Here is a 55,191-nt window from a genome sequence, read left to right as displayed (position 1 = left end):
GTGACGGCCTTGTTGGCGGCAGCGTTGGTGTTGGCCGCGGTCACGGCGGCCTTCTGGGCGCCCACCCCGGACTCGTTGGTGGAGTTGTTCGCGGGCGCAAACTGCGGCAACCGGGTCGCGGCCGCCGAGGACACGGAGTAGCCGGACATGGCGGCGGCGTCCTGGGCCCAATAGTCGGCGTACTGCGCCTCGGTGTCCGCGATGGCCGCGGTGTTCTGGCCGACGATGTTCGTCGCCACCAGCGACGCCAGCAGCGCGCGGTTGGCGGTGACCACCGGTGGGGGCACCGTCATCGCGTAGGCCTGCTCATAGGCGGCCGCGGCCGTCCGCGCCTGCATGGCCGTCTGCCGGGTCTGCTCGGCGGTCGCTTGTAGCCATTCCGCGTAGCGGGCGGCCGCGAACGCCATCGCCTGCGCTGCGGGACCGCGCCATTGCAGGTCCAGGCCCGAGAGTGCCGATTCGTAGCCTTCGGCGGCCGAACTCAGCTCGGCCGACAGCGCGTCCCAGCTTCCCGCCGCGGCCAACAGCGAGCCCATTCCGGGCCCCGTATACATCCGGGCGGAGTTGATTTCTGGTGGAAGAAAAGCCCAATCCATGGTGGAGACATCCCCTCAAAGTGCGGTTTGCGGACAAACGCCGCTGGCGCCGGCGTCGCCGCACCGGCGTTGATCAAAGTGGGTGGTGGGCCGCTGCCAAACCGGCTCTGCAAGCCGGCAAAGCTCACGCTCGCGCCGGAGGATGGGACGGCCGCACACGATCGCTCCGCGCGTGCCTAGCGGGCAGCGCGGTACTTATCGAGTGGGCGGACCGTTCGCACAGGGCATCGCGAGTGACCTTCGGGTTTTCGGGCTCTTCAAAGGTCGCAGGTGCCGCCGACGCGTGCGGGCTTTTGCTCATTTCCCGGCTCCGACCAGGCAGAATTAAGATTGCGTTTGCCTGGCGTTCACTCTCCGTTAACCAAACTCAGCGCTTGATCTACGCGTGCTGAATAGTGAAAGTAATTGACGCGCTTGATATTTGGGCTAACTCCGGCGTCGGACCGGTCGTCATCCGCGGCGGTTGAAATTGTCGACCACGCCCCGCAGCATCTCCGGATTCCGCAGGAACGGCGTGATGATGTCGACCGGCAAGGGGAAGACGACGGTCGAGTTCTGATCCGCCCCCAGCTCCAGCAGCGTCTGCAGGCACCGCAACTGCAGCGAGGCCGGGCTCTTCGAGAGGGTCTCGGCGGCCTCGCGCAGCTCCTCCGAGGCCTGCAGCTCGCCGCGCGCGTTGATGACCTTGGCGCGGCGTTCGCGTTCGGCCTCGGCCTCGCGGGCCATCGCCCGCTGCATCGACTCGGGGATCTCGACGTCCTTGATCTCCACGACACGGACCTGAACACCCCACGGTTCGGTCTGCTTCTCGATGATCGTGCGCAGATCGCTGTTGAGGTCCTCGCGATGCGCGAGCAACGTGTCCAGGTCCGCCCGGCCCAGCAGCGAACGCAGGGTGGTCTGCGCGATCTGCGAGGTGGCGACCGCGTAATTCTCCACCGCCAGAATCGCTTTCAGCGGATCGGTCACCTGGAACATCACGACGGCGTTGACACGGGCCGGCACGTTGTCGCGGGTGATCACCTCCTGCGGCGGAATGGTCAGCGTGACCAGGCGTTGGTCGACGCGAATCATCTTGTCCAGAAGCGGGATAAGGAGCCGCAGACCCGGGGCGTACAGCGGACGTACATGCCCCATCCGGAACACCACACCGCGTTCGTATTCACGTAGCACCGCCAGCGACCAGGTCGCGAGTACCACCAGCACAACGATCCCGGCGGCGATGAGGCCGATCACCAGCGTGGTCATGTCGTATTGTCCTCCTTGCTTTTCCAGCCGCCCCAGTGCGTGGAATAGCGGTCGATCGCCGCGGCCACCTGGTCCTCGATCGCGGTGCGGTGCGGAAGGTGTTCGGGGGCGTTGGAGGGAGTGCTCCACAGGTGGCGGACGAGCGGTGCTCCGAGCAGCGCGACGAGCAGCACGGTCGCCGTCAGGACCAGCGCGTCCGCGGCCGAGTGGTTGGCGATCAATGTGGCCAGCGGTAAGACGATCCCCAATGCGGCCACGCAGCAGGCGATTCCGCGGTGAAACCGGCCGGCGTCCGAATGCGGCCACGGGTCGACCTCGCGGCTTATCTCGCGACCGTGCTCGGACGTGGTGCAGCCGGATTTGACGGGGCAGCTGTTACAGACCACCGGTGATGCGCGATATCGCATGACCCGATGCTTCGGATCGAACGACGTCGGCCACAGCCAATGGTCCTGCGGGCAGATCCATGCGTCATGGTCGGGCCGGTAGGTGAACTGCCCTGTGCGCCAGCGCGCCGCGTGCGCTGATGCCCGTCGTGCCATGACGTCGAAACTCCAGCCGACGGCCAACAGGGCCAGGGAATACCCGGCGATCAGCCATACCGAGGTCGCCGGAGCAGTCATCGGTCAGTCCTTCACCGGGACTTGGGCCTCGTCGGCCGCGGCCTCGGTGTAGAGCGGGTGTTCGGGCATTTCCTCCAGCGTGGTACCCGAGCGGAAGTTGCGCAGCGCGGTCCAGGCGATCCAGACGAAGGGCAGCACACCGCCGACGATCAGGATGATGTCGCCCGGCATCCGCAGCCATTCGAGCACCGCATTGCCGGGTTTGGTGATGTAGCCCAGCGATCGCGCTTCGAAGTAACCGTCGTTGACCGAGTGGAAAAGCTGCAGCACACCCAGCGGCAGTAGGGTGGCGAACACCATCCATGCCAAGCCGATATTCAATCCCCAGAACGAAATTCGGGCCAGCTTCTCGGGCCATTTGTCGGCCGGGATCACATACCGGAACGCGAACATGGCCAGGCCGACGGCAAGCATGCCGTAAACACCCATCATCGCCGCGTGTCCGTGGTTGGCCGTCAGCGCGGTGCCGATCTGGTAGTACGACACCACCGGTAGGTTGATCAGGAATCCGAAGATGCCCGCCCCCAGGAAGTTCCAGAAGCCCACCGCGACAAGGAACATGACCGCCCAGCGATGCGGGAAGGGGTTGGCGTCGCCGGACTGCTGACGCGCCCCCAGCTGCAGGAACGCCCACGCCTCGACGGTCAGGAAGGTCAACGGAATCACCTCGGCCGCCGAGAAGAACGCGCCCAGCGCCATGTGCTCCACCGGCGTGCCCGAGAAGTACAGGTGGTGCATGGTGCCGATGACGCCGCCCGCGGAGTACAGGATGACGTCCAAGAAGATCACCCCGAGCGCGATGCGTTCGCGCACCACGCCCAGCAGCACGAACATGTAGGCCACCATCACGGTGGTGAACAGCTCGAGGAAGTCCTCGACCCACAGGTGCACCACCCAGAACCGCCAGAAGTCGGCGACGGTGTAGTGAGTGCCGCTGCCGGCCAGCAGGCCCACGGTGTAAAACACGGGGATCGCCAGCCCGGAGAAGAAGAACAGCCAGGGCATGTTCATCTTCGATTCGCCCTTGAGCCGCGCGCGCATGCCGCGCCAGATGATCGCGATCCACACGAACATCCCGATAATCAGCAGGATCTGCCACAGACGCGGCAGGTCGAGGTATTCCCACTGCTGGGAGAAGAGCCCGCCGGGGGGGATCACGCCGTAGATGGACAGCGCCTCGGTGATCAGCGAGCCGAACACCACCAGCGCCACCGCACCGAGCAACACGTAGGCCAGCAGGGCCTGTCGTTTGGGCTCCCGGCGCGCGATGAACGGCACCAGGAAGATGCCGCCGGCGAGAAACGCCGCCGCGGTCCAGAACAGCGCCAGCTGCAGATGCCAAGTGCGGGCCAGGTTGTAGGGCAATATCCGGGCCAGGTCCAAGCCGAAGAACGTGGACAAGTCGGCCCGGTAGTGCTCGGCGGCCGCGCCCAGCAGCGTTTGCGCCAGGAACAGCACTGAGACGACGGCGAAGAACCAGATGCAGGCGCGCTGCGCCGGCGTCAGGCCCACTTCGCCGGGCTGACGGAAGGACAGGGTGGACGACTCGGTGCTGTGCCAACCCACCTTCTGGCTCCACCGGCCGTACACGGCGAACATCACGCCGATGCCACCCAGCAAGGCGATCAGCGACAGCGCCGACCAGACGATCACCGAGGCGGTGGGGCCGTTGTCGACTCGTGGCTCGGCGGGCCAGTTGTTGGTGTAGGAGTACTTATGCCCCGGGCGCTCGGCCGCCGCGGCCCACGCCGTCCAGGCGAAGAACCCCGTCAGGTCACGGATTTGCGCCTTGTCGGTGATCATGTGGGGCAGCAGGCCGTATTTCGTCGAGTTCTCCCCGAAGTACGCGGCATACCGGCTCTGAATGTGGTCGAAGGCCGCGGCCTGGCGATCGGTGAACACCAACGTCTTGGTGGCCGGGTTGTAGCGGTTGGTGCGGAACTCGGTGACCACCCGATCATGCGGATCGGTGACACCCTGCGCTCGCAGTTGATCGGTGACGTCCTGCGTCGCCGCGCGCAGATATTCGGCGGTGTAGTCAGGCCCCAGGTAGGCGCCGTGGCCCAGCACCGAGCCGTATTCCATCAGCCCGCGCGCCTGGTAGAGCTCCTGGCCACGGGTGATGTCCTCGCCGGTGAACAGCAACTGACCGGATTCGCTGACGACTTTGTCCGGCATCGGCATCGACGCCGAATAGGTGCGGTAGGCCAGAATGCCCATCACCAAGAAGCCGAAGATCATGACGAGGGCGACGCCCTGGACCCAGCCTTTACCGACCAGGGGTTGAGACGATGGCTGTTGGGCGGATGTCGGTTGAGCGGTCATGCGCGAGGTTTCCCGTCTCGGTGATGGCTGTGGTGCCCGCTGTCTCCCATGTCAAACAAACCCGGTTTTCGTCCGCACCCAGTATTCGGTTGCCGGCGTCGCGATGGCAACAGTCAATTCCCGGAGTTTCGCGGCCAATAGGGTCCCATGGCGCCTATTTCTGGACCCAATTCTTCTGGGGGAGAGCGGTTTACGGGCAATAGCCTAAGGGCGAATGGTGTAGCGAATGCCCGATGGCTCAACGGAGGAAGTCGCGATGAGCAACATATATCCAGCTCCGGCAATTGTCGTAGGAGTCGACGGATCCCGGGCGGACACCTCATGCGGCGGTGTGGGCGATCGAGAGGCGGTCAGCCGCGACATCCCGCTGCGACTGGTCTGCGTCATCGATCCGCACGCCGCGTTGGCCGACGCGCATCGGGCCGTCGATGCCCGCCGGCGAACCGGTCAAGGTAGAAAACGGACATCCCTTGGGGCAAAACAGGTTTCAAGCTGATCGAGGTCGGCGGTCACGGTCTGCACAGCGCAGGTCAGCAGCGTTGTCGTCGAAGTGGACAACGGCACGGTGTTGTGGCGTGCGTTCGAGGAAGCGGGGCTGCGCGGAGCCGCACTGCGAGCGGTGTCGATCTCAGCCGACGCGGGGCACTGCGTGCTCGCGATCCGCTGCGGCAACCTATGATTCGGGCTCCGGACCGAACCGGAAATGACGGCCGGTGACTTCGGTCGGGGTGATCCGCACATAGTGCGGCTTGGGTATGGCTGTCCAGGGCAGTAACTGCGCGCGGTCGGCCTTGTGAATGTCCGCGTCGGTTTTCAGCAGCCGAGCGCGACCGCGGACGATGACACTCCAGCCCTCGACGAGGTTGTGGTCGTCCACCTCGAAAACCACCGCGTGGTTCGCCACGGCCGAGAACAACTTGGTGCCCTCGGCGGTCCGGAACAGCACGGTCCGGTCTTGCGCCACGAAGTTGACCGGAAAGATCTCGGGCTCACCGGCGAAGTTGGTGACAAGCCGGCCCAGCGTCACGCTCCCCAACAATTTCCAGTTCTCGTCTTCAGTAAGCACGCTCACCGGTTCGTCGCTACGCACGACCCCAACGCTACGGAGAATTGCCGGCGTTGAGTAGGGCCGGCGATCTAACCGTGGCTGACCCGAAGCAACTTGGCCAAACTCGGCAGCTTGATGCGGGGGCGCCCGTGCGGCTCCCCGGCCGCCCGCTCATGAGCGTCGATGAGCTCCCAGTGCGCCGAGGTGACCAGTTTGGGTTGGCGCGATGCCAGCCAGTCCGCCAGCCGGTCCGCGTGGTTGTCCGGGAAATCCGCCAGACCACTGTCGTCGCCGCGGGCCAGGTCGGCGAGCAGCGTGTCCACGGTGTCCTGGGAGTCCTTCTTGTTGGTGCCGATGACGCCGGTCGGCCCGCGCTTGATCCACCCGACCACGTATTCGTTGCGGCTCCCGTCGACCCGGCCACCACTATTGGGGATCGTCGCGGTCTTCTCGTCGAACGGCAGCCCAGGGGTGGGCACGCCGCGGTAACCGACCGAGCGCACCACCAGCTGGACCGGCAGCTCCTCGCGCTCGCCGGTGTCGCTGGCGGAAACCCGCCCGTCGGCGTCGGTGGTCAGCTCGTTGCGGCCGAGCACGATCCGTTCCACCCGGCCCTCGCCCTTGATCTCGATCGGCGAGGTCATGAAGCGCAGCACGATCCGGCGATGCCCCGGGCGCGGGGGGCGCTTCGCGTAATCACGCAGCACATTGATGTTCTGCTTGGCCGTCTTGCCGGCCGCGGCGGCATCCTCGTCGCTCACGCCTTCGAGCTGGGCCGGATCGACGATCACGTCGACGTTCTCCAGCTCGCCCAGCTCGCGAAGTTCGAGCGTGGTGAAGGCGGTCTGCAGCGGCCCACGCCGACCGATGACCACCACTTCGTCGACTCCGCACGGCCGCAACGACTCCAGCGCGTGGTCGGCGATGTCGGTCTGGCCCAGCACGTCGGGATCGGTGACCAGGATGCGCGCGACGTCGAGGGCGACGTTGCCGTTGCCGACGACCACGGCCCGCGCGCCCGACAGGTCGGGCGTGGCCTCCTCGAAGTTCGGGTGCGCGTTGTACCAGCCCACGAAATCGACGGCGGCAATACTGCCCGGCAACTCCTCGCCTGGGATGTTCAGCGCGCGGTCGGACTGCGCCCCGACGGCATAGACGACGGCGTCGTAGCGCTCGGCCAGCTCACTGGCTTGCACGTGCTCGCCGACTGCGATGTTGCCGAAGAAACGGAAGCGCGGGTCTTGGGCCGTCTTCTCGAATTGCTTACTGATCGACTTGATCTTCGGGTGGTCGGGGGCGACGCCGGAGCGCACCAGCCCCCACGGGGTGGGAAGCATCTCGAGCATGTCGACGGCGACATCGATGTCCTCGGATCCGTCGGCCGCCTTCAGCAAGGATGACGCGGCGAAAAACCCCGACGGTCCGGAGCCGACGATTGCAACGTGGTATGGGCGCATTCTCGACCTTCTATTCGGGCCCGGTTCAGCGCGCAGAGGGGCTGTCGCGCGCGAGCAGGGCACATGATCGTGACTCGACTCTAAACGCATGACCGCTGGTCGTGACCTCAGCACTCGCCGGTGGCCGAGCAGGTTGGAGGCCCCCGGTAACGTTGTCGGCTGTGGAACCCGACCGTCAAGCCGACATCGCCGCCCTCGACTCCACCCTGACCACGGTGGAGCGGGTGCTCGATGTGGACGGTCTGCGCGCCCGCATCGAGAAGCTCGAACACGAGGCGTCCGATCCTCAGTTGTGGGACGACCAAGCCCGCGCCCAGCGGGTGACCAGCGAGTTGTCTCACGCGCAGGGCGAACTACGCCGGATCGAAGAGCTGCGGGGGCGGCTGGACGATCTGCCGGTGCTCTACGAGCTGGCCGCCGAGGAGGGCGAAGGCGCCGCTGACGCGCTCGTCGAGGCCGACGCCGAGCTGAAGGCGTTGCAGGCCGAGATCGAGGCCACCGAGGTGCGCACCCTGCTCTCGGGCGAGTACGACGAGCGTGAGGCGCTGGTCACGATCCGCTCCGGGGCCGGTGGGGTGGACGCCGCCGACTGGGCCGAGATGCTGATGCGGATGTACATCCGGTGGGCTGAGCAGCACAAGTATCCCGTCGAGCTGTTCGACACCTCCTACGCCGAAGAGGCCGGCATCAAGAGCGCGACGTTCGCCGTGCATGCGCCGTTCGCCTACGGCACGCTGTCGGTGGAGCAGGGTACGCATCGGCTGGTGCGAATCAGCCCATTTGACAACCAGAGCCGGCGTCAGACCTCGTTCGCCGAAGTCGAGGTGCTGCCGGTGGTGGAGACCACCGATCACATCGACATTCCGGAAGGCGATGTGCGCGTTGACGTTTACCGCTCGAGTGGCCCCGGCGGCCAATCGGTGAACACCACCGACTCCGCGGTACGTTTAACCCACATCCCAACGGGTATCGTCGTAACTTGCCAGAACGAAAAATCGCAGTTGCAGAACAAGATCTCGGCGATGCGAGTGCTTCAGGCAAAATTGTTGGAGCGCAAGAGATCTGAAGAACGCGCCGAACTGGACGCGTTAAAAGGCGAAGGTGGCAGTTCGTGGGGCAACCAGATGCGCTCCTACGTGCTGCACCCCTATCAGATGGTCAAGGATCTGCGGACCGAATACGAGGTCGGCAACCCTGCGGCCGTCCTGGATGGAGACATCGACGGATTCCTGGAAGCGGGAATCCGTTGGCGCAACCGAAAAGATGACGAATAACACAAGTATTCTCGCGGCCTCGATGACGCACCGCTGGCACGACTTCTGGCGGGGCGAGATCGGCGAGTGGATCATCACCAGGGGTCTGCGGATCGCCATGGTGCTGATCGCCGCGGTGCTGGCGGCCCGGTTCGTCAACTGGGTGGCGCAGCAGGTGACCCGCCAGCTCAACCTCGGCTTCGCCGAAAGCGACGCGCTGGTGCGCTCGGAAGCCTCCAAGCACCGCCAAGCCGTGGCGTCGGTGATCTCCTGGGTGTCAATCGTCATCATCGGCATCTGGGTCATGATGCAGATCGCCGACGTGCTGCAGTTTTCGGTGGGGGGACTGGTCGCGCCGGCCACCGTGGTCGGCGCCGCGCTGGGTTTCGGCGCCCAGCAGTTGGTGAAAGACCTGCTGTCCGGCTTCTTCATCCTGATGGAGAGGCAGTACGGCTTCGGGGATCTCGTCACCCTCACCGTCGTTGCCGCCACGGAGGCCAGTGGCACGGTCGAGAACGTGACGTTGCGAGTGACCCGGCTGCGCTCGCCGGATGGCGAGGTGTTGACCATTCCGAATGGGCAGATCGTCAAGGTGGTCAACCTGTCCAAGGATTGGGCGCGCGCGGTGGTGGACATCCCGGTGTCGACCAGCGCCGACCTGAACAGGGTCAACGACGTCCTACACCAGGAATGCGACCGCGCGATGGACAACCCCGTGCTGGGGGAATTGCTGTTGGATGCGCCCACCGTGATGGGTGTCGAAAGCATCGCGGTCGACACCGTCACGCTGCGTCTGGTGGCCCGGACCTTGCCCGGCAAGCAGTTCGAGGTCGGCCGGCAGCTGCGCGTCCTGGTCATCAGGGCGCTGGCCCGCGTCGGAATCGTGACGGCGGCGGACGCGCGGGTGGGGCTCGTCGAGGACCCCTCCGTCCCGGCCGCCCAGGCCGCCGAACAGCAAACCGACGATGAAATCCAAGGTGCGGGGCACAAGCGTTGAAGTTCACCCTGAACATCCTCGAGAAGCGCGGCGACGACACGGATGCCGACAATCGCTGGCCGAATTACGTCTTCGGCGGGCGGATGCGCACGTCGACCCTCGTGCTGATCATCGTCTTCTTCGCGGTGTGGTGGACCTACGACACCTACCGCCCGGAACCGGCGCCCAAGCCACCGGCCCAGCAAGTGGTGCCGCCGGGGTTCGTGCCCGACCCCAACTACACGTGGGTGCCGCGCAGCCGCCTGCAGCAGCCGCCGGCCACCGTCACCTACACGCCGACCCCGACGACCACGCCGCCGCCTCCACCACCGCCGCCGCCCCCGGTGACCACGACCACCACCACGCCGCCGTTCCAGATGCCGCAGCTGCCGTGCATACTCCCGGCGCCGTTCTGCCCGCCCAGCACGACGCCCCCCACGCCGACGCCCGAGCAACCGCAGCCTGGTCCCGGTCCGACCCCCACGACGCCGCCCCCGGCCCGTTGACTTCGCCTGCCAGCGAAGATCACCGCTACACTGGCGTGCCGTGATGATCACCCTGGACCACGTCAGCAAGAAGTACAAAGCGTCGGCGCGCCCGGCGCTGGAAGACGTCAACGTCAAGATCGACAAGGGTGAATTCGTCTTCCTGATCGGCCCGTCGGGCTCGGGCAAGTCGACGTTCATGCGCCTGCTGCTGGGCGCGGAAACGCCGTCGGCCGGCGATGTCCGGGTGTCGAAGTTCCACGTCAACAAGCTGCGCGGCCGGCATATCCCGCGGCTGCGCCAGGTCATCGGCTGCGTTTTCCAGGACTTCCGCCTGCTGCAGCAAAAGACGGTCTACGAGAACGTCGCGTTCGCCCTGGAGGTGATCGGCAAACGAACCGAGGCGATCAACCGGGTGGTGCCCGACGTGCTCGAAACCGTCGGCCTGTCCGGCAAGGCCAATCGGCTGCCCCACGAGTTGTCCGGTGGTGAACAGCAGCGGGTGGCGATCGCCCGCGCGTTCGTCAACCGGCCGCTGGTACTGCTGGCGGACGAGCCGACGGGCAACCTCGACCCAGATACCAGTAAGGACATCATGGATTTGTTGGAGCGGATCAACCGCACGGGGACGACGGTGTTGATGGCGACGCACGACCATCACATCGTCGACTCGATGCGCCAGCGCGTCGTTGAGCTGTCGTTGGGCAGGCTGGTGCGCGACGAGCAGCGCGGCATCTACGGGATGGACCGCTAAGTGCGCTTTGGCTTCCTGCTCAATGAGGTTCTGACCGGGCTTCGCCGCAACGTCACGATGACGGCCGCGATGATCCTGACGACCGCCATCTCGATCGGGCTGTTCGGCGGCGGTCTGCTGGTGGTCCGGCTGGCCGACAATTCCCGGGAGATCTATCTCGACCGCGTCGAGACGCAGGTCTTCCTTACCGACGACATCTCGGCCAACGACGCGACATGCGTGTCCGCTCCGTGTAAGGCGCTGCGCGACAAGGTCGATGCGCGACAGGACGTCAAGTCGGTGCGGTTCGTCAACCGGCAGGACGCCTACAACGACGCCATCAAGAAGTTCCCGGAGTTCAAGGATGTCGCGGGGAAGGACTCGTTTCCCGCATCGTTCATCGTCAAGCTGAACAACCCCGAACAGCATGCGGAATTCGATGCCGCGATGCAGGGGCAGCCCGGCGTGCGCAGCATCCTCAACGAAAAAGATCTCATCGACCGGCTGTTCGCGGTGCTGGACGGGTTGCGAGATGCCGCGTTCGCCGTCGCGCTGGTGCAGGCCGTCGGGGCAATCCTGTTGATTGCCAACATGGTGCAGGTCGCGGCCTACACCCGCCGCACCGAGATCGGGATCATGCGATTGGTGGGCGCCAGCCGGTGGTACACCCAGTTGCCCTTCCTGGTGGAGGCGATGCTGGCCGCGTCCATCGGTGTCGCCATCGCGGTCATCGGCCTGATGCTGGTGCGGGCGTTGTTCCTGGACAACGCGCTGAGCCAGTTCTATCAAGCCCACTTGATCGCCAAGGTCGACTACGCCGACATCCTCTATATCTCGCCGTGGCTGTTTCTGCTCGGTGTGTCGATGGCGGCCCTGACGTCGTACGCGACCTTGCGCCTCTATATCCGGCGGTAGCTGTGGTCAAGGGATCCGGCCGGGCGAAGGCGGCGGGCGGCAAAGGCGGCAGCAAACAAGTTGTGGCCACCAATCGTAAAGCGCGGCACAACTATTCGATCATCGAAACGTTCGAGGCCGGGGTGGCGTTGCAAGGCACCGAGGTCAAAAGCCTGCGCGAAGGCCAGGCCTCGTTAGCTGACGCGTTCGCAACGATCGACGACGGCGAAGTTTGGTTGCGCAACTTGTACATTGCCGAGTATCAGCACGGTAGCTGGACCAATCATGATCCGCGGCGCAACCGAAAGTTGTTGTTACATCGGCAACAAATCGACAGGCTGGTCGGCAAGATTCGAGATGGTAACCTCGCCTTGATGCCGCTGTCTCTGTATTTCTCCGAGGGCAAGGTCAAGGTCGAACTGGCCCTTGCGCGCGGCAAAAGGGCTTACGACAAACGCCAGGACCTGGCCCAGCGCGATGCGCAGCGCGAAGTGGTTCGTGAACTTGGGCGCCGAGCAAAGGGCATGACCTGATCGGCGCCGCTTACGCCCAGCTGTCGGCCGTTACGTACGGTGTCAGCGATTTTGTGGGCGGTGTCGCAGCTCGGCGGGTGGCCGCGCTGCGCGTCATGCTGGTCGCCTATCCGATCGAGACCGTGTTGCTGGGCGCGATGGCCATCTTCGTCGGTGGCCCTATTCATGTCGGTGCCGTTGTGTGGGGAACGCTGTACGGAATCGGCATGGCCTTCGGCATGTGGGCGTTCTTCGCGGCGCTGGGTTCGGGACCGATCTCGGTCGTCTCACCGTTGGCCGCCGTGCTGAACGCTGCGGTACCCGTCGCGGTCGGTATGGCGTTGGGGGAGCGGCCGGGGCAGGCGGCCCTGGTGGGTGTCGTGCTGGCGCTGGGAGCGGTCATGCTCGTCAGCCGCGAGGCCCCCATCGAGGGCACCCCGTATCGGTTCACCCCGAAAGTGGCCTGGCTCACAGTCGTTGCGGGCTCGGCGATGGGACTGAACCTGGTGTTCCTGCATCAGGCGCCCCACGTCTGCAAGCTGTGGCCCCTGTTCTTCGCCCGGGTGGCGGCCAGCCTGGTGATCTTCGCGATGGCCGCAACCAGCCAGAACCTGAAGATGCCACGCGGTAAGCCGCTGCGGTTGGCGGTGGCCGTCGCCGTGCTGGACATTTTCGCCAACATCACCATGCTGGCGGCCCTGCACACCTGGCTGCTGTCGTTGGCCAGCATCCTGATCTCGCTGTATCCGGCGGCGACGGTCGTCCTGGCGATGGTCGTGCTGCGCGAGCGGGTGACCCGCTGGCAGGGGATCGGCATGGTGCTCGCCATGGGGTCCGTGGCCATGATCGCCTCGGCCTAGACGGTTGTGATGCGGCCTAATATTGGGCCGTTGGCACATATCACCGCCCGGGGAGACGACGTTGGCCGCGTTTGATACCGAGGACCCTGTCATTCGAGAGCTGTCGAACGCGGTGGACAAGAGCCCCGATGTGATCGAGCTGCGGATGCATCTGGCCGGCTTGCTCGCGGACAAAGGCCGCTATGCCGAGGCGCTGGGCCATTGCAGCACGGCATTGACGCAGGAGCCGGGCAACGCGAACGCGCTGGCCCTCCTGCAGCGGTGCAGTGCGGCGCTGGCGGCGCCACCGACCGAAGCGTCGGCACCGGTTGCGGAACAGCCTGCCGCCAGCGAGGGCTTCGACTGGTCGAGCGCCGAACAGGAAGTCGCCGACATCATCGAGCCCGCATTCGTCGAGCAACCTCCTGACGTGGTCAACGAGGACGACTTCGACGTGGTGCAGCGCGTTCGTGTCCGGCTGGACGATGTCGCGGGCATGGATGAAGTCAAACGCCAGCTGGACCTCTCGTTGCTCGGCCCGATCCGCAACCCCGAGCTGATGAAGGCGTTCAAGGTGTCCGCGCGCGGCGGGTTGTTGCTGTACGGGCCACCGGGTTGCGGTAAAACTTTCATCGCCAAAGCGGTTTCTGGTGAGCTGGGAGCGAGCTTCTATCAGGTGGGAATCGCGGACGTCCTGCACCACTGGTTTGGCGAATCCGAACGCAGCATCCGCGCCGTCTTCGACACCGCTCGTCGCAACGCACCTTGCGTCCTGTTCTTCGATGAGGTGGACGCGTTGGGGCATCGGCGCTCCGCGCTGAGTGGTAGCTCCGGGATGCGCCCCGTGGTCAACGCCCTGCTGGAGGAGATGGATTCGGCCGGCTCGGCCAACGACGGGGTGTATGTCCTGGGCGCCACCAACGCTCCCTGGGATGTCGATCCCGCTCTACGGCGGCCCGGCCGATTCGATCGGATGATCTTCGTCGGGCTACCCGACACCGGGGCGAGGGCCGGGATTGTGCGTTCACACCTGCAAGATCGGCCCATCGCGGGCATCGATCTCAAGTCGATCGCCAACCGGACTGAAAATTTCTCGGGTGCCGACCTGGCCTACGTCTGTGAGACGGCCACGCAACTGGCGATGGCCGATTCGATGCGCAGCGGGCAGGTTCGGCCGGTGGCCATGGCCGACATCGACACCGCCATCGCGCAGATCCGGCCAAGTACCGGGCCGTGGTTCGAGACCGCCCGCAATGTCGTCGAATTCGCGAACAACGACGGTACCTATGACGAGCTGGCGAAGTATCTGCGGCGCAAAAAGTTTCGGTGACCTCCGATGACTTCGGAGCCTGGACTCGGGCGGATCGACGAGGCCATCCGGGTCGCAGACGCCTACATTGACGCCAGAAAATACGAAAGCGCGCGTGAGATCCTGGGCCGGTCACTGTCACAAAACCCCAACGACCCCGCCCTGCTCGCGTCCTACTCTCGTGCCGAACTCGCTCTTGGCAATTATTGGCCCGCCGCGCGCAGCGCCTATGCCGCCTTGTCCGGCGCACCCGACAACGAGTTCGCAATGCGGTTGTATGCGCTGTCGCTCTACGGCTTGGGGCGCCGTGATGACGGCCTGTGGATGGCGTGGCGAGCGGTCACTTCTCATCCGAATGAACCTGCACCACTGCGGCTTTACGCGTTGTTGTTGCAGAGGGCGCGGCAGTTGCGCTCGGCGCTGGACGTCATCGACCGTGCGCTACGGCTGGATCCGCAAAACGTCGAAGCGCTCATTCGGCGCGGCTCGATCCTGGATGACATGGGCCTGCGGAACGAGTCCGAGGCTGCGTATCGGGCGGCGCTGCAGCTGGATCCCGCGAATGCCGAGGCGCTGAACGACCTGGCCGTTCATCGATTGGGGCACTTCAAGTTTGGACGCGCACTGCAAGGGTTCCTCGGCGCTGCGGGGAGCGATCCGGAGTACGGGGAGCTGAGCCGCAGGAATATCGGAGTCGTTCTCCGAAAAGTGCTCACCCTCGTGACTATTGGAGCCTGTGTTCTCAGTGTGCTCCTCGCCGTCACCGCAGGGGTCTACGACGAAGGGCGCTCGACTGCGGCGTTGCGAGTGCTGGTCGGACTGCTCACCGCGATCTTGGTCGCCGTGCTGCGGTGGTTGCTCCGCGCGATCCCGCGTCAAGTGTTCATTGCGGTCCTGCGCGAGCAGTACTTCTTCGCGCTTCGCCTCGCCCATGCAGGCGTAGTGGTCGTCGCGGGGGCATGGGTCACCGTTTGTCCGTGGCCCCCAGGGATGATCGCCGTGGGGGGGATGCTGGCCGTCGCAGCCCTGGTAATAATGCGGATCGGTCTCTTCATCAGGAAGTAGGCAGCTTACGATCCTGGCCATGGCCGATCGCCCCGTCACCAAGCTCGACAAGTCCGCCGTGCTCTCCGGTCTGTTCACCGTCTGGGATGACCTCGACGCGCTGTTGGCCGGGTTGTCCGAGGCGCAATGGCGGGCCGCGAGTCCGCTGCCGGGCTGGGACGTCAAAGCGTTGGTGTCCCACATGATCGGCACCGAGTCCTTCCTCGCCGGCATCGCCGCGCCCCAGCCGGATATCGACGTCTCGACCCTGGAGCACGTGCGCAACGACATCGGGGCGATGAACGAGTGCTGGGTTCGCCATCTGGGCGCGCACGCGGACGCCGATGTGCTGGAAAGCTTCAGGGCGATCACCGACGACCGGCGCGCGGCCCTGACGGCCCTGTCCGATGAGGAGTGGGACGCGGTGACGGCGACTCCCACGGGGCCGGACACCTACGGCCGATTCATGCGGATCCGGGTGTTCGACTGCTGGATGCACGAGCAAGACATCCGCGTGGCCTTGGAGCGCCCGCCCACCGACGACGAGCTCGCCGGCCCCGCTGCATCGCTGGCCGTCGACGAGATCGCCGCCACGATGGGCTACGTCGTGGGCAGGCTGGCCAAGGCTCCCGAGGGTTCGCGCGTCCAGTTCGAGCTGACCGGCCCGCTGGCCCGCACCATCCGGGTCAGCGTCGACGGCCGCGCCGCCGTCGTCGACGACTTCGCGGGACAGGAACCCACCACGACAATCCGGCTGGACGGGCTGCAGTTCACCAGGCTCGCCGGCGGGCGCCCGATGTGCCCGGCGCGCGCCCAGGACGTCGAACTCGGCGGCGACCAGGACGTCGCCACGCAGATCGTCGAGCACCTCAACTTTGTGATCTGATCGCAGCCCGGCGGGGAAGATAATCCCGTTGCCGCTGGTTGGTAGGCGGGTACCATTGATATTCCTGCCGAAAGTCGGCGGGATGCGAGGGGCTGAACGGTTTCGACTTCGCGCATCGAATCAAGGGAAGCGTGCCGGTGCAGGCAACCGACCACCGTAAGCGTCGTTGCAAACAGATAAGCGCCGATTCACATCAGCGCGACTACGCTCTCGCTGCCTAAGCGACAGCTAGTCCGTCAGACCGGGAAAGCCCTCGACCCGGAGCCTGGCGTCAGCTAGAGGGATCCACCGATGAGTCCGGTCGCGGGACTTATCGGGACACCAACAGCGACTGGGATCGTCATCTCGGCTTGTTCGCGTGACCGGGAGATCCGAGTAGAGGCATAGCGAACTGCGCACGGAGAAGTCTTGAGGGAATGCCGTAGGACCCGGGTTCGATTCCCGGCAGCTCCACAACTGAAGATCTACTAGTTAGCAGGCCAGAGCGAGTATTCTCTCGGGCCTGCTTTCTTTGTAGGCACATTTCGGCACAGGTCGTAGCGCTTAAGCCGTTCGCGGTTTACAAGGTTCGGCTAGTCGTCTGCAGGCTGATTCCTGCGAGCATCCCAAATCCTTTGTGTCTGCTCATCGATCGATCGGTGGTGGATTTCCTGAAAGTTCCGTCCACCGCGGTGGAATGTGGCAATGACAGCGGACGGCACATCCTGCTCCGGCATCGGTGACGGCAGCCAATCGCACGGTCGTACGTGCACCAAATCCACTGCCGCGGCCGTTTCGTCGGCGTCATAGAAGTACGGCCCGCAGATGCGGCCCAACCAGAACCACCCGTCGGTGTCGCGGGTCCACACAAACGAGCCGTCGTCGAGCTCGGCGAATCGGGCGATCCGATGGACAAGCGGTTCCTGTTCGCCCGAGCGGTCCACGTATTGCCCGAAGCCGCACAGGCCGAGCCGTCGAGCCCGATCGATCGCAGCTTGTGGATCGACGGCATCGTTGCGGGAACGCATCGGCGCGCGGTGGACGGCGACCATGACAAACATCGTGCCCTGATGTACCGCCGGCGACCGTCCAGGCGTGCGCCGATCGCCGAGCACAGATGCTCGGTGCGCTAGGACCGAAGTGGCTGCGTCGGGACGCAACTCAGCTGTGTTGTCGCTTACCGCGTTTGCGCGTCGTCAGCTCTTCCAGACGACCTTGTCGACGCCGGCGGCATCCCGGTAGACAACGCTGTCCGGGGCCGTGCCGCCCCGAACGTCGAAGTAAAGCCGCCCGGTTGCCTGGGCGCCCGGTGCGATCGGCTGGTTGGGAAGGCCGTCGACTTCGTGCCCCTTCATGACGGCATAGGTCGAGCTGTTGACGGCACGCGCGTTGAAGTCGGCAATGACCGGAGTCGCGTTACCCCGCACACCCGTGGCCGTGACGTCGGAGTACCAGATGCCGTCGTTGTGACCGCTGGGCTGCAGGTTGTTCACGATGTAGTTGATGGCTTCTGCGCCGTTTGCGCTGGGAATCTCTGCAGATTGGCCGAATGCCACGACTTGGGGGTCCGCCCATGCCGGTGTGGCCATCAGGATTCCTGCCGTCGCGATGCCGGCGGCAGCCGCCGCCGTTTTCCTGGCAACCGTAGAGAGCATCATGCCGAACTCCTTCCCTAGGTCCCTGCAGTCAAGAAGCGCTAGCCGCTTGCTCGATATCGCGGGGCGTATCCAGACTTGCGGGTTTCAAACCTGCTCGACGACGGCAGGTTGAACGATCTAACCTTTCGCCTCCAGGACCACGATGGGGATGGGACGCGACGTCCGCTTCTGATATTCGACGTAGCGGTTTTGGTTGTTCTTGTTGACGACTTGCCATAGCCGCGAGTAGTCGGGGTCGTCGGGCAGCACCGGTCGGGCGGTGACGGCGAAACGCCGTGGGCCGACGTTGATCTCGACGTTGGGATTGGCTTTCAGGTTGTGGTACCAGCCGGGGGCGTATGCAGCAGCAGGCTCGGTATCCATAGTGTGCGGTGACCGATCCAACCGTTTGTCTTCCGATATACCGTGTCGTGCACCCGGAGCAGCCGGGGGAGCACCTTGTCTTCTACGGAACTCATAGCTGCCAGTCTTGCTCGATAGCGTCGGTCTGCTCCAGGGCTTCCTCGAAGCGCGAGGCAATTCGGACGAATATCCGCACTTGTCTGCCGACATGGCTATAGTCACCTCGGGCTGAAGGGACGGTTAGCTCAAAGGGGGGCAGACGGTAATTGGCGCAAGCATCGACAAATTGCTGCCGCCGTCGCGATTCGAATGTATCTGCCATTCTCGAATAACGATCATCGCTGCGCCCTCGCAGCCATGATTGTTCGGCGAAAGTCTTCCGTCCACCCAGTTGGTGACCATGGCAGACGTTGAGAGCGTCCGCCCCGGCACGGAAGTACGGGACCTGCGGCCGCCGAAGCTGGCATTTCGCCAAGACCTCGAAGGCCTGCGTGCCGTCGCGGTGTTGGCCGTCGTGCTCTTTCATGCCGGCGTGCCCGGTATGGGTGGTGGGTTCACCGGCGTAGACGTGTTTTTCGTCATCTCCGGTTTCCTCATCACCGGAATGCTTTTCCGCGAGGTGAGCACTGCGGGAACCGTCCGCCTGGGCCGGTTCTACGGGGCGCGAGCCCGCCGGCTGCTGCCGGCATCGGCCGCGGTGGGAGTTGTCACCGCGATCGCCTCGGCGATCCTGTTGCCTCCGTTGCAAGCTGAGGGCGTCATCGCTGACGGCGGCGCCAGCGCGCTGTATATCGGCAACTACTGGTTCGTCTTTCACGGCATCGACTACCAACTTGCTTACACGCCGCCGTCGCCGTTCCAGCACTACTGGTCCCTGGGTGTAGAGGAGCAGTTCTACCTGGTGTGGCCGGCCGTCATCATCGGTACGGCTTGGGTCATCCGGCGGCTGCGTCAGCGCGACACGGCCCCGTCGTCCGAGCGGCCTTATTTGTTCGCCCTTGGGCTGGTCGCGGCCGTGTCGTTTGCCGCGTCGCTGCTGGCGACTCCGATCGTGCCTTCCGTCGCGTTCTTTTCACTGCCCACCCGGGCGTGGGAGTTGGCCGTGGGCGGCCTGGTGGCCCTGACGACCGCCCAGTGGCGCCGGCTGGCGGCGCTGCCCGCCGCGATCGTGGGATGGGCAGGCCTGGCACTGATCCTGCTGGGTTGCACCGTCTTGAGCGTGACCACGCCCTATCCGGGCACGGCCGCTCTGTTGCCCGTGCTCGGCACCGCGCTCGTGATCGGCGCGGGCTGTGTCGACCCCACCCGGGGGTGCGGGCATCTTTTGGCGTGGTCGCCGATAGGAGCCATCGGCCGGATTTCGTACTCGTGGTACCTCTGGCACTGGCCGGTGTTGTTGCTCGCGCCGCCGTTGCTGGGCCATCCGCTGGGGCTGGTGGGCAGGCTGGCGACGGTCGCGATATCCGGCGGCCTGGCCGTGCTCACACTGCGCTTCGTCGAAAACCCGCTCCGCTTCGCCGCTTCCGTGCGCCGGTCTGCGCTCCGCAGTCTGTTGCTCGGTGGTGTCGCGACCGCGGTGGCGGTATGCGTGGGTGCGGCGTTGCTGGTAGCGATCCCCGCCCCCGTCGGGCACGGAGCCCCGGCGGCGGCGCTGAAAGTCAGCGGGCCGATTCCACCGGCGGGCGACAGCATCGACGCGTACGACGCGGCGGTGCAGTACACGATCGCGCAAGTGCAGACGATGGTCGCGGTGTCCGCCGACCTCAAGGCAGTTCCGTCGAATCTCAACCCGTCGATCAGCAGTGCGGCGGCCCAAAACCCGACCGCCTACTTCAAGGGTTGCCTGCGGAATTTCCTGGAGGCCGACCAGCCCGAGTGCATCAGCGGCGACAGAGCCTCGAAGACCAGCGTCGCCCTGGTCGGTGACTCGACCGCAGCGATGTGGATCCCTGCATTCCAGCAGGTCACCGGGCAGCGGCACTGGCGGCTGGAGACCCTGACCAAGGGCGGCTGCCCGATGCTGGACCTGCCCATCATCAACCCGTTCCTGCGGCGGGAATTCACCGAGTGCGACAAGTGGCGCGATCTGGTCGTCGCCCGCCTGCGCAACCAGCACCCACAGTTGGTCGTGTTGAGCCTGTGGCGGAAATACGGTGACCGTTACGACTTCCCGGCGGGTGTCACGTCATACGACTCCGCCTGGCTCGGCAGCCTGACCCGACTCGTCCAGCAGCTGCGCGGCACCGGTGCGAAGGTGCTGGTGCTCGGGCCGGCCCCGGATCCGCACGCATTGGTGCCGACCTGCCTGTCCGGTCACCTCGATGACGCCACGGCATGCGCGCCGCCGAGATCGACGGCGGTGAACGATCCGGGCATCGCCGCCGAGGCGGCCGCTACCAAAGCCGGCGGCGGACAGTATGCCGACCTCACCGAGCTGTTCTGCACCTTGGACCGATGCCCGGTCATCGTGGGCAACACCGTGGTGTTCCACGACGCCAATCATCTGACATTCGAATACGCCCGGGAGTTGGCGCCGGTGATGGGCTCGCTGGCTGATCGCGCGCTTCTGCCCGGCTGACGCACGGTTCTGCGAGCCCTGCCTCAGGCCCGAGGCTTTGCGACGATCCTGGCCGGAACCGTTCAGCGGGTGCGCTCATGTTCGCTACCCTTAACTCGATTCATCAGTTGCCTGGGAAGTTGAGGCCACGAAATGGCTGAAAGACCCAAGGCTCGCCCCCGGGCGCCGGGACCGAGCGACATCGTCGCGGAGTTGGCTGCCGCCGGATTCGACAACGCGCGCCAGATCGCCCGAGGCGCCGCCGGCGTGGTGTATCGCTGTCACGAGACTGCGCTCGGGCGAAACGTCGCCATCAAAGTGTTGCCGACATTCGTCGACGACGAGAGCCGCGAACGGTTTCTCCGCGAGGGCTACGCCATGGGTGGGCTCTCGGGGCATCCGAACATCGTCAACATCCTGCGCGTCGGCGTCACCGCGGGCGGCCGGCCTTACATCGTGATGTCGTACTGCGCCGCCGGTTCCCTGGGCCTCCGGGTGCAGCGGGAGGGGCCGATCGCCTGGCCCGAAGCCATGCGGATCGGTGTGAAATTGTGTGGGGCGCTCGAAACCGCCCACCTGTCCGGCACTTTGCATCGCGATATCAAGCCCGCGAACGTTCTCGTCAACGACTACGGCGAACCGCAACTCACCGACTTCGGGACGGCACACGTCGCCGGGGGATACGAAACGGCGTCCGGGTTGTTCTCTGGCACAGTCGATTTCCTCGCACCCGAGGTGATGACCGGCGATCCGGCGACGGTCGAGACCGATGTTTACTCGCTGGGTGCCACGCTCTATGCCCTCATTGCCGGCAACCCTGCATACGAGCGCCGCAGCGGCGAAGACCTGCTCGCGCAGTACACCCGGATCAGGAGCACGCGGGTCCCGGACCTGCGCCCCAATGGGATCCCCGACGCGGTGTGTTCGGCGGTCGAGAAAGCGATGCGGATCGACCCGGCTGAGCGGCCGGCCTCGGCGGCGGAGTTCGGCCGCGGATTGCAGGAGAGCCTGCGGCGCAACGGATTAAAGCCCGATTCCATGGCGATCACCGCCGCCGGTGCGGGTCCGGGACGCACCGTGCGGCCGGTGCCGAGACCGCCGAGGATTGCCAAACCGGGCCCACGGATTGCCGGCCCGGAAAGCGCCACCTCGCTGATGAACGCGCTGGGCAATCGCACCACCTCGACGCCACCGCTTCCGCCGTCACCACCGGCCGGCCGGCAACCGGGACGCGCACCCGCTGCCGCGCGCGGCCCGACCACCTCCGAGCCCACCCAAGCGATCCCCCAACCGACAAGTGTCACCGACGCCATCGCGCCGACGAGTTCTACCGACCGAGGTCCGGGCACGCCGCGCGCATTGGCGACCGGAGCCGTGGCGTGGCCCAAGCCGTCGCAAGCGAAGCGAAACCGCGTTACGGCGGCGTTGATCGCCGTGGGGATCGTGGTGGCTGTGTTGGTGCTGGGCAGCGGCGTCTACGTGCTGCTGACCCACGGCAAGCGGCACCCCGCGGCCGCCGCGAGCCAGCCGGGCCAGGCATCGGTGAAGTGGCAGCCGATCACCAACGCGCGCATTGCGCGCGACGCTGCGGCCACCACCCAGGCCGACGGCACGATCTGGATCTTTGGCGGAATCGGAAGCGACCACGCGGTCGTCGCGAACCACGAGGGGTACGACCCCGTCATCGACAGCTGGAAGAGCGGCGACGACCTCCCGGTGCCGGTTCAACAGGCCATGTCCGTGACGTGGCAGGGAAACCCGATTGTGCTCGGCGGCTGGCGCGGCACGGGCGCGCAAAAGGTTGCCAGCGACCAGGTTTGGCGTGTGGTCAACAGTCATTGGGTCGAGCTGCCCCACATGTTGCAGCCCCGCGCGGCAGCGGCGGCGGCCGTGGTGGGCGACCGCATCATCGTCACGGGCGGTGTCGACGCAAACGGAGCGCTGCTGAACTCCACCGAGATCTTCGACGGCAACACCTGGTCCCTCGGCACCCCCATCCCGACCCCGCGACAGATGCTGGCCGGCGCGTCGGACGGAAAGCTGGTGTACACGGTCGGCGGAACCAACGGGAACACCGACCTGGTGGCGGTCGAGGCGTATGACCCTGCCGCGAAGACCTGGACGAAATTGCCCGACCTTCCCCAGCCGCGCAGTGACTTCGGCGTGGCGATCGCCGATCGGCGCCTGGTCGCCGCGGGGGGACAGGCGGCCGGGCAGGTCCTCAAGAGCGTGGCGGTGCTCGATCTGTCAACGAAGACGTGGGAAGCCTTGCCGGACATGGGAACTGCGCGCCACGGCATGGCGGTCGATGCGGTGGGGAAATCCATCTACGCCATCGGCGGGTCGACGGCCGTCGGCGACGGCCAGGTGACCTCGACGGCCGAAGCGTTGCAGTTGCCGGCACGCCTAACCCAGCCGGTCGCACAGTGGCGTTCCCTGCCGGACGCACCGACGCCCAGGCTGATGACCGCCTGGACCGTGCTCGACAACAAGATCTGGATCATGGGCGGACTGCGCGACGGCGCCGCGCTGCAGACGGTCGAAAGCTATGACCCGCGCACCGGCGCCTGGCAAGCACAACCCCCCTTGCCCATCCCGCTCCACCACGCCGCGGCGGCCGCTTATCGCGGCGAGGTCGTGGTACTCGGGGGTGCCAGCAGCGATCTCACGCAGGCGTCCACCAAGGTGTTCGCCTTGCGGGGCGGCCATTGGGTGGAGTTGGCCGGCCTCACCCACGCTCGGGCGGCACCGGCCGCCGCGGAGGTCGGTGACAAGCTCGTCGTCGCCGGCGGACAGAACGCCAAGCAGCTCGTCGGCCAGACCGAGGTCTTCGACGGCAGCTCGTGGCACGACGCGGCCAACATGCCCACCCCGCGCGAACACCTGGCTGCGGCGTCCGATGGCACCTACATGTACACGGTCGGCGGGAGATTCCTGTCCTCAGACAAGAACTCCGCGGCGTTTGAACGGTTCGACCCCCAAGCGGGCACCTGGACAAAGTTGGTGGACATGCCAACTCCGCGTGGAAGTTACGGCGCCACGTTCATCGATGGCCGAATCGTGGCGGTCGGTGGTGAGGAACCGACGCAGGTGTTGGGAGTGGCCGAAATGTACGACATCGCCGAAGCGAAGTGGACCACGCTGCCCCCGCTGCCGACGCCGCGTCACGCCGAGGCGGTCGCGACGGTCGGCAACACGGTGTACTGCATTGGCGGCGCGAACCGGCCCACCCACGAAGGCCCCGTCGCGACGGTCGAGGCCTTGGACTTCGTCTAGCGACGGATCAATGGCGCTTGAGCCGGCTGCGCCACCCCACGACGCCCGCGTACACGACCGTCAACAACACCAGCATGCCGACGTCGAACAGCCATGTCCCCGCCGTGTGTTTGAAGTGGCGGTCTTTCGGGGCGAGCGGTCCGGGCTCGATCGTCCACAAGTCGACGGTCGACGCCTGCGCCGCGTACCCCCAACGCGATGGCACCGCCCACGACATCTGATCCAGCCCGACCCGGTTGGTGACCGGGACCATCCCACCGCAGAGCACCAGCTGCAACATGAGGGACACGACCAGCAGCGGCATGATCTGCTCGTTCGACCGCGCCAGGGAGGACAGGACGAGGCCGATCATCGCCGCGGCCACGCACATGGCGGCGGTGGCGACGTACAGCTCGAGCGTGGCGCTGCCCAGGAGCAGCGCCGGCCGGGTCGGCGCTCCTTTGCCCAGAATGGTGATGGTGGTCGCGATCGCCGATTGGACGACGGCGAACACGAAGAAGACCGCCATCTTCGCCAGCAGGTAGGCCTTGGTCGACAGGCCGACCGCCTGTTCGCGGCGAAAGATCGGGCGCTCGCCGATGAGGTCGCGGATCGTCAGAGCGGTGCCCATGAAGACGGCGGCCATGGTCAGCAGCATCAACACCGATCCGGGTTCGTCGGACCCGTCGCCGTTCGGGTCGGCCACGCGGAACCCCGTCGAGCCGGGGACGGTCAGCGACAGCGCGCCCATCACGAACGGCAGCAGCGCCAGGAAGATGAAATAGGCGCGGTCGGCGACGATCAGCCGGATCTGGCGGCGGGCGATCGTCGAGAACTGACGCCAGGTGCTGGAGCGCGCCGGGGCACCGAGATCGGCCGGCTTGTCCGCGTCGGGTACGGGAGGCGGCGGTTTGGCTTGGGCCAGGAATCGACGGTTGGCTTCGTCGGGGTCCGCGCCCACCATCCCAAAGATCTTGGCCCAGTTGGTGGTTCCCATGGTGGCTTCGATGTCGTCGGGCGGCCCGCAGTACGCGGTCTTGCCGCCCGGAGCCATCAGCAACACCTGGTCGCACAGATCGAGGTAGCTCAGCGAGTGCGTCACCACCAGCACGACGCGGCCGGCGTCGGCGAGTTGCCGCAGCATCGTCATGACCTGCAGGTCCAGCGCGGGGTCCAGGCCCGACGTGGGCTCGTCGAGGATCAGCAGTGACGGCCCGGTGAGCAGCTCCAGGGCCACCGAGGCGCGTTTGCGCTGGCCGCCGGAGAGCTTGTCGACCCGGGTGTCGGCGTGCTTGGTCAACCCGAGTTCCTCGATGACCTGCGCGACGACCTGGGCGCGGTCGGACTTGCTGGTGTCGGTCGGCAGCCGCAACTCGGCCGCGTAGTTCAGCGCCTGGGTCACCGTGAGCTGGCGGTGCACGACGTCGTCTTGGGGCACCATCCCGATCCGGCTGCGTAACGACGCGAACTGGGCGTGAATGTCGTGGCCCTCGAAGGTGATCGAGCCGGACGTCGGACAGGTGGCGCCGGCGATCAGCCGGGACAACGTGCTTTTGCCCGCTCCCGACCCGCCGATGAGCGCGGTCAGCGTCCCGGGCCGGGCGGTCAGGGAGACCTTTTGGATCAGCCGCTTGTTGTCGACCTGAAAGTCGACCTCCCGCACCTCCAGCCCGCCGGTGCGGGTGGCCGCTTCGGCGCGGCGGAGCAGGATTTCGCCATTGAAAACGAGGTCGACGTTGCCGATCGTGACCACGTCACCTTCGGTCAGCGGCGCCGACAAGATGCGGGTGCCGTTGACGAAAGTCCCGTTGATGCTTTGCGCGTCATGGATCTCCATGCCGGTGGGGCTCGGCACCAAGTAGGCGTGATGGCGCGATGCCAGGACGTCCGAGATGACGATGTCGCTGTCTTCTGCGCGACCGATGATGGCGGCCCCCGCGGGAGGCGCCCCGAGCTTCGATCGTGACCGCTGCACGGCGCGCCGGAGGTTGGCACTGTCGAACCCCGAGGCTTCGAGCGTTTCTGCCCCTATTTCGGTGAGCGGCTGGTGTCCCGCCGGCCGCGGCGGGCCGACCGGCTGCGGTGCCGGGTAGGGAGGACGCGGTGGCCGGCCGGGCGGCGGATAGCGCGGCGGGGCGGGCTGCGGTCGCGCGATGTGGGGCGGCGAGATGCCGGGCCGCCGTGGCGGTTCCGGACGAGAAGGCCTCGGGCCGCCCGGCGGCGCGATCACCGGTGCCGCCTCGAGGGTGGGTGGTAGTTGGCCGACCGCCCCGTCGTGCCGACCGATCCCAAAGCTCAGGCGCGGCCCGTCCGGCCTCGCGAGGTTGATGCTCTGACGGTCGTGGACGTCGACCACCCGTACCCGGTGACCATTGACGAAAACGCCGGAGGGCGAACCGTTGTCGATCGCGATCCATTTGGACCCGTCGAAGCGCAGCAGCAGGTGGGCGCGGGCGATCAGTGGATGGGCAACGCGCATGTCGGCACGGAGGTCACTTCCGACCACCACATCGTGGCCCGGCGCGAAGCTGCGCTGTGACCACTCCGATTGAACCGTCAGCACGGGCGGTGCAGGCCTACTCATCACATAAGTATTGGACTCGCCGCCAGCAAACGCTCACTTTTTCGCTTTATAGGTGCAGATGGACGGTCTCGCCGCCTCAGCTGCGCGCGGTGTTCTCGGTGATGATGTCGCACGCCGTGTCGTAAAACGCGCTGATCAACGTGGAGAACGAAAGCTGGAAGGGATGAATCATGTAGACATCCAGGTGCTCGAGGCGCCAGTCGGGCAGCACCGGCACGATGCTGCCGTCCCGCAACTCGGTGGTGACGATGATCTGGCTTGGCATCGCGCCGACACCGAGTCCGTGCAGGATGTACTGCTTGCACACCTGGAAGTTGTTGGCGCGTGCCCGAACCATCGGTGCGAGCTCATGGCGCCGCTTGTTCTTTGCCATGGTGAGCTTGCGCGGTGCCTCGCTGACTCCGCAGTCGATGAACGGCACGGTCTCCAACTGTGTGGGGGACGTGATGGGTTCGGGTAGTGAGCGGATGAACTCGGGCGATGCACAAAGGAAGAGTTCGAGGCTGAAGACCTTGCGCGCGATCAGCGTCGAGTCTTGCAGAGGTCCCGTGCCGAAAACCACGTCGTACCCGTCGTGGACGGGATGAACGTCGTTGTCCACCAAGCGGATATCCAGCCGAGAGTGTGGGTACTGCTGCAAAAATCTGGCGCCGACCCGTGACGCGTAGTCGATGCCGACGAAGACCGGGATGGCAACGCGCAACTCGCCCTGCGGCTCGAGCTTGCTGCCTTCCACCAGCGCTCGCACCCCGTTGGCTTCGGCCAGGATGTTCACGCCGTGGCTGTAGATCTTCTCGCCCAGGTCGGTGACGGTGAGCTGATGCGTGTTCTTGCGCAGCAGCTTGATCCCGAGGTCCGTTTCGAGCTTGCTGAGCTTGCGGCTGACGGTGGACTTGGGCATGCCGAGCAGCGTTGCCGCCTTTGACAGGCTGCGGCACTCGACCACCTTGCCGAATACCAGCAAGGCGTCGAGGTCGAACGGCAGGTTTTGCTCCACGTGGTGTTCCAAAATTGCAACAGGGTGTTGCAATTGAAGGCCTATTTGCGCATTTGGTCAAGTGCTACCTTCGGCCGAGAGGCGGAGGAGGGCCCGATGAGTCAGGACGTCTTGGTGACGAAACCGTCAAGCGGGCACTGGACGGACGCCTATCCCGAATTAGGCCGTGGCCCAGTGTCACTCGAGGACTGCGTCTCAAAAGAGTTCTACGAGAAGGAACGCGAGCACATCTTCAAGAAGACCTGGCTCTACGTCGGACGGGTCGAGCGAGTGCCGAAGTCGGGAAGCTACTTCACCCGTGAGCTGAGGTTCCTCGACACGTCGATCATCATCGTTCGGGGCAAGGACAACGTGATCCGCGCCTTCCACAACATCTGTCCGCACCGCGGCAACAAGATGCTGTGGGAGGACGACCCGTTCGAGGAGGTGCAGGGTCGCGCCCCGGTGCTGTACTGCCGATTCCACGGCTGGCGCTACAAGCTCGATGGCTCGCTGCACGCAGCCACCCGCAAGGATCTGCTGCTCGACTTCGACGCCGAGAGTTGCCGCGTGCCGGCGATCCAGTGTGAGGTGTGGGAAGGGTTCATCTTTGTCAACCTCGACCCGCACAACACCGAGCCGCTGCGGTCCTACCTCGGCGAATTGGCCCACGGCATCGAAGGCTATCCGTTTGCGGGGCCACACCAGGTGTATCGGTTCAAAGTCGAATTGCAGTGCAACTGGAAGATTTTCGTCGACGGATTCGCCGAAAGTTACCACGGGCCGTATCTGCACGCGTCGTCGTTCGGCGCTCTCACCGCGGAGGCCCGAGACGCCTTCGACCAGCCGAACCCGTTTACCGATGCGCTGGCCTACCAGCTGAAGGGTCCGCACCGGATGTTCTCCTTCGCCGGCGAGCCGTCACAAAAGACGCCTTACTCCAAACCCATTGAGTGCGTGATGGAAGCGAGCGCGGCCGGTCCGTGGAACAAGCGCACCGACCGCGGTCCGATGCCGCCGGGACTCAATCCCACTCGTTCGGAGAAGTACGGCTTCGACTCGTTCCAGTTCTTCCCCAACTTCGTGGTGATCTTCGGTTCGTCCGGTTACAGCACCCACACGCACTGGCCGACGGGCCCGCACTCGCACATCTTCGAAGTCGAGATGTTCTACCAGCCGCCCAAGACGCACAAAGAACGGCTGGGACAGGAGCTCACGGTGACTTTCCTCAACGACATCATCCTGGAGGACGCCAGCCCCTCTGAAGGACTACAGGCGATGCTCAACAGTGGCGCACTCACGCACTTCACGATGAATGACGAGGAGATCCTGCTGCGTCACCTGCACAAGGTGGTGGGTGACTACGTGGCGGCCGGCGAGAGGGCAAAGGCCGGCCGATGAACACCCGTTTGCCGCAGGAGTTCTCGGCGATCGAGCACCTGGTGCCCGAGTGGGCCATCGAAGATGGGCATGAGCGCTACGTGAAGCGGGTGAACAGCTCCATGGCCGAGATACAGGCGTTCTACGACGAGGTGTTTCCGCACGCCGAGGAGGCGGTCGCCTACATCGACAAGTTCGACTATTCCGAACCGCTGCCCGAGGACGTCGCGAACCTGCGCAATCTGCTGTACTCGTTGATCACGGTCTCGTTGGCGGTGGAGCTGTGGAGGCAGCCGCGGGTAAAGCATTCGGCGACCACGATTCTCACGAGATTGAGCTGACGCATGGGACTGTCCACCACACGACTCGACGTCATCGACTGCACACCGTTGATCGGCAGCGAGATAAAGACCGATCTGGACACGCTGCTCAGTGGTCGCGACGCCGGCGCGATCCGCGCGATCCTCGAGCAGCGAGGGGTGGTCTTCTTTCGTGGACTGCAGATCAGCGACGAGCAGCAGGTCACTATCGCGAAAACCCTTGGCAGCATTGTGCAGAACGAGGGGGAGGGCGGGATCTACAAGATCTCGCTCGACACGAACGTCAATCAGCGGGCCGAGTACCTGAAAGGCTCGCTGTTCTGGCATTTCGACGGCTCCCTGCAGCCCTATCCGAATTTGGCCACGCTGTTGCGGGCCATGAAGCTGTCGGACTCCGGCGGTCAGACCGAATTCTGCAACACCTACGCGGCCTACGAGGATTTGTCGGAGGCCGACAAGGAGGCGATCGCCGGCCTTCGCGTGGTTCATAGTGCGGAGCGCTCGCAGTACTATGTGCGGCCCGAGATGAGCTACGAGGAGATCGCGTTCTGGCAGAAATCGCCCACAAAATCCTGCCCGATTGTGTGGACCCACCAATCCGGGCGCAAGTCATTGCTACTCGGTGCGACGGCCGACTACGTGATCGGCCTGCCGGTGGAAGAAAGTCGCGCATTGCTTGCGCGACTTCGTGACTGGGCGACTCAGCCGCGCTACGTCTATCGCCACGAGTGGCAGCTGGGCGACCTTCTGATGTGGGACAACACCGGGACCATGCACCGGGCGCTGCCGTATGCCGCTGACAGCGGTCGGCTCATGCACCGCACGGTCCTTGCGGGTGAAGAGCCGCTGGATTGAAACTCGGCATCGCGACACCCGTCGTCACGAACGTCGCCGGCGCAGCCTTGACGTGGGAGAAGACGGCCACCATCGAAGACATCGGTCGCGTCGCCGAGACGGCGGACGGCCTTGGCTATCACCACCTCACCTGCAGCGAGCACATCGGCATACCGTCGGCCGAGGCCGCCCGCCGCGGCTCCCGGTACTGGGACCCGCTGGCCACCCTCGGCTACGTGTCGGCACGTACCAGCCAGATCCGGCTCGTCACGATGACGCTGGTGCTCGGTTATCACCACCCGCTCGCGATCGTAAAGCGTTATGGCACATTGGATCACGTCAGCGGCGGCCGGGTGATTCTCGGCGTCGGTGTCGGGAGCCTCAAGGAGGAATTCGACCTGCTGGGCGCGCCGTTCGACGACCGCGGTGCTCGTGCCGATGATGCTCTGAAGGCGCTGCGGGCGGCGTTGCCCACCAATGAGCCGGTGTATGAGGGCGAGTACTACTCGTTCGGCGGGCTCACCATCGATCCCTGTGCGCTGCAGCCACATATGCCGATCTGGGTCGGCGGGCGCACCAAGCGGTCGTTGCGCCGTGCGCTCACGCTCGCCGACGGCTGGTGTCCCTACTACGTGTCCATTGCCACCGCCGCCGAGTGGCTGCGGGCGCGAGAAATGCCGGACGGCTTCGAGGTCGTCTTGCCCGCCGACCAGCCACTGGACCCGGTAGGAGAGCCGGCGAAAACCGAAGACGCGCTGCGCTCCATCGCCGCCGCCGGGACCACCACGTTGTCGGCCCGGTTCATCCACCATTCGCTCGAGCACTACCTCGAGCAGATTCACGCCTTGGCCGAGTTGCACGCCAAAACGTTCTGACCGGCAATATCAGAACGGCCACTTCGCAGGTGGGAGACGCTTAATCTCCTGACATGGACCGCTTCATTCAGTGGACGTGGGATCGGTTTGGTCCGCGTTATCTCCTGGCGTGTTGGGCGCTTGCGTTTTTCATTTCGCTCCCGATCTACTCCGTATTCATATCGCTGCCGGTCGTCGTGTTCGAGAAGTCCGGTCGCTACATCGAGGTCGGAACCGTCACCATCGGCGCGGTAGTGGTGCTTGCGTGCATCTTCATTCTTCCGGGTCGCCGGTGGGTGCGCCCCGCGGAGCAGTGGGCTGCTGGCCACCACGTCGATCGGGCGGCAGCGCTGGAGGGCACCTATGTCTACGCTCGCAGGGCGACCGTGCGAGCGATCTGGGGCGCCGCTGTCTGGGGCGCCACGCTGGCGGTCGTCGTCGGTGTGATGGTCGGGGCGCGTGGGACGCGGCTGGTGCAATACGGGATCGTGGCCGCTGTCGTGGTAGCGGCGATCCAGCTGGTCGCCTATCACAACATCGTGGAAGGAGCGTTCCGCCCAGCCCGGATCGCCCTCGCCGGTGACACGGAACTTGGCGATTCGCTGCCACGCGCCCGCCCGACTTTCGCCGGGCGATCGAACGTGTCGGTGGTTGCCGCCACGTTCGCGTACGCCGCCGGCGGAGCATTGCTCGCCGGAATGGCCAATGTCAGTGCCGCCCCCATCCTTTCGATCCTGATCGGGGGTGCGATGGCGGTTGCCTTCGCGGTACCGGTGACCGTCGGTTTCGGATTCTCTAGATCAATGCAACCCATACGCGACCTTGCCAAGGGTGCCGAACGCGTTGCGGCAGGCGACTATAGCCAGCGCCTACCTGTCGTCCAGGACGACGACCTCGGCGCCCTGTCCGCGTCGTTCAACCGCATGCAGGCGGGTTTGGCTGAGCGGCAACGGCTTCAGGGCGCGTTCGGCACCTACGTCGATCCGGCGCTAGCGGCGCGGCTGCTCGAACAGGGCGACGACGTGTTTACTGGTGAGCGCCGCGAGGTGACCGTGATGTTCATCGACATTCGCGATTTCACCCCGTTCGCCGAAGCCAATACCGCCGAGGACACCGTCGCCCGGCTCAACTCGCTGTTCGAGATCGTCGTGCCCGCCGTCGTCCACGCCGGTGGGCACGTCAACAAGTTCCTTGGCGACGGACCCCTCGCCGTATTCGGCGCACCGAACGACCTTGCGGGACATGCTGATGCCGCGGTATACGTCGCCGTCGGGATCCAGCGGCTCGTTGCGGAGCGCTTCGGTGGCGCAATGCGGATCGGCATCGGGATCAACACCGGGGTGGTGATCGCCGGCACCATCGGCGGTGGCGGCAAGCTCGAGTTCACGCTGATCGGTGACACCGTCAACGTCGCTGCGCGCGTCGAGCAGCTCACCAAGGCCACGGGCGACGCGATCCTGCTCACCCAGTCGTGTGTCGACGCGCTGGCTTCGCGACCTTCCGGCCTCGTCGATCGAGGGCCCCACACGTTGAAGGGCAAATCTGCCGCGGTGCAGGTCTTCACAGTTGACCCAATGCGCTGGTCAGCGTGTTGACCCCCAAGAGGTGAAGTGCGCGGTCCTACGCAGCAAATTAAGATTCGGACCGCAATCCCGGCGAGCGGAAGGGAACATTCGTGGCAGATGGATTGAAGGTCGATCCCGCCGCACTGCACGTGGGCAGCAACGACATGTTCAATGCGATCGGCGAGGCCGCGTTGGATTTCTTCAGCCATGAGGACGGCCTGGCGGCGGCCGCGCCGGGCTGGATCGGATCCTCGGAGCTGGCGCTGGGTGAGCTCGCGGCGCGCTGGCAGGCCCGCCACGACCATCACCAGCTGCAGGTGGACGGCCTGGGGTCGCACGTCGCCGAGGCGATGCTCGGCTACCTCACCAACGAGGACGAGTCGGCGCGAGCTTTCCGGTCGGTGCGGGAGTAGGGGTCACGAGTGGGGCAGCTGACCCCCAATGACGTCAAGCGTTGGGATCTCGGCGCGATCCAGAAGGTGTTCGAGACCGCCAACGGACGCGCCAACACCTTGCAGCTGTTGGGGGAGAACCTCCAGCAGGTGCATAACGTTCTCAGCGGCTGGAAAGGGGAAGCCGGAGAGGCGTTTCGCGCTGACCTCGGTAGGGCTCGGCGTGACATCGAGGCCGACGGTCAGGAGTCCCGGCAGGTAGCCGCGGCGGTGGCACGCGCCGAGGGGGATGTGAGCGCATGCAAGCGCGAACTCGAGGACATCGAGCGGACCGCTGAGGCCAATGGCTGGACCATCACGCCGGATTGGCGAATCGACGTGGGCGACACGTGGATTGGGCATGATCCCGTAGAATTTGCCGCCCAGCAACAGCTACTGCAGGATCAGCTCATTGCGTTGAACGTGCACGCCCACAGCGCCGACCACGAGCTTGCCGCTGCCGTCCGCTTTGCCGTGGGCGAAGTCCCACTGGATGCCAGCGGTCAGGCGCCAAGTGGTGGCGCGCCGGGGCAAGGTCCGCCCAATCCGGCGGCAGGGCGCAACCCACGGACGTTGCAAGACATGCTGTTGCCGGCCGGTCCCGCAGACGCTGGGCCGGACGGTGCCTCGCCGAAAGGCCCGCCGCTTCCCGCCGGCGCCGTGGGCAAGCCGTTGTCGCTGCAAGACATGCTGTTGCCTGCTGGACCTGCCGCACCCGGGCGCGGCGGTGTCCCGCCGCCGCGGCTGAACTCCGCAGATGTGGAGAGTTTCAAGGCGATGGCGCGCCAGACCATGATTCGCGACGGTGTGCCGCCGAATCAGATCGAGGCGCGGCTGAATGACGTTGTGAGCCAGACACAGCAGTGGATTGACAATGGGATGCCCAACTACGTTCCCCCCGAGCCGAAGGCCCCGCCGCCACCGGGATTTTCCGAAGGCTTTAGTGACCGTTGGTTCGCTACCGAGCAAGGGATCAAAAACCTTTTCGGGCAGGGAGGTCCCGGAGCTCCAAGTGTGCTCAAGTCATGGGAGCAGATGCTCAAAGGCACCGCCACGACGGCCCTGAACCCCGTGGGCACCGCGCTAACGGAAATCAAGAGCGCAATGGACTCCCCAACTCTCGCCTACTATTTGGGCGGCGAGACCTCCGACGTGGCCACTACGCTGCCCACGATGCTCTTTGGCGGCGAAGGAGCAATGGTTAGAGCGGGGCTCCCGGCTGAAGTCGTCACCGAAGGCGGTGCGCCTTTGGCGGTTGTGCGCGGATGGAACCCCACGGGCGGGATGACCTGGGACGACTTTGCGTCCCAGTTCGGCACCCCGACATCGCGGAGCTACCCATTGAACGATGGCTTCCCGTTAGGCTATGAACCCCAGCCCGCGCGGCTGCCTGAGGGTGCCATCATCGACAGGTTCGGATCCGAATACGGCCGGTACCTTGCGCCGGATGGCGCGCCGTTCGCCGATCGCGCCTTGGCGCCAGAATCTGTTGGGGGCGATTACAACCGATACATGGTGACGGGACAACCGCTGCCGCCGGGCTGGCAAGTCGTAGAAGGTCCAGTGCAGCCGTATTATGGCCAGACGCCGTCGCCCGGCAGCCTTCAATACATGATCTTGGGTCCGGATGGCGTGGAAGTGAGCGTAAAAGAACTCGTCGACAGGGGGTTCCTTGATGAATACGGACCGCGCCTCGGACGATAAATCTGCGGCACTTCAAAGTGAAATCGATCGTTTGTCGGAAAGGCTCGGGGTCCGTCCCATGCCGGTTGGGTTCAGAACGACCGATGGCTTGAACATTTTCTGTGCCGACGACGGCACATATCACTTCACTTTCTACGAGCGCGGAAAACTCGGCTTCGACCGGGTAGGCAGCCTCGATGACCTTCTCTACTGGTACACCGAGGGCGTGGTTACGAGCCAAGCGGCAAAACAAGTGGGAGACCGAGCGGAACGTTTCAAATACGAGTATCAAATTTTGAGTCAATTCGATGTTGACTGGGCGAAGAGGCGGGTGCGTGACCTCGCAGCGATCTTCCATAATGGTCAGCCAGAAGACATTTCATTACTCCCGGACATTGGCGAAGCGCTATGACACCAGCAGACCCCGCCTAGCTATTGGTCCAGCGATCAAACGTGGCCTCCATGTCAGGACAGAATGTCCCGACGGCAGCCCCCATGATCTGGCCCGCTTGCGCGGCCGCGTAGCCATTGCTCGCCACCGTCGGGTAGATCGCGTCGAAGTCGGTGCCGCCGCGCGCTTGCTGACAGACGCTGTTCCCGATATCGACCATCCTGCCCGGATTGTCGTACGGCACATGCAGCACGTTCAGGGTGTGCAGATAGGCGCCGACGGAGATGGGATCGGGGTCGGCGTGGGCTGTCGGCGCGAGCGACACCAGCCCGGTCAGCGCCGCGGCGATCAGGGCCGACTGAGACAAGGTCTTGAGGATCATGCCGTGGCCGATGCCGGCCGACGCTCTCGGGTCCATGGTCAGGGAGCGTAAATGCTGTGTAGCGAAGTTTTACGTGTTTTCGGCGATCCACGTAGTGGTGAAGCGCAGCATCTCGGGGATGCCCTCGGCCAATCCGGCTCCGATAGATTTCTCGAGTTTCCCGCCCACCAATGGGATTTTGACGTTCACCTGAAAGGCGGCGCGCAGTTGCGAGCCGCTGTCATCTGTCGGCGCCAGCCACGTATCCGCATGGCCTGATCCCAATCCGCCCGAGGCGGACACGGTGACCCGCCCACGCACCTGGCGGTCACCGTCGGGACGCCACGTCTCGGTCTGCACGATCTTCACTTCACCGCTAACGAATTTGGCGACCAGCCCGGGCAGGATCTGACGACCTAGGCGTTGGGTCGTGCGCACCGTGACGGTGCCGTCGGGGTCGGCCACCAGTGAATCCAAGGTGGTGTCGGCGGCACCGGCCGCGATGCGGGCCAGCCAATAGTCCTCGCGACCGAACGCGGCATGAATTTGCTCGACACTGGCGGGCGACACGGTCAACACGTCGAAGGAGCGCGACATCAAACCATTCTTGCAGAGGCGGATGCCCCGAGGCGGTGGGCGCTGTCTCGGACCTAAGACTCGGACTCAGATCCCAACAGCCGCAACGGATGCAAGCCATCAACATTGCCGACGAACGGCGGGTGGATGCTGTAGCCGAGCATGCGGCGGATGTCATCGGAGACGGTGCGCGCGATCTCGCGCGACACCGACAACGTATAGGCTTCCATCGGCCGCAGCCACGGTTCACAGTATTGAGCGGTGATCGCAAGCCGCTCGTGGGCAGTGTTGTTGGCGCCTCCGCCATGCCACAGGGTGCCGACGAAGAAGACGCACGAACCGGCGGGCATGACGACGGGCAACGCCTGGTCCTCAGCGTCCGGCCTGCGCTTACCCCAGCGATGGCTGCCCGGGTACAGGACCGTGGCGCCGTTGTCGGCGGTGAAGTCGTCGATCGCCCAGATCGTGGCGGCCGCCAACGGCGCCCGCGGGCGCGGAATCGGGTAGAAGCCGTCGTCATGGTGGGCCAGTTGCGCGGTCTCGCCGGGCTGAATGTTGATGGCCTGCAACGCCGAAAGCAGATAATTGGGCATCAGCAACCGGTCGAGAGCGGCGAGTACGCGGGGATGGTCGACCAGCCGGTCGCACACCCGCGTCCTGCTCAGCACGCTGTAGATCCGCTGGGTACGCCGGCCCTCGAAAGAGTTCCGTCCGGTGTGCCCGAGCCAAGGCCGCACGGTCTCACGGATGTGCCCGCATTCCTCGGCGCTGAGCAGATTCTCCCAAATGACGTACCCGTCGCGGTCGAGCGCGGCCATGTCGGCCTCGACGACCGCGCTGTCGACCGAGCTTCCGCCCGTCGGCGTCCGCCTGTAGCGCTGCGCCAGGTCGCCCCGAAGGTCCTCCAACGTGGTGACGGATTCGTCGTCGATGCTCATTGGTGCTCGTCCTTAGTCCACTGGCACTTCTGCCCAGACTAGGCCGAGTCCGGCTCGACTCACACCCAATCGCCCGCGTGTTAACCCCGAAGCCCGGTGATGAAGCGTTGCACGCTTCGGCCCAGCGACCGTGGCACGTGGTCGGGATCCATCAGCTCGTTCTCGGCCAGCGGGCCCGCCTCATCGGCCACGGTGCGCTCGGTGAAGGGCTGCAAGGTTTTGCCGTCGCCTCGAAGCGCCTCGATGGCCGTGTGTACCGATCGGTGTTCGGCTACCGCCCCTTCGAGCTCGCCCGGCGGCACACCCAGGTGCTCGGCCACCAAACCGTTTCGCACGGAGACGATTTCGCGGCGCACATCATCATCATCGGAATGGGCCGGTCGCGCCTCGATGGCCACATCGCATTCGCTGTCGAACCCCATCGACCGGTTGTTGAAATTCGATGACCCGATCCGCAGCAGCCGATCGTCGACCACCAGCACCTTGGAGTGGATGTAGATCGGCGCGCCGCGGTCGGTCACCGGCCAGTAGACACCCAACCGGTCATGCTCGTCGGCCTCCCACAGCTGTTGAAGCAGGCGGTGGCGTGCGCTGTCCATCGTTCCCCGCTCGAGCGGGTTGTTGCCCTTACGGGCAAGCACGATGACGATCTCCGGGCCGTCGGCTTCCCGTAGTCGCGCAGCCAAAGCTTCGGCGATGGTGCGCGACGCCAGGTATTGGTTCTCCACGTAAATGGTGTCGCGGGCCGCCGCTATGGCGGCGAGGTTGAGCGCCTCGACCTCGCGGACCTCGGGGCGATCCTCCAGTTCGGGCAGGGTGAGCGCGATCCCGACGTCCACGTTGCGCAGTGTCGGTTCCAGCTTGCCGGGCCACGCGCTGTGCCGTGCCTCAACGGGTGCCAACGCTTGTTTCGTCGCCGTCTTCCACCGCGCCAACGCTTGCTCGCCGAGGGCCCGCGCCGCCTCGCCGTCGACCGCGGCCCCGACGTCGTGCCGCGGCCCGTAGCTGCGGCTCCCCGTGCGGCGCTGACGGTTGACATGCTCATGGGAGCGGGTGTCCCATCGGTCGAGGGTGAGGTCGATGCCGCCGCAGAACGCCACCGCGTCGTCGACGACGACGATCTTCTGGTGATGCACCGAGCCGAGCGGGTGGACGCCGTCGATGGCGAAATGCATTCGCTTGCTGCTGATCTGGTTCACCAGCGATACCGGGGCAAGCCCGAACCAGAGGCCATCGAACGCCGGGAGCAGGCGCAAATTGGACTTCAGCAGATAGATATCCAGACCCGGCCGTTTCCACAGCATCCAATAAAGGAAGGTGCCCAGCTGGTTCGGGCCGGGCAGCGTCTTGTGGCCGCGCTCGAAGGTCACCCGGGAGTCGAAATCCCAGCCGATCAACATGATCCGGTGGCGGGCGCGCAGCATCGCCGCCTTGACGTGTTTGAAGTAGTCCGCCGCGTCGACGATGGGGGCGAACCTTTCGGCGCGTGCCGTGCGCCAGCACGTCTGGCCGGGCGTCAGCAGTCGGTCGTCCTGCACGCCGGGGCTCTCAACGACGTTGATGGGTCAGCGCGGACATAGCCACTGTGTACCACACCCAGGCCCTTCGCCCAGGCGGCCCTATATGAGGATGGAGCCATGCGCATGACTGCAGTGCTCACGAGTTTCGTCGCCCTCATCGGTGTGGCCACGCCTGCGCACGCCGATCCGGCCGGCGACTCGGCCTCCGATGCGAGCTTTTTAGCCGCGCTGAACAAGGCCGGCATCACCTATGAAAGCCCGGCCACCGCCGTGGGGGTGGGCAAAAGGGCATGCGAGCTGATGGACGAGGGCCATCCCCAGGTCGACGTCATCCACAACGTGTCGTCGAGCAATCCAGGATTCACGGTGGATGGCGCCGCCCAGTTCACCATGATCGCGGCGAGCGCCTACTGCCCCCAGCACCTGGGGCAACCGGTCGGCCAGGCGACTAGCCCGACTGGAAGCTGAGCTCCACCTCGGAGCGGGTGCGGACCTGATCGGTGCCGGGCACGTAGGTCGGCACGGTGTGGGGGACGGTGGTGCCCCCCTTGACCCTGGCCTGCGCCTGCCGAAACTCCGGAGCCGGGCCCGACGCGGCGTTGATCCCGTTGATGATCGACCACACCGCGGCACGACGGGCGGTGCGTTCGATGATGTTGCAGTCACGGTGCTGAAGGAGTTGCTTGGCCCATTTCGGCATCGTGTCGCGAATGGCCCAGTCGACGGCGGCCTGCGGCATGGCGACGTTGGGGCCGGTGCCCATCGCTTTCCCATGGGTGACAGCCAATTTCGGCAAGTACGACTCCAGGCACTCGAGCGTCTCGGCCTTGGTCGTCGGCAGATCGGTGCCACCCAGGGCATGTCCGACCCGGACGAACTCACCGTAGTAGCGGTCGAGTTTCTTGCCGCGCAACGGCATTGGGTGATACAGCTCGTGCGCGGTGGCCAGCCCCCAGACGACCGTCGCATAGTTCCATCGCAGCCACTCGGGATCGTCGGCGTCGTAGCGGGCTCCGTCGGGACGAGTGCCCTTGATGGTGTGGTGCATCGCGCGCACCGACGCCGCCAGGCGCTCGGCGGTTTCCGTCGACCCGTACGCCGTGCCGATGAAGAACGCGACCGAGTGGCCCAACCGCGTCGCGGCGCCTTCGGGGTCGATCTGCGGCACCCGCGATATCGGGTTTCCGTTGCTGTCGCGCTTGATCAGTCGCGAATGGTGCATGCCCATCCAGTAGATCGACGGGTCCAGGGACTCCATGAAGGCGGCGCAATACAGGCCGAAGATCAACGCGGGCAGGTGCGAATGCACGCGCCACACGGCGCTGTCGGGACCGAACCAGCCCGGATCGCCGACGGGCGCGGCGAACTCCATGCCGCGGAAGAAGCGGCGCCGCATCGTGTCGTCCAACCGCTTGTTGATCATCTGCCCGACTATCTGGTGTGGCAGGAACACAAAGCACTCCCTTGAGATTTCTGGTCACGACTGTAACCAGAATATGTTTAGGTTACAGGTGTGACAAGACCCGCGCCGTGTCGACCTACGCTGTAGGGATGTCGAGTCCCACCCGGTGGGCCGGTGTGCCGCTCAAAGACCGCCGCGCCGAGCGTCGTGCGTTGCTCGTCGAGGCCGCCTATCGCCTGTTCGGCAGTGCCGGGGAGGCGGCCGTCTCGGTGCGCTCGGTCTGCCGGGAATGCGAGTTGAACACCCGATATTTCTACGAGAGCTTCGGCGACACCGACGATCTGCTCGGGGCGGTCTACGACCTGGTGAGTGAGCAGCTCGGCGAGGTGATCGCGGCCGCCATCGAGGAGGCGGGGGAATCGCTGCGGGCCCGGACCCGCGCCGGCATCGCGGCCGTGCTGGGCTTCTCCTCGGCCGACCCGCGCCGCGGCCGCGTGCTGTTCACCGATGCGCGCACCAACCCGGTGCTGGCCTCCCGGCGCCGCGCCACCCAGGACATGCTGCGCCAGGGTGTGCTGACCGAGGGCTGGCGTCTCAACCCGGGTTCCGATCCGGTGGCCGCCGAGGTCGCCGCGGCGATGTATACCGGCGCGATGGCCGAGCTCGCCCAGCAGTGGCTCGCAGGTCATTTGGGCAGTGATCTCGACGCCGTCGTCGATTACGCTCTGAAGCTGGTGTTGCGGTAGCGGGGAGTGCGGTGATGGGCCAAATCGAACACGCGATGGACCCCGTTCGGCGCATCCTTGGGCACAAGGTCAGCGTCGGCGCGCTGATCGAACTCGCCGTGTGGCTGGCGATTCCCTACCTCTGTATTGGGTTCGCGTGGACCGTTATTCACCCCGAACAGACTCAGCGAATTCAGGCAAGGATAGAAGTGGTGTCGCCCGCCGCCGCCGACGCCATCGCCTTCGGGGTGGCCACGGTGTTGTGGCCGGCCGCGCTGCAGATCGCCGACGCGTGTCCGGTGCCATGACCGACTTTCGGATCGAATGCGTGCGCGAGAGGACGGTTTGCTTCTAGGCTCTCAGACCATGTCAATCGACCGGTTCGGCCTCTCCGCGGGTACCATTCGGCTCGCCTCCGGCATTTCGTTTCTCGTTGATCCTCTGCGCGCAAACAAGTTGTGGGGCGACCCGGACGAGCCGACGCCGACGGCGCGACTGTTGCTGCGGTCGATGGGTTATCGCGACGCGTTGATCGGTGCACTGCTCGCGGCCGCGGCGCTGCGCGGGAAAAACACCCGCGGCTGGTTCCTGGCCTCCGCCGGGGCCGATGCGGCCGACCTGGTCGGCGGGATGAGCGTGCACCGCGAGTTGAAGCCCTCGCAGCAACTGATCGGCCTGGGCGGCGCCGCCGTCGGGATCGCCACCGGGCTGTGGGGCGCGGCGCGTCCGACCAAGCGGACGGGCGAGGCGCCAGCGCCTGCCTGAATGCTGACAGCCGAGCGCAGATGCGGTTGACTGAGCGGCATGGGCTTCGGTGTGCTGACGTTTGTTACCGACGAGGGCATTGGTCCGGCGGACCTGGGGAAGGCGCTCGAGCAGCGCGGGTTTGAATCGCTCTTTCTTGCCGAGCACTCGCACATCCCGGTCGACGCGAAAACTCCGTACCCCAGTGGCGGCCCGATTCCGCGGAAGTACTTCCGCACGCTGGATCCGTTTGTCGCGCTGACGGCCGCGGCGGCGGTCACCGAGAGGCTCGTTGTGGGCACCGGCATCGCGTTGGTGCCGCAGCGCGATCCGATCCACACCGCGAAAGAGGTGGCGTCGCTGGACCTGGTGTCGCAGGGACGATTTCGCTTCGGCGTGGGCGTGGGATGGCTGCGCGAAGAGATCGCCAACCACGGTGTCGATCCCGCGGTGCGCGGACGCGTGGTCGACGAGCGGCTCGACGCGATGATCCAGCTATGGACGACCGAAAAAGCGGAATTCCATGGGAAATTCGTGAACTTCGACCCCATCTACAGCTGGCCCAAGCCCGTGCAGCAACCGTATCCGCCGCTGTACCTGGGCTGTGGACCCGCGGGCTTCAAACGTATCGCGCGGCTCAACGCGGGTTGGCTCTCGATGACGGGCTCGGTGCAAGAGCTATCGCCTCAGCTGGACCGGCTGCGCGAGCTGGTCGGCCAGAACGTGCCTGTGATCCACTTCCATGGCGGCGCAGCCACGGCGGCAGAGCTCGAGGGCTACCGAGATCTGGGATTGCAACACCTCTTGGTGAACCTGCCGACCGAGCCGCGGGATCAGACGCTGCAACGCCTCGACGCGTTGCAGGCCGAGTTCGGCAAGCTAGCGTAAAGCTAAGTGCCGCAGAAGGTTTGGTACTTGCCGAAGTCTTCGGGGGCGGGGCTGGCGTAACGCTCCAAACCGGGTCGCTCTGCATACGGTTCGGTCACCGCCGTCAGGAGCAGCTCGAAGGGACCGAGGTCGCCGTCCGTCGCCGCGGTGAGGGCCTCCTCGACCAGATGGTTACGCGGAATGTAGATCGGGTTGGCGCGGTCCATCGCGTCGGCGTCGGGACCCAGGGCCGTCCAGCGCGCCAACCAGTCGTCAAAGCCGGCCAGGTCCATGAACAGTCCGCGCGCGGGCTCGGCATCACCATTCGCCGCCCGGCCGAGCCGGCGGAAGAACGACGTGTAATCGACGTGATTCTGCTTGAGCAGCACGAGCAATTCCTCGACCAACGCCGTCGCGAATTCGGCGTCGACGCCGGCGGAGAGGCCGAGCTTGGCGCGCATCCCGGAGGCCCACACCGCGTCATAGCGGGCTTGGAACACCCCGAACGACTGCTCCGCCAGTGCGATGGCTTCCTCGGTGCTGTCCGAGAGCAGCGGAAGGAGTGTCTCGGCGAAGCGCGCGAGGTTCCAGCCGGCGATGGCCGGCTGGTTGCCGTAGGCGTAGCGGCCCCAGAAATCGATCGAGCTGTAGACCGTGTCGGGGTCGTAGGCCTCGATGAAGGCGCATGGTCCGTAGTCGATCGTTTCGCCCGAGATCGTCGTGTTGTCGGTGTTCATCACGCCATGAACGAATCCGACCAGCATCCAGCGGGCGATCAGCGCGGCCTGGACCGCGACGACCGCTTCAAACAGCGCCAGGTAGGGGCGTTCGGCCTCGGCCGCGCCGGGATGGTGGCGGGCGATCGCGTGGTCGGCGAGGCGGCGTAGCAGCTCCTTGTTGCCGGTGGCCGCCGCGTATTGAAAGCTGCCCACCCGCAGGTGGCTGCTGGCCACCCGGGTGAGCACCGCCCCCGGCAGTGTGGTTTCGCGATAAACCGGCCGCCCGGTGCCGACCACGGCCATCGCTCGTGTCGTCGGCACGCCCAGAGCGTGCATCGCCTCGCTGACGATGTATTCGCGCAGCATTGGCCCCACCGCCGCCAGGCCGTCCCCGCCGCGGGCGAACGGCGTGGCGCCAGAACCTTTCAGGTGGATGTCGCGCAGCAGCCCGTCGGTGTCGACGAGCTCGCCGAGCAGCAGCGCACGCCCATCGCCTAATCGCGGGACGAAGCCGCCGAACTGATGCCCCGCGTAGGCCTGCGCGACGGGGGCGGCCATGCTGGGCACCCGGTTGCCCGTCAGGAAGCGCAGCCCGTCGTCGCCGCGCAGCCAGGCGGCGTCGAGCCCAAGCCCTTCGGCGAGCCGGTCGTTGAGCACGAGCAACCGCAACTCGGGAAACGTCTCGGCTTGCCAGCGGACCGCCATTTCCGGCAATTCACGGAAAAACCGGTCCTGCAGGGCAACGGTGGTATCCGGGGCAACGCTCATGTGACCGAGCCTACGGAAATTCAACCGATGGCTTGTCCGATGAGGTCGCGGGCGCGATCGAGCATGGAGGCAAACGGGCCGAGCGCGAAATTCAGCTTTGCCGACTCCACGCCCGGGTGGGGGTGGGTTGGGGCGATGGCCTCGGCGGCGCGCACCGCCGTTCCCATCCGCTTGAGATCGTCGGTATCGAGCTGTTGCGTGAGGACCGGGAATTCCTCGGTCTCCTCCTGCTTGGCGTGCTCGAGCACGGCTTCGCGCAGTTTGGTGAGTTCGTCGATGAACCGCTGCGAGGTGACGTCGAGCTGCTCGATCTGTGACAGCAGCTCCTTGGCCTCATGCTCTTCCTTCAGGCGGGCGTCGACGAGGGCTTCGCCGTCGTCGGCCTCCTTGCGTGCGCGCGGATGCACGATCATTTCCTCGGCGGTTTCGTGTACCGCCAGCAATTGGCGCAGCGCCGCGAACGGCTCCTCACGCGCTTTCGGATCCGTGGCGTGCAACACCTGGTCAAACATGTCCTCGATGAGGTTGTGCTGTGCTTTCAGGAACGCGACGACCTCGTCGGGCGACTGGATAATCATGTCGGCCATCGCCGATACCTCCAGTGAATTCGGGAGTTGTGAAACGCACGCTGGGCTGTGTGCGGCTTCGCGACGTATACCCGCTGCGCACGCGGCCAAACGGCACCCCGCAGTGCGGGACGCATTCCGCGGGACGCGCCAAAACCGGAAGACGTTGGGGAACAACGTATTTCGATAACCGGACCGGTGTCCACCCAAATCCCCGTCAGGCGCGCAGCGCCCGACGGACATCTGGGTGAGACGAAGGGTTAGACGCCGCGGTCGCGAGGGGAGACCGGTCCGACGCCGGTGCCGGCAGCGGTGTCCTTCCGGCGCATCAGTCCGGCGAGCCCACCCAGACCGAGCAGGCCAACGAGGCCCCACAGCCCGCTGTTGTCGCTGTGCTGATCGTCGTTGTGGTCCGCCAACGTCGTTGTAGCGGGCGACGGCGCCGGAGCACTCGGGCCGGCGGCATTGGCGACACCGGCTCCTCCCAACAACAGCGCCCCAGTGGTTGAAACGATGGCGATGGTCCTACGCATATTTACTCCTATGGATTTTCTCGGTCGAAGCCCAGACGGCTGATCGAGATACATTTGGAGACCAGGGTGCTCTAGTCTCCGCAGAAAGACGTGCGACAACGGTCGCGACGTCCAAGGGGACGGCTACCCCGCGCTGCCACCGGGAAACGCGACCGCGGGCCGGTTTCGTTTGCTGGCCGGTCCAGTGATTCGCCGCTCCGGTCAGGAACTCGGCCGGCGCCGCGGCCGAGTCGCCATGGCGTCCGCGGGGCTTGCCCGACCGATTGTTCCGGGACATCGCTACGGTTAAGGACACACGTCCACCATTTGAAACCACGAGAAGACGACAGATCAGCCGATATGGACGAACAGGTCAACAGCAGCGCCGCCGAATCCGAAGACATCGGCTCTCGCATCGACCCGGTACTGGCCCGGAGCTGGCTCCTGGTCAACGGCACGCATGCCGACCGGTTCCAGTCCGCGGTGCACTCCCGCGCCGATATCGTCGTTTTCGATATCGAGGACGCCGTCGCGCCCAATGACAAGCACACCGCACGCGACAACGTGGTGAGTTGGCTGGGCGCCGGCAACGTCGACTGGGTCCGCATCAACGGCTTCGGCACCCCCTGGTGGGCGGACGACCTGGCCGCCCTTGCCGCGACGCCGGTCGGCGGGGTGATGCTGGCGATGGTCGAATCGGTCGACCACGTCACCGAGACCGCGAAACGGCTCCCCGATGTGCCGATCGTGGCCCTGGTCGAAACGGCGCGGGGCCTCGAGCGCATCACCGAGATCGCGGCGACCAAGGGAACCTTCCGGCTGGCGTTCGGCATCGGGGACTTCCGCCGCGACACCGGTTTCGGGGACGACCCGGCGACCCTGGCCTACACGCGATCCCGCTTCACCATCGCCTCCAAGGCCGCCGACCTGCCCAGCGCGATCGACGGCCCCACCATCGGCTCCAATCCGCTGAAACTGATCGAGGCCACGGCGGTCTCCACCCAGTTCGGGATGACCGGCAAGATCTGCCTGACGCCCGACCAGTGCGCCGTCGTCAATGAAGGTCTATCCCCGTCGCAGGACGAAATATCTTGGGCGAAAGAGTTTTTCGCCGAGTTCGAACGTGACGGGGGAGAGATCCGCAACGGCTCTGATCTGCCCCGCATCGCGCGCGCGACCAAGATTCTCGAGCTGGCTCGCGCGTACGGCATCGAGGCCTTGGACATCGACGAGGAAGAACGCGATCACTCACCCGCGCCGTCGGACACCTATCACTACTGAGCGCTACGCCGCATGTCGCGCGAGCGCGACGCCGACGCGGACTTCGAGCTTGCTCATCGTGATGGTGGGGCCGCGCGGCGGCGCCGTCGAACGGTAGGTTTTGCCCGTGGGCGTCGTAAAAAGTGCTGTATGGGTATGGTTTTCGTCGACGCTCGTGCGCACCCGCCACCCCGCATTTTCCTTGACGTAGTTGCAGTGCTCGCACAATCCGAGGCCGTTGTCCGCGGTGGTCGGGCCGCCGACGGCCCACGGCTGCGCGTGGTCGCGGTGCCTGATCGGCGCGTCGCAGTAGGGAGTGCGGCAGTGTTGATCGCGGAGCCCGATGAACGCGGCCAGGCCCTGCGGGAAGAGTCGTGCCCGTGATTCCATCGCCACCAGCGCCCCGGCCTGGGGATGCGCGTAGAGCCTGCGCAGAGTCGCTCGCGAACGTCGATCGGCGGCGGCCGCGGCGACCATGCTGCGGGCGACCGCCGCGGGAACGGGACCGTAGCCGGAGATATCGGCCGGCACATCGCCACCGCCAAGCAGCGTTTCGTCGGACAGCACCAGGTTGACCGCGACCGGGGTGGGGACCGGTGCGCAGCGGCCGGTCACCCTTTCCACCAAGGTGTCCGCCATCACCTGCCCGCGCGGGCGCCCGTCACCGCAAGTGTCTGCTTCGCGGCGCAGCGCCGCATACACCGAAACCCCCTGAGCCACCGGCAATAACGCCGAGACATAGGTCATCGTGTCGGGCGCCGGCCGAATGGTGACGGTGCGGTCGTTCTCGGCCTTGGCCGCCCGCTCGACGACGGCATGCGGATCGAGCCGGTAGGCGATCGCCTTTGCGGCCGCGGCCACTCGCGCATCGCCCATGCCGCTCAGGCTCGCCGGGTCGGCACACATTTCCGCGTCCAAGGCGCGGCGGTCCTCGACGTCCAGGCATGCGCTCTCGCGCACGATCAGCGTCGCCCGCCACTCCGACAGGGCCCCGCATTCCAGCGCGGCCAGCGTATGCGGCATCTCGTGCACCAGGGCTTTGGCGAAACCCAGATGCCGGCCGCCCCGCGCGGGGGAGTCCCGTCGCGCCAGGGCAACCTCGCTTGCCACGCCGCGTCCGCGGCGCGCGGCGGGCACCCCGGTGGCCGCTTCGGTGGCTCGACGCGCCGCGTCCAGAGCGGCCGCCGCCCGGGCCTGGCCGGCGGCCGCCGCGGACTTGAGCGTCTCCAGCTCGGCGATGCGCTCTACCAGCGACGATTCGTCGGCTGCCGGATCGACGGCGGTCAATTCCTCGAACATACTTTCGATAGTAATTGTGCCCACTGACAAGCGGGCCCATGGCTACTCTGGGCATGTGAGCCCCAGAGGGCGGATCCGAGTCGTGCGGGTCTACGACGACGTCGGCGCTGACGAGGGTCAGCGCGTGCTGGTCGATCGGGTCTGGCCGCGCGGCATGCGCAAGGACGACCCGCGGGTGGGTATCTGGTGCAAGGAGGTCGCGCCATCGAAGGACCTCCGCGAGTGGTACCGACACCGGGCCGAACGGTTCGACGAATTCGCTTCGCGCTACAAGGCGGAACTGCGCGACAGCGCCGCGCTGGAGGAGCTCCGCAAGCTAGCCAAGCGGGGTCCGGTCACGTTGGTCACCGCGACTCGCGAGGTTGACATCAGCCAGGCGGCCGTCCTGGCGAAGCTGCTGAAAAGCCGGTGATCGCCAGTTCTCACCGTGAGACGATCGTGCGATGCGTTTGGGATTGCATGCGCTCGGGATCGGCGCCGGCGCCGACCGCGCGGTGATCGATGCCGTCGCGTCAACTGCGGATGAGTGCGGCTTCGCCACCCTTTGGGTAGGGGAGCACGTCGTCATGGTAGACCGACCCGCTTCGCGCTATCCCTATTCCGACGACGGCGTCATTGCCGTTCCCGCCCAAGCGGATTGGCTTGACCCGATGATCGCGCTGAGCTTCGCCGCTGCCGCCTCATCCCGGATCGGCGTAGCGACGGGCGTGCTCCTGCTGCCCGAACACAATCCGGTGCTGGTCGCCAAGCAGGCCGCCAGTTTGGACCGGCTGAGTGGTGGGCGGCTGACGCTGGGAGTGGGCGTCGGATGGTCCCGGGAAGAATTCGCCGCACTCGGAGTGCCGTTCGCGCATCGTGGTGCGCGCACCGCCGAATACGTTGGCGCGATGCGCACATTGTGGCGTGATGACATCGCCTCGTTTGAGGGGCAGGCCGTCCGTTTCGACTCCATTCGGGTTAATCCCAAGCCGCTGCGCGATCGTCGTATCCCCATTGTGGTTGGGGGCAATAGCGATGCGGCACTGGGGCGCGTGGCGATGTGGGGCGACGGCTGGTACGGGTTCAATCTCGACGGCCCGGCAGCGGTGCGCGATCGGATCGCCAAGCTGGAACAACTGTGCGCGGAATCGGGCCGGGACCATACCCGGCTGCGACTCTCGGTGGCGCTGCGCGACCCGAGCGTGGGTGAGATCGTCGCCCTCGCCGAGTTGGGCATCGACGAATTGGTTCTCGTCGAGGCGCCCCCGGACAAGCCCGAGGCGGCAGTCGAGTGGGTTTCCGCGCTGGCGCAGAAGTGGATGGTCCCCCGCTGAAGCGCGTTCGACCAGCAGCGTCGTAGGCTCAGGCGCAGAAATGAGTGACGCCGAACCCATCCTCCCGCGGGAACTGACCGACCTTCCCGAGGAGATCCGTAGCGTCCCGCCGCCCCCCATCCCGGACCTACCCGAGCCGTACGGTTTGCGACTTGCCGACCCGGGTGCCGACGCCGACATGATCTCCGAGTGGATGAGCCGCCCGCACCTGATCGAAGCCTGGGAGTCGCACTGGCCGGTGGCGCGGTGGCATCGCTACCTGCGGGCGCAACTTCAGGGTGACTTTTCTCGTCCCTTCCTGGCGATGCACGACGCGGTGGACCGCGCATATATCGAGCTATACAGAGCGGCAAAGGATTCCATCGCCACTCGCTACAATCACGATCCTCACGACCTGGGTTTGCACGTCGCGGTCGCCGACCTGGATTACATCCAGCGGGGACACGTCGGGTACCTGCTGCCGCATTTGGTGGGCGGCATCTTCACCCTCGACCCGCGGTGTCGCCGAATCATGTTCGATCCCGACCACCGCAATGCGTTGGCGCGCAAGTTCTGTGAGCGTGGTGGCTGCGCATTCCTCGGCGAGCATGACATGGCGAATCGCCGCATGGCGCTGTACGTGCTGCCGCGCACCCCCGACGACGTCCCGCGCGCCTGACTAGATCAGCTCGGCAAGGCGCTGCCCGATGAACGCCGCCGCTACGCCCAGCACGACGCTGAAGACGATGTTGGCGAGCGAGGAGCGCAGTTGGCGCTCCTCGCCGAGTCGCTGCGTCTCCAGCATCCAGGTCGAAAACGTGGTGTAGGCGCCGACGAAGGCCGTGCCAGCCAGCAGGGCCGCCTCCTTGTTCAGCGCCAGACCGCCGAGGAAGCCGAGAAGCGCTGCGCCGCTGATGTTTACGACGAGGGTACCGAACGGGAACGGCCGGGACACCCGGCGCGCCACCGCACGGTCGATGACAAAGCGCAGCACCGATCCGATGCCGCCGATGAGCGCGACGCCCAGCCAGACCAGCGCCGTCGTCGCCGCGGCGGCGGTCATTGACGCACCCGCACCCGGCGCACCAACTTGGTGGCCAGGTGCACCGCCAGCAGCCCGAGCACGATGCTGGTGACGGTGTAGCCGGCGGCCAACCCGCAATGGCCGTGCTCGATCATCCGCACCGTCTCCACCTGCATCGTGGAGAAAGTGGTTAAGCCACCGCACAATCCGGTGCCGAGCAAGGGGCGCCGATAGCTCGACGTCGGCAACCGCTCCAACAGTCGGGTCGTGAAATAACCCACCAGAAAGGCCCCCACGACGTTGACCGTGAACGTCGGCCACGGCCAGCTCCCTGGGTCGCCGCCGGCGAGGGCGCTCAGTGCGGCACGGGCCAGGGAGCCCAGCGCCCCACCGGCAAACACCGCGGCCAATTCGCGATAGTCCCGTTGCGCCACTGGCGTCGATTCCCTTCGTTTGCCGGTGCGCTACGCAGCGTATGGCGGGAGTACCGACCGGCGCAGGCCGGGGGGACTCGGACACGGGCAGAATTGGTAACCATGGTGGCCAACCCTCGCGCCGGTCAGCCGGCCCAACCCGAAGACCTTGTCGATCTGCCCCACCTGGTGACGGCCTATTACTCGCTTCAGCCCGATCCCGGCGACGTCGCGCAGCAGGTGGCATTCGGCACGTCGGGACACCGCGGGTCGGCACTCAATGGCGCATTCAACGAGGCGCACATCCTGGCGATCACCCAGGCCATCGTCGAGTACCGGGCCGAGCGCGGCACAACGGGCCCGTTGTTCATCGGACGGGACACGCACGGCCTGTCCGAGCCGGCCTGGGTCTCGGCGCTGGAGGTGCTGGCCGCCAACGACGTCGTCGCCATGATCGACTCCCGCGACCGGTACACGCCGACCCCGGCGGTCAGCCACGCCATCCTCACCTACAACCGCGGCCGCACCGACGCGCTGGCCGACGGAATCGTCGTGACGCCGTCACACAACCCGCCTTCGGACGGGGGCATCAAATACAACCCGCCCAACGGCGGCCCGGCCGACACCGACGCAACCAACGCAATCGCCAAGCGCGCCAACGAGATTCTGCGCGACGGGTCGGGCGTCAAGCGCATTCCGCTGGCCCGCGCACTGCAGGAAGCGCAGCGCCACGATTACCTCGGCAACTATGTCGACGACCTGCCCAACGTGGTCGACATCGATGCCATCCGCGCGGCCGGGGTGCGGATCGGCGCCGACCCGCTGGGCGGGGCGAGCGTGGACTATTGGGGCGAGATCACCGCGCGGCATCGCCTGGATCTGACCGTGGTCAATCCGCTGGTCGACGCGACGTGGCGGTTCATGACGCTCGACCACGACGGCAAAATCCGGATGGACTGCAGCTCGCCCGACGCCATGGCGGGACTCATCCGCGCGATGTCCGACAACCCCGGCCGCTACCAGATCGCCACGGGCAACGATGCCGACTCCGACCGCCACGGCATCGTCACCCCCGACGCGGGGCTCCTCAATCCGAACCACTACCTGGCGGTGGCCATCGAATATCTCTACACGCAGCGGCCGTCGTGGCCGGGCGGCATCGCGGTCGGCAAGACCGCGGTCAGTTCGTCGATGATCGACCGGGTGGTCGCCGGCATCGGCCGCAAGCTCATCGAGGTGCCGGTCGGCTTCAAGTGGTTCGTCGACGGCCTGATCGAGGGTGGCATCGGCTTCGGCGGCGAGGAATCGGCCGGGGCGTCGTTCCTGCGGCGTGACGGCTCCGTGTGGACCACCGACAAGGACGGCATCATCCTGGCCTTGCTGGCCTCCGAGATCTTGGCGGTCACGGGGTCGAGTCCCTCGCAGCGCTATGAACGGTTGACCGCCCAATACGGCACGCCGTTCTACGCGCGGGTCGACGCGCCGGCCGATCGCGAGCAAAAGGCCCGGCTGGCCAAGCTGTCGGCCGACGAGGTGACGGCAACGGAACTGGCGGGGGAGCCCATCACCGCCAAGCTGACCGCTGCGCCGGGCAATGGCGCCGCGTTGGGCGGATTGAAGGTGACAACGGCCAACGCGTGGTTTGCCGCGCGACCGTCGGGAACCGAGGACGTGTACAAGATTTATGCGGAATCTTTCAACGGAGAAGGGCATTTAGCGGAGGTGCAAGAAACTGCGCGCGAGGTAGTTAATAAAGTCATCGGGTGACCCTTTCCCCCCGCCTTACCCGCCCGGGGGGACGCGCGCCGCGTTCGACCCGCCTGCCGCGCGAAGTTTGGATCCTTAGCTGGGCAAATATCATGGTTGCCCTGGGTTACGGGGTCATTTCGCCGGCGCTGCCGTCTTTCGCCCGCAGTTTCGGCGTCAGCATCAAGGCGGTGACCTTCTTGGTCACCGTCTTTTCGTTGGCCCGCCTGTGTTTTGCGCCGGTCAGCGGGCAGCTGGTGCAGCGGCTGGGGGAGCGGCGGATCTACATCGGCGGGATGGTGATCGTCGCGGTCTCCACCGGCGCGTGTGCGTTTTCCCAGGCTTACTGGCAATTGATGGCTTTCCGCGTCATCAGCGGAATCGGATCGACAATGTTTTATGTTTCGGCGCTGGGACTGATGATCCATATCAGCCCGCCCGACGCCCGCGGACGGGTCGCGGGCCTTTTCACCACGTCGTTCATGGTCGGGGCCGTGGGCGGCCCGGCCGTCGGCGCCCTGGCGGCCGGTTGGGGGCTCACCGCGCCGTTCATCGTGTACGGCGTCGCGCTGCTCGGTGTGGCGGTGGTGCTGTTTTTCGGCTTGCGGAATTCGGCCCTGGCCGCCCCGGGGCCGCCGACGCGGTCGACGGTGACGATGCGAGAGGCGTTGCGCGTGCGCGCCTATTGGTCCTCGCTCGGGGCCAATTTCGCGACCGGTTGGTCGGCGTTCGGCCTTCGTGTCGCCCTGGTCCCCTTGTTCATCACCGACGTCATGGGCCGCGGCGTCGGCGTCATCGGCATTGCGCTCGCGGCGTTCGCAGGGGGCAACGCGTTGGCCATGATCCCCAGTGGCTACCTGTCCGACCGGATGGGACGGCGCACGTTGATGATCGTGGGCCTGGCGTTGTCCGGCGCGGCGACCATCTTCTTGGGCGCGGCGTCGTCATTGCCGAGGTTTCTGGTCGCCGCGGTGGTGGTGGGGGCGGTGACGGGCATCTACATGTCGCCGATGCAGGCCGCCGTCGCCGACATCCTGGGCAGCGAGGCGCGCGCGGGCAGTCCGGTGGCGGCCGTTCAGATGATGTCCGACCTGGGCGCGATCGTCGGATCCGTGACGCTCGGTTGGGTCGCCGAGCGGCTGAGCTACGGCTGGGGTTTCATCATCAGCGGCATCGTTTTGCTGATCGCCGCGGTGGGCTGGGTGGTGGCCCCGGAGACCCGGACGGTGCCCGTTCCGGAGCCCGACCCCTTGCCGTCTCCGCACACGTTGAATCTTCCTGAGCAGCAACTTTGAAGGACGGTTACCGGTGGTGTAGCTTCGATGAGCACGACTTGGGGCTATGGCGCAGCTGGTAGCGCACCACACTGGCAGTGTGGGGGTCAGGGGTTCGAGTCCCCTTAGCTCCACCGAAATAACTGGGCGCATCGCGCCAATCGACGTCGCGGGTCTAGCAGAATGCGGCGGTCATGAAACTCCCGCCGGCCACGAGCGCGATGACGAGCGCGGCGGTCTCGTGCCCCGTCGACGCCGCGGCGACGACGCCGGCGACCGCGCTGATGAATATCGTGACGGCCAGAAACGCCATGAACAGCCGGTGCGAATTGACCGCCGCGCCGGAACGAGGCGTGACCATGGCCTTGTTCGTACGATTCACGCCCACCATGAAATCTCCTTGGTTGTGACGCCCGCAACATATCACGCGCAGATGTGGCCTACATCACACATTACTAGGCGCGCCGTGGTATCAGTCCGGTATCATTCGGCTATGGGAATGACTCTTCGGCCCAGTGAACAGCAGGCGGAAGCGCTGCGCAGGCAGGCCAGTGCGGAAGGCCGATCGATGCAGGCCGTCGCGCTGTCGGCCATCGACGAGTACATCGCCCGGCGGGCGCACAAGGCCAAGGTCGCCGATGCGCTGCAGCGCGTGCTTCGCGAGGAGGCAGGTGTTCTGGAGCGCCTCAAGGACGCATGACGGACTATCTGGACCTCGAGGATCTTCTGGAAATTGCCCGAAAAGCCGTCGGAGTGGACGTCATTGTCCGGGATTACGGCTTGCTTGAATCCGCTCTGGCGCGTCCTCGAGCCTCCATCTTTGGCCAGGACGCCTACCCGGATCTGCACGTCAAGGCCGCCGCACTGCTGCATTCGCTGACACGGAATCACGCGCTGGTGGACGGGAACAAGCGACTCGGGTGGGCGGCCTGCCGGACGTTCCTGGCAATCAACGCCCAGTGGATCAGTGCGCCCGAGGACGATCGCTTCGATTTGGTGATCCGGGTGGCCACCGGTGCGATGGCCGGTCTCGACGACATTGCGGCACAACTGCGCGGCTGGAGCCACCCGTGACCGCTGCGAACCACGCCGGCTTCGGGCAACGCCGTTATGCGGCGGCGATCCGCCGATTAGGTTTTCGTCTTGGGGCGCATTAATCTAGCCCGCGGTTCGATTGCGACTCAGGAAAGCAGCCATGCCTGTTCAGCCCACTCTGCTGCGCCGACAAGCGCCGCGTAGCGTCCGTCGACAGCGGGTCGCTCCCCGCGTGAAATGTCCGATGGTCGGTCAGTGCTTCGACATCGAAGTCACCCGCGACGCCGACGGATGGGCGATCAGCGTTCCCGAAATCGGCCGGACCACCCGCACGACCAGTCGGGCCGCGGTGGAACTGGCCGCGCGCGAGTGCATTGCAACCTGGACCGGTATCCCGATCGGTTATGTCGCCGTCTACGTCGTCAGCGAAATCGCTTAACAGTCGAGGGCGCGTTGTTGTCGGGCGGCCTGCAGGATCGAGCCGGCGGTGACAAATGCGGGTTTGTCGCGGTCCTTGCCCTCGACGGGCAGCCCGGCCGCGCGGCGCAGCACCATCAGCGCAAGCCCGCTGTACGTCGCATAAGGAACGATCAAAAGGTTCACCCGCTCCTCGCTGCCGATGAACGTCATCACGTGCTGGCGCTTGTGTTCCCATCCGTGCCAGTTGAAATCGGGCGGCCGTTGTAGGGCCGGCCAGTTGACGTTGACAGAGCAGATGTCGCCGAGCAGGGGTGTCAGTGCCGCGACAAGGCCGGGCAATTCGTTGGTGATGCGGTCCGCGCGTGGCCACCACGCTCCGTCGATGTCGCCGCCCAACTGGTGGGCTACCGAGACCCGGACGGGGACGGCCGTGCGTCGGCTCAACGTGCGATACACAGATTGTTCCTAAGTTCGGCATCGCTCGTCCGCGGTCGCGTGCGAGTGGAGGAATCACATTGCCCTTGGGTGTTCACTGCGCCCATTGCGGTAATTTCCGCGGACAACGAAACGGCTCACCTTCGACGCTACCCCACCATCGAGGTTTGCTCGCTATAGGAGCGCGGTCAGGTGACCAGGGGCAGCGCGTAACCGCGACGCAGCTTGCCGGACGGCGTCTTGGGAATCGCCCCTGGA

Annotated in this window: 59 protein-coding genes, 1 tRNA gene, 1 other RNA gene and 1 pseudogene (2 of these 62 only partly in view); 36 read left to right on the top strand and 26 right to left on the bottom strand. The window is 65.8% G+C overall.

What is annotated here, in order from left to right:
• The 7 genes from JF781_RS00875 to JF781_RS00845 all read right to left on the bottom strand — a co-directional run.
• Window positions 1-596, bottom strand: partial view of a PPE family protein gene (locus tag JF781_RS00875; RefSeq protein ID WP_225326418.1) — the 5' portion only. The gene continues 580 nt to the left of window position 1, outside the view; 596 of the gene's 1,176 nt are visible here — the first part of the coding sequence; it begins with the start codon at window positions 594-596; the stop codon falls past the left edge of the window.
• A gap of 450 nt (window positions 597-1,046) precedes the next feature.
• The gene (locus JF781_RS00870) at window positions 1,047-1,844 is read right to left on the bottom strand and encodes a slipin family protein (RefSeq protein WP_225326419.1); all 798 of its coding nucleotides are present in this window, start codon (window positions 1,842-1,844) and stop codon (window positions 1,047-1,049) included.
• Window positions 1,841-2,467: a hypothetical protein gene (locus JF781_RS00865; protein ID WP_225326420.1), complete on the bottom strand. Its 627-nt coding sequence runs from the start codon at window positions 2,465-2,467 to the stop codon at window positions 1,841-1,843. Before JF781_RS00865 ends, JF781_RS00870 begins: the two co-directional genes overlap by 4 nt.
• 3 nt (window positions 2,468-2,470) lie before the next feature.
• Entirely contained in the window at window positions 2,471-4,792 is a 2,322-nt protein-coding gene (locus JF781_RS00860) for a nitric-oxide reductase large subunit (RefSeq protein WP_225326421.1), read from the bottom strand.
• A gap of 319 nt (window positions 4,793-5,111) precedes the next feature.
• On the bottom strand, window positions 5,112-5,243 hold the full coding sequence (locus JF781_RS28675; RefSeq protein WP_374109651.1) for a hypothetical protein: 132 nt from the start codon (window positions 5,241-5,243) through the stop codon (window positions 5,112-5,114).
• A gap of 222 nt (window positions 5,244-5,465) precedes the next feature.
• A complete protein-coding gene (locus tag JF781_RS00850; RefSeq protein WP_225326422.1) occupies window positions 5,466-5,882 on the bottom strand; it encodes a pyridoxamine 5'-phosphate oxidase family protein in 417 nt (138 codons plus the stop codon).
• A gap of 47 nt (window positions 5,883-5,929) precedes the next feature.
• Window positions 5,930-7,297: an FAD-dependent oxidoreductase gene (locus JF781_RS00845; RefSeq protein WP_225326423.1), complete on the bottom strand. Its 1,368-nt coding sequence runs from the start codon at window positions 7,295-7,297 to the stop codon at window positions 5,930-5,932.
• 161 nt (window positions 7,298-7,458) lie between these two features.
• Here JF781_RS00845 and prfB point away from each other — a divergent pair, with 161 nt between their 5' ends.
• From prfB to ssrA, 11 genes are all read left to right on the top strand, one after another.
• Complete coding sequence (prfB, locus tag JF781_RS00840) at window positions 7,459-8,571, top strand: peptide chain release factor 2 (protein WP_225326424.1); 1,113 nt, start codon at window positions 7,459-7,461, stop codon at window positions 8,569-8,571.
• Window positions 8,561-9,547, top strand: coding sequence for a mechanosensitive ion channel family protein (locus JF781_RS00835; RefSeq protein ID WP_225326425.1), 987 nt, complete (start codon window positions 8,561-8,563; stop codon window positions 9,545-9,547). The genes prfB and JF781_RS00835 overlap by 11 nt, the downstream gene beginning before the upstream one ends.
• Window positions 9,544-10,032 carry a hypothetical protein gene (locus tag JF781_RS00830; protein WP_225326426.1) on the top strand — a complete coding sequence of 163 codons (489 nt, stop codon included), beginning with the start codon at window positions 9,544-9,546 and terminating at the stop codon, window positions 10,030-10,032. The genes JF781_RS00835 and JF781_RS00830 overlap by 4 nt, the downstream gene beginning before the upstream one ends.
• Window positions 10,033-10,075: 43 nt before the next feature.
• On the top strand, window positions 10,076-10,765 hold the full coding sequence (gene ftsE / locus JF781_RS00825; RefSeq protein WP_225326576.1) for a cell division ATP-binding protein FtsE: 690 nt from the start codon (window positions 10,076-10,078) through the stop codon (window positions 10,763-10,765).
• Window positions 10,766-11,659, top strand: a complete 894-nt coding sequence (ftsX, locus tag JF781_RS00820; RefSeq protein ID WP_225326427.1) for a permease-like cell division protein FtsX — start codon at window positions 10,766-10,768, stop codon at window positions 11,657-11,659.
• Window positions 11,660-11,661: 2 nt separating this feature from the next.
• On the top strand, window positions 11,662-12,171 hold the full coding sequence (gene smpB, locus JF781_RS00815) for an SsrA-binding protein SmpB (protein WP_225326428.1): 510 nt from the start codon (window positions 11,662-11,664) through the stop codon (window positions 12,169-12,171).
• Window positions 12,168-13,010 (top strand): EamA family transporter, encoded by an 843-nt coding sequence (locus tag JF781_RS00810; protein WP_374109654.1) that lies wholly within the window; start codon window positions 12,168-12,170, stop codon window positions 13,008-13,010. The genes smpB and JF781_RS00810 overlap by 4 nt, the downstream gene beginning before the upstream one ends.
• A 61-nt stretch (window positions 13,011-13,071) precedes the next feature.
• On the top strand, window positions 13,072-14,319 hold the full coding sequence (locus JF781_RS00805) for an AAA family ATPase (RefSeq protein ID WP_225326429.1): 1,248 nt from the start codon (window positions 13,072-13,074) through the stop codon (window positions 14,317-14,319).
• Window positions 14,320-14,325: 6 nt separating this feature from the next.
• Complete coding sequence (locus JF781_RS00800) at window positions 14,326-15,363, top strand: tetratricopeptide repeat protein (RefSeq protein ID WP_225326430.1); 1,038 nt, start codon at window positions 14,326-14,328, stop codon at window positions 15,361-15,363.
• A gap of 19 nt (window positions 15,364-15,382) precedes the next feature.
• Window positions 15,383-16,228, top strand: coding sequence for a maleylpyruvate isomerase family mycothiol-dependent enzyme (locus JF781_RS00795; protein WP_225326431.1), 846 nt, complete (start codon window positions 15,383-15,385; stop codon window positions 16,226-16,228).
• An 88-nt stretch (window positions 16,229-16,316) separates the two neighbouring features.
• Window positions 16,317-16,684: a transfer-messenger RNA gene (gene ssrA / locus JF781_RS00790) on the top strand.
• 116 nt (window positions 16,685-16,800) lie between these two features.
• Here ssrA and JF781_RS00785 read toward each other — a convergent pair.
• The 3 genes and pseudogenes from JF781_RS00785 to JF781_RS00775 form a co-directional block, all read right to left on the bottom strand.
• Window positions 16,801-17,259 carry a GAF domain-containing protein gene (locus JF781_RS00785; RefSeq protein ID WP_225326578.1) on the bottom strand — a complete coding sequence of 153 codons (459 nt, stop codon included), beginning with the start codon at window positions 17,257-17,259 and terminating at the stop codon, window positions 16,801-16,803.
• 144 nt (window positions 17,260-17,403) lie between these two features.
• Entirely contained in the window at window positions 17,404-17,865 is a 462-nt protein-coding gene (locus tag JF781_RS00780) for a DUF1942 domain-containing protein (protein ID WP_225326432.1), read from the bottom strand.
• Between the two features lie 117 nt (window positions 17,866-17,982).
• Window positions 17,983-18,323, bottom strand: a pseudogene (locus JF781_RS00775) (nitroreductase/quinone reductase family protein).
• Window positions 18,324-18,607: 284 nt separating this feature from the next.
• On the opposite strand from JF781_RS00775, the gene JF781_RS00770 reads away from it, so the two are divergent.
• Entirely contained in the window at window positions 18,608-20,785 is a 2,178-nt protein-coding gene (locus JF781_RS00770) for an acyltransferase family protein (protein WP_225326433.1), read from the top strand.
• Between the two features lie 132 nt (window positions 20,786-20,917).
• A complete protein-coding gene (locus JF781_RS00765; protein ID WP_225326434.1) occupies window positions 20,918-24,040 on the top strand; it encodes a serine/threonine-protein kinase in 3,123 nt (1,040 codons plus the stop codon).
• 7 nt (window positions 24,041-24,047) lie between these two features.
• Here the strand turns inward: JF781_RS00765 and JF781_RS00760 are convergent, their stop codons facing one another.
• Together JF781_RS00760 and JF781_RS00755 are read right to left on the bottom strand one after the other, a co-directional pair.
• Window positions 24,048-26,603, bottom strand: coding sequence for an ATP-binding cassette domain-containing protein (locus JF781_RS00760; RefSeq protein WP_225326435.1), 2,556 nt, complete (start codon window positions 26,601-26,603; stop codon window positions 24,048-24,050).
• A gap of 76 nt (window positions 26,604-26,679) precedes the next feature.
• Window positions 26,680-27,600: a LysR family transcriptional regulator gene (locus JF781_RS00755; RefSeq protein ID WP_225326436.1), complete on the bottom strand. Its 921-nt coding sequence runs from the start codon at window positions 27,598-27,600 to the stop codon at window positions 26,680-26,682.
• A 96-nt stretch (window positions 27,601-27,696) separates the two neighbouring features.
• Between JF781_RS00755 and JF781_RS00750 the strand changes: the two genes are divergently transcribed.
• From JF781_RS00750 to JF781_RS00715, 8 genes are all read left to right on the top strand, one after another.
• Complete coding sequence (locus JF781_RS00750; RefSeq protein WP_225326437.1) at window positions 27,697-28,980, top strand: SRPBCC family protein; 1,284 nt, start codon at window positions 27,697-27,699, stop codon at window positions 28,978-28,980.
• Entirely contained in the window at window positions 28,977-29,300 is a 324-nt protein-coding gene (locus tag JF781_RS00745; protein WP_225326438.1) for a hypothetical protein, read from the top strand. Before JF781_RS00750 ends, JF781_RS00745 begins: the two co-directional genes overlap by 4 nt.
• Window positions 29,301-29,303: 3 nt before the next feature.
• A complete protein-coding gene (locus JF781_RS00740) occupies window positions 29,304-30,134 on the top strand; it encodes a TauD/TfdA family dioxygenase (protein ID WP_225326439.1) in 831 nt (276 codons plus the stop codon).
• A complete protein-coding gene (locus JF781_RS00735) occupies window positions 30,131-30,988 on the top strand; it encodes a TIGR03619 family F420-dependent LLM class oxidoreductase (protein ID WP_225326440.1) in 858 nt (285 codons plus the stop codon). Before JF781_RS00740 ends, JF781_RS00735 begins: the two co-directional genes overlap by 4 nt.
• A 53-nt stretch (window positions 30,989-31,041) precedes the next feature.
• Window positions 31,042-32,562, top strand: coding sequence for an adenylate/guanylate cyclase domain-containing protein (locus JF781_RS00730; protein ID WP_225326441.1), 1,521 nt, complete (start codon window positions 31,042-31,044; stop codon window positions 32,560-32,562).
• 80 nt (window positions 32,563-32,642) lie between these two features.
• The gene (locus JF781_RS00725) at window positions 32,643-32,945 is read left to right on the top strand and encodes an RNA 2'-phosphotransferase (RefSeq protein WP_225326442.1); all 303 of its coding nucleotides are present in this window, start codon (window positions 32,643-32,645) and stop codon (window positions 32,943-32,945) included.
• 9 nt (window positions 32,946-32,954) lie between these two features.
• Window positions 32,955-34,667: a TNT domain-containing protein gene (locus JF781_RS00720; protein ID WP_225326443.1), complete on the top strand. Its 1,713-nt coding sequence runs from the start codon at window positions 32,955-32,957 to the stop codon at window positions 34,665-34,667.
• A gap of 58 nt (window positions 34,668-34,725) precedes the next feature.
• Window positions 34,726-35,058: a hypothetical protein gene (locus tag JF781_RS00715; protein WP_308011528.1), complete on the top strand. Its 333-nt coding sequence runs from the start codon at window positions 34,726-34,728 to the stop codon at window positions 35,056-35,058.
• 16 nt (window positions 35,059-35,074) lie between these two features.
• Here JF781_RS00715 and JF781_RS00710 read toward each other — a convergent pair whose 3' ends face one another.
• The 4 genes from JF781_RS00710 to JF781_RS00695 form a co-directional block, all read right to left on the bottom strand.
• The gene (locus tag JF781_RS00710; protein WP_225326445.1) at window positions 35,075-35,455 is read right to left on the bottom strand and encodes a DUF732 domain-containing protein; all 381 of its coding nucleotides are present in this window, start codon (window positions 35,453-35,455) and stop codon (window positions 35,075-35,077) included.
• Between the two features lie 33 nt (window positions 35,456-35,488).
• Window positions 35,489-35,995 (bottom strand): DUF2505 domain-containing protein, encoded by a 507-nt coding sequence (locus JF781_RS00705; RefSeq protein ID WP_225326446.1) that lies wholly within the window; start codon window positions 35,993-35,995, stop codon window positions 35,489-35,491.
• Window positions 35,996-36,048: 53 nt separating this feature from the next.
• Window positions 36,049-36,912, bottom strand: a complete 864-nt coding sequence (locus JF781_RS00700; protein WP_225326447.1) for a phytanoyl-CoA dioxygenase family protein — start codon at window positions 36,910-36,912, stop codon at window positions 36,049-36,051.
• Between the two features lie 80 nt (window positions 36,913-36,992).
• Window positions 36,993-38,450: a phospholipase D-like domain-containing protein gene (locus tag JF781_RS00695; RefSeq protein ID WP_225326448.1), complete on the bottom strand. Its 1,458-nt coding sequence runs from the start codon at window positions 38,448-38,450 to the stop codon at window positions 36,993-36,995.
• A 105-nt stretch (window positions 38,451-38,555) separates the two neighbouring features.
• Here JF781_RS00695 and JF781_RS00690 point away from each other — a divergent pair, with 105 nt between their 5' ends.
• The gene (locus JF781_RS00690) at window positions 38,556-38,900 is read left to right on the top strand and encodes a DUF732 domain-containing protein (protein ID WP_225326449.1); all 345 of its coding nucleotides are present in this window, start codon (window positions 38,556-38,558) and stop codon (window positions 38,898-38,900) included.
• On the opposite strand, the gene JF781_RS00685 is transcribed toward JF781_RS00690, so the two are convergent.
• Entirely contained in the window at window positions 38,881-39,885 is a 1,005-nt protein-coding gene (locus JF781_RS00685; protein WP_225326450.1) for an oxygenase MpaB family protein, read from the bottom strand. The genes JF781_RS00690 and JF781_RS00685 overlap by 20 nt on opposite strands.
• Before the next feature lie 98 nt (window positions 39,886-39,983).
• Here JF781_RS00685 and JF781_RS00680 point away from each other — a divergent pair, with 98 nt between their 5' ends.
• The 4 genes from JF781_RS00680 to JF781_RS00665 are packed head-to-tail and all read left to right on the top strand — an operon-like array spanning window position 39,984 to window position 42,191.
• Window positions 39,984-40,580, top strand: coding sequence for a TetR/AcrR family transcriptional regulator (locus JF781_RS00680; protein ID WP_225326451.1), 597 nt, complete (start codon window positions 39,984-39,986; stop codon window positions 40,578-40,580).
• A 14-nt stretch (window positions 40,581-40,594) separates the two neighbouring features.
• A complete protein-coding gene (locus JF781_RS00675; RefSeq protein WP_225326452.1) occupies window positions 40,595-40,867 on the top strand; it encodes a hypothetical protein in 273 nt (90 codons plus the stop codon).
• A 58-nt stretch (window positions 40,868-40,925) separates the two neighbouring features.
• Entirely contained in the window at window positions 40,926-41,324 is a 399-nt protein-coding gene (locus tag JF781_RS00670; RefSeq protein WP_225326453.1) for a DUF4267 domain-containing protein, read from the top strand.
• Between the two features lie 39 nt (window positions 41,325-41,363).
• The gene (locus JF781_RS00665) at window positions 41,364-42,191 is read left to right on the top strand and encodes an LLM class F420-dependent oxidoreductase (protein WP_225326454.1); all 828 of its coding nucleotides are present in this window, start codon (window positions 41,364-41,366) and stop codon (window positions 42,189-42,191) included.
• Window positions 42,192-42,193: 2 nt separating this feature from the next.
• Here the strand turns inward: JF781_RS00665 and JF781_RS00660 are convergent, their stop codons facing one another.
• The 3 genes from JF781_RS00660 to JF781_RS00650 all read right to left on the bottom strand — a co-directional run bounded on the left by JF781_RS00660 (window position 42,194) and on the right by JF781_RS00650 (window position 44,756).
• Window positions 42,194-43,657, bottom strand: coding sequence for a YdiU family protein (locus JF781_RS00660; protein ID WP_225326455.1), 1,464 nt, complete (start codon window positions 43,655-43,657; stop codon window positions 42,194-42,196).
• A 20-nt stretch (window positions 43,658-43,677) separates the two neighbouring features.
• The gene (locus JF781_RS00655; RefSeq protein WP_225326456.1) at window positions 43,678-44,244 is read right to left on the bottom strand and encodes a hemerythrin domain-containing protein; all 567 of its coding nucleotides are present in this window, start codon (window positions 44,242-44,244) and stop codon (window positions 43,678-43,680) included.
• A 239-nt stretch (window positions 44,245-44,483) separates the two neighbouring features.
• The gene (locus JF781_RS00650; protein WP_225326457.1) at window positions 44,484-44,756 is read right to left on the bottom strand and encodes a WGxxGxxG family protein; all 273 of its coding nucleotides are present in this window, start codon (window positions 44,754-44,756) and stop codon (window positions 44,484-44,486) included.
• Window positions 44,757-45,095: 339 nt separating this feature from the next.
• Here JF781_RS00650 and JF781_RS00645 point away from each other — a divergent pair, with 339 nt between their 5' ends.
• Complete coding sequence (locus tag JF781_RS00645; RefSeq protein WP_225326458.1) at window positions 45,096-46,016, top strand: CoA ester lyase; 921 nt, start codon at window positions 45,096-45,098, stop codon at window positions 46,014-46,016.
• A gap of 3 nt (window positions 46,017-46,019) precedes the next feature.
• On the opposite strand, the gene JF781_RS00640 is transcribed toward JF781_RS00645, so the two are convergent.
• Window positions 46,020-47,294: a DUF222 domain-containing protein gene (locus JF781_RS00640; protein WP_225326459.1), complete on the bottom strand. Its 1,275-nt coding sequence runs from the start codon at window positions 47,292-47,294 to the stop codon at window positions 46,020-46,022.
• Window positions 47,295-47,349: 55 nt separating this feature from the next.
• Here JF781_RS00640 and JF781_RS00635 point away from each other — a divergent pair, with 55 nt between their 5' ends.
• The 3 genes from JF781_RS00635 to JF781_RS00625 are packed head-to-tail and all read left to right on the top strand — an operon-like array spanning window position 47,350 to window position 49,265.
• Window positions 47,350-47,706 carry a DUF488 domain-containing protein gene (locus JF781_RS00635; RefSeq protein ID WP_225326460.1) on the top strand — a complete coding sequence of 119 codons (357 nt, stop codon included), beginning with the start codon at window positions 47,350-47,352 and terminating at the stop codon, window positions 47,704-47,706.
• A gap of 31 nt (window positions 47,707-47,737) precedes the next feature.
• Entirely contained in the window at window positions 47,738-48,607 is an 870-nt protein-coding gene (locus tag JF781_RS00630; protein WP_225326461.1) for an LLM class F420-dependent oxidoreductase, read from the top strand.
• A 40-nt stretch (window positions 48,608-48,647) separates the two neighbouring features.
• Entirely contained in the window at window positions 48,648-49,265 is a 618-nt protein-coding gene (locus JF781_RS00625) for a GNAT family N-acetyltransferase (RefSeq protein WP_225326462.1), read from the top strand.
• Here JF781_RS00625 and crcB (JF781_RS00620) read toward each other — a convergent pair whose 3' ends face one another.
• Both crcB (JF781_RS00620) and crcB (JF781_RS00615) read right to left on the bottom strand, forming a co-directional pair.
• Entirely contained in the window at window positions 49,266-49,649 is a 384-nt protein-coding gene (gene crcB / locus JF781_RS00620) for a fluoride efflux transporter CrcB (protein WP_225326463.1), read from the bottom strand.
• Window positions 49,646-50,044: a fluoride efflux transporter CrcB gene (gene crcB / locus JF781_RS00615; protein WP_225326464.1), complete on the bottom strand. Its 399-nt coding sequence runs from the start codon at window positions 50,042-50,044 to the stop codon at window positions 49,646-49,648. Before crcB (JF781_RS00615) ends, crcB (JF781_RS00620) begins: the two co-directional genes overlap by 4 nt.
• A 102-nt stretch (window positions 50,045-50,146) precedes the next feature.
• Between crcB (JF781_RS00615) and pgm the strand changes: the two genes are divergently transcribed.
• The 3 genes from pgm to JF781_RS00600 all read left to right on the top strand — a co-directional run bounded on the left by pgm (window position 50,147) and on the right by JF781_RS00600 (window position 53,177).
• Complete coding sequence (gene pgm / locus JF781_RS00610) at window positions 50,147-51,790, top strand: phosphoglucomutase (alpha-D-glucose-1,6-bisphosphate-dependent) (RefSeq protein WP_225326465.1); 1,644 nt, start codon at window positions 50,147-50,149, stop codon at window positions 51,788-51,790.
• Window positions 51,791-51,861: 71 nt separating this feature from the next.
• Window positions 51,862-53,064: an MFS transporter gene (locus JF781_RS00605; protein ID WP_308011529.1), complete on the top strand. Its 1,203-nt coding sequence runs from the start codon at window positions 51,862-51,864 to the stop codon at window positions 53,062-53,064.
• A gap of 40 nt (window positions 53,065-53,104) precedes the next feature.
• Window positions 53,105-53,177 (top strand) — tRNA-Ala (locus JF781_RS00600).
• A gap of 41 nt (window positions 53,178-53,218) precedes the next feature.
• On the opposite strand, the gene JF781_RS00595 is transcribed toward JF781_RS00600, so the two are convergent.
• The gene (locus JF781_RS00595; RefSeq protein WP_009954684.1) at window positions 53,219-53,434 is read right to left on the bottom strand and encodes a hypothetical protein; all 216 of its coding nucleotides are present in this window, start codon (window positions 53,432-53,434) and stop codon (window positions 53,219-53,221) included.
• A gap of 102 nt (window positions 53,435-53,536) precedes the next feature.
• Here JF781_RS00595 and JF781_RS00590 point away from each other — a divergent pair, with 102 nt between their 5' ends.
• The 3 genes from JF781_RS00590 to JF781_RS00580 all read left to right on the top strand — a co-directional run bounded on the left by JF781_RS00590 (window position 53,537) and on the right by JF781_RS00580 (window position 54,517).
• Entirely contained in the window at window positions 53,537-53,743 is a 207-nt protein-coding gene (locus JF781_RS00590; RefSeq protein WP_026071253.1) for a hypothetical protein, read from the top strand.
• A complete protein-coding gene (locus JF781_RS00585; protein WP_225326467.1) occupies window positions 53,740-54,117 on the top strand; it encodes a type II toxin-antitoxin system death-on-curing family toxin in 378 nt (125 codons plus the stop codon). The genes JF781_RS00590 and JF781_RS00585 overlap by 4 nt, the downstream gene beginning before the upstream one ends.
• A gap of 205 nt (window positions 54,118-54,322) precedes the next feature.
• Window positions 54,323-54,517 carry a long chain fatty acid-CoA synthetase Faa4p gene (locus JF781_RS00580; RefSeq protein WP_225326579.1) on the top strand — a complete coding sequence of 65 codons (195 nt, stop codon included), beginning with the start codon at window positions 54,323-54,325 and terminating at the stop codon, window positions 54,515-54,517.
• Here JF781_RS00580 and JF781_RS00575 read toward each other — a convergent pair.
• On the bottom strand, window positions 54,514-54,954 hold the full coding sequence (locus JF781_RS00575) for a DUF5994 family protein (protein WP_225326468.1): 441 nt from the start codon (window positions 54,952-54,954) through the stop codon (window positions 54,514-54,516). The two genes, JF781_RS00580 and JF781_RS00575, sit on opposite strands and share 4 nt — an antisense overlap.
• Window positions 54,955-55,121: 167 nt before the next feature.
• Window positions 55,122-55,191: the 3' end of a fatty acyl-AMP ligase gene (locus JF781_RS00570; protein ID WP_225326469.1), read on the bottom strand. It continues 1,565 nt past the right edge of the window; only the last 70 of its 1,635 coding nucleotides appear in the window; its start codon lies beyond the right edge, outside the window; it ends in the stop codon at window positions 55,122-55,124.

The sequence above is a fragment of the Mycobacterium sp. WUMAC-067 genome (genome assembly GCF_020217485.1).
Lineage (GTDB): Bacteria > Actinomycetota > Actinomycetes > Mycobacteriales > Mycobacteriaceae > Mycobacterium.
This window is presented reverse-complemented; position numbering and strand designations above follow the sequence as displayed.

What these genes read in the sequence shown, in the direction of transcription:
- pgm (WP_225326465.1), top strand. Translation starts at nt 50,147, where the DNA reads ATGGTGGCCAACCCTCGCGCCGGTCAGCCGGCCCAACCCGAAGACCTT.
- crcB (WP_225326463.1), bottom strand. Translation starts at nt 49,649, where the DNA reads ATGACCGCCGCCGCGGCGACGACGGCGCTGGTCTGGCTGGGCGTCGCG.
- JF781_RS00780 (WP_225326432.1), bottom strand. Translation starts at nt 17,865, where the DNA reads ATGATGCTCTCTACGGTTGCCAGGAAAACGGCGGCGGCTGCCGCCGGC.
- JF781_RS00690 (WP_225326449.1), top strand. Translation starts at nt 38,556, where the DNA reads ATGACTGCAGTGCTCACGAGTTTCGTCGCCCTCATCGGTGTGGCCACG.
- JF781_RS00655 (WP_225326456.1), bottom strand. Translation starts at nt 44,244, where the DNA reads ATGGCCGACATGATTATCCAGTCGCCCGACGAGGTCGTCGCGTTCCTG.
- JF781_RS00590 (WP_026071253.1), top strand. Translation starts at nt 53,537, where the DNA reads ATGGGAATGACTCTTCGGCCCAGTGAACAGCAGGCGGAAGCGCTGCGC.
- JF781_RS00630 (WP_225326461.1), top strand. Translation starts at nt 47,738, where the DNA reads ATGCGTTTGGGATTGCATGCGCTCGGGATCGGCGCCGGCGCCGACCGC.
- JF781_RS00860 (WP_225326421.1), bottom strand. Translation starts at nt 4,792, where the DNA reads ATGACCGCTCAACCGACATCCGCCCAACAGCCATCGTCTCAACCCCTG.
- JF781_RS00745 (WP_225326438.1), top strand. Translation starts at nt 28,977, where the DNA reads ATGAACACCCGTTTGCCGCAGGAGTTCTCGGCGATCGAGCACCTGGTG.
- JF781_RS00730 (WP_225326441.1), top strand. Translation starts at nt 31,042, where the DNA reads ATGGACCGCTTCATTCAGTGGACGTGGGATCGGTTTGGTCCGCGTTAT.
- JF781_RS00705 (WP_225326446.1), bottom strand. Translation starts at nt 35,995, where the DNA reads ATGTCGCGCTCCTTCGACGTGTTGACCGTGTCGCCCGCCAGTGTCGAG.
- JF781_RS00765 (WP_225326434.1), top strand. Translation starts at nt 20,918, where the DNA reads ATGGCTGAAAGACCCAAGGCTCGCCCCCGGGCGCCGGGACCGAGCGAC.
- JF781_RS00585 (WP_225326467.1), top strand. Translation starts at nt 53,740, where the DNA reads ATGACGGACTATCTGGACCTCGAGGATCTTCTGGAAATTGCCCGAAAA.
- ftsE (WP_225326576.1), top strand. Translation starts at nt 10,076, where the DNA reads ATGATCACCCTGGACCACGTCAGCAAGAAGTACAAAGCGTCGGCGCGC.
- JF781_RS00760 (WP_225326435.1), bottom strand. Translation starts at nt 26,603, where the DNA reads ATGAGTAGGCCTGCACCGCCCGTGCTGACGGTTCAATCGGAGTGGTCA.
- JF781_RS00680 (WP_225326451.1), top strand. Translation starts at nt 39,984, where the DNA reads ATGTCGAGTCCCACCCGGTGGGCCGGTGTGCCGCTCAAAGACCGCCGC.
- JF781_RS00770 (WP_225326433.1), top strand. Translation starts at nt 18,608, where the DNA reads ATGGCAGACGTTGAGAGCGTCCGCCCCGGCACGGAAGTACGGGACCTG.
- JF781_RS00700 (WP_225326447.1), bottom strand. Translation starts at nt 36,912, where the DNA reads ATGAGCATCGACGACGAATCCGTCACCACGTTGGAGGACCTTCGGGGC.
- JF781_RS00645 (WP_225326458.1), top strand. Translation starts at nt 45,096, where the DNA reads ATGGACGAACAGGTCAACAGCAGCGCCGCCGAATCCGAAGACATCGGC.
- JF781_RS00750 (WP_225326437.1), top strand. Translation starts at nt 27,697, where the DNA reads ATGAGTCAGGACGTCTTGGTGACGAAACCGTCAAGCGGGCACTGGACG.
- JF781_RS00740 (WP_225326439.1), top strand. Translation starts at nt 29,304, where the DNA reads ATGGGACTGTCCACCACACGACTCGACGTCATCGACTGCACACCGTTG.
- JF781_RS00785 (WP_225326578.1), bottom strand. Translation starts at nt 17,259, where the DNA reads ATGGTCGCCGTCCACCGCGCGCCGATGCGTTCCCGCAACGATGCCGTC.
- JF781_RS00715 (WP_308011528.1), top strand. Translation starts at nt 34,726, where the DNA reads ATGCCGGTTGGGTTCAGAACGACCGATGGCTTGAACATTTTCTGTGCC.
- JF781_RS00870 (WP_225326419.1), bottom strand. Translation starts at nt 1,844, where the DNA reads ATGACCACGCTGGTGATCGGCCTCATCGCCGCCGGGATCGTTGTGCTG.
- JF781_RS00795 (WP_225326431.1), top strand. Translation starts at nt 15,383, where the DNA reads ATGGCCGATCGCCCCGTCACCAAGCTCGACAAGTCCGCCGTGCTCTCC.
- JF781_RS00595 (WP_009954684.1), bottom strand. Translation starts at nt 53,434, where the DNA reads ATGGTGGGCGTGAATCGTACGAACAAGGCCATGGTCACGCCTCGTTCC.
- JF781_RS00670 (WP_225326453.1), top strand. Translation starts at nt 40,926, where the DNA reads ATGTCAATCGACCGGTTCGGCCTCTCCGCGGGTACCATTCGGCTCGCC.
- JF781_RS00835 (WP_225326425.1), top strand. Translation starts at nt 8,561, where the DNA reads ATGACGAATAACACAAGTATTCTCGCGGCCTCGATGACGCACCGCTGG.
- JF781_RS00650 (WP_225326457.1), bottom strand. Translation starts at nt 44,756, where the DNA reads ATGCGTAGGACCATCGCCATCGTTTCAACCACTGGGGCGCTGTTGTTG.
- JF781_RS00800 (WP_225326430.1), top strand. Translation starts at nt 14,326, where the DNA reads ATGACTTCGGAGCCTGGACTCGGGCGGATCGACGAGGCCATCCGGGTC.
- JF781_RS00580 (WP_225326579.1), top strand. Translation starts at nt 54,323, where the DNA reads ATGGTCGGTCAGTGCTTCGACATCGAAGTCACCCGCGACGCCGACGGA.
- JF781_RS00675 (WP_225326452.1), top strand. Translation starts at nt 40,595, where the DNA reads ATGGGCCAAATCGAACACGCGATGGACCCCGTTCGGCGCATCCTTGGG.
- JF781_RS00710 (WP_225326445.1), bottom strand. Translation starts at nt 35,455, where the DNA reads ATGGACCCGAGAGCGTCGGCCGGCATCGGCCACGGCATGATCCTCAAG.
- JF781_RS00865 (WP_225326420.1), bottom strand. Translation starts at nt 2,467, where the DNA reads ATGACTGCTCCGGCGACCTCGGTATGGCTGATCGCCGGGTATTCCCTG.
- JF781_RS00625 (WP_225326462.1), top strand. Translation starts at nt 48,648, where the DNA reads ATGAGTGACGCCGAACCCATCCTCCCGCGGGAACTGACCGACCTTCCC.
- JF781_RS00660 (WP_225326455.1), bottom strand. Translation starts at nt 43,657, where the DNA reads ATGAGCGTTGCCCCGGATACCACCGTTGCCCTGCAGGACCGGTTTTTC.
- JF781_RS00665 (WP_225326454.1), top strand. Translation starts at nt 41,364, where the DNA reads ATGGGCTTCGGTGTGCTGACGTTTGTTACCGACGAGGGCATTGGTCCG.
- JF781_RS00845 (WP_225326423.1), bottom strand. Translation starts at nt 7,297, where the DNA reads ATGCGCCCATACCACGTTGCAATCGTCGGCTCCGGACCGTCGGGGTTT.
- JF781_RS00640 (WP_225326459.1), bottom strand. Translation starts at nt 47,294, where the DNA reads ATGTTCGAGGAATTGACCGCCGTCGATCCGGCAGCCGACGAATCGTCG.